51 protein-coding genes, 2 tRNA genes and 3 pseudogenes (2 of these 56 cut by a window edge) are annotated in these 57,463 nt (G+C 70.0%); 30 read left to right on the forward strand and 26 right to left on the reverse strand.

The window, feature by feature from the left end; genetic code table 11:
• Positions 1-78, reverse strand: the start of a protein-coding gene (locus tag AWC24_RS13280) for a DUF7159 family protein (protein ID WP_085085571.1). 2,295 nt of this gene lie to the left of the window's left edge; only the first 78 of its 2,373 coding nucleotides appear in the window; it begins with the start codon at positions 76-78; its stop codon lies beyond the left edge, outside the window.
• 248 nt (positions 79-326) lie between these two features.
• Here AWC24_RS13280 and glpK point away from each other — a divergent pair, with 248 nt between their 5' ends.
• Together glpK and AWC24_RS13290 are read left to right on the forward strand one after the other, a co-directional pair.
• The gene (gene glpK / locus AWC24_RS13285) at positions 327-1,886 is read left to right on the forward strand and encodes a glycerol kinase GlpK (protein ID WP_163705549.1); all 1,560 of its coding nucleotides are present in this window, start codon (positions 327-329) and stop codon (positions 1,884-1,886) included.
• 2 nt (positions 1,887-1,888) lie between these two features.
• Complete coding sequence (locus AWC24_RS13290; protein ID WP_234807365.1) at positions 1,889-2,614, forward strand: HNH endonuclease family protein; 726 nt, start codon at positions 1,889-1,891, stop codon at positions 2,612-2,614.
• 15 nt (positions 2,615-2,629) lie between these two features.
• Here the strand turns inward: AWC24_RS13290 and AWC24_RS13295 are convergent, their stop codons facing one another.
• The gene (locus AWC24_RS13295; RefSeq protein WP_085085576.1) at positions 2,630-3,412 is read right to left on the reverse strand and encodes a PadR family transcriptional regulator; all 783 of its coding nucleotides are present in this window, start codon (positions 3,410-3,412) and stop codon (positions 2,630-2,632) included.
• Between the two features lie 124 nt (positions 3,413-3,536).
• Here AWC24_RS13295 and AWC24_RS23105 point away from each other — a divergent pair.
• Positions 3,537-3,734, forward strand: a pseudogene (locus AWC24_RS23105) (hypothetical protein); the annotation flags it as partial.
• Here the strand turns inward: AWC24_RS23105 and AWC24_RS13305 are convergent.
• Positions 3,673-4,503 carry an RDD family protein gene (locus tag AWC24_RS13305; RefSeq protein ID WP_085085578.1) on the reverse strand — a complete coding sequence of 277 codons (831 nt, stop codon included), beginning with the start codon at positions 4,501-4,503 and terminating at the stop codon, positions 3,673-3,675. The pseudogene AWC24_RS23105 and the gene AWC24_RS13305 overlap by 62 nt on opposite strands.
• 114 nt (positions 4,504-4,617) lie before the next feature.
• Here AWC24_RS13305 and AWC24_RS13310 point away from each other — a divergent pair, with 114 nt between their 5' ends.
• A complete protein-coding gene (locus tag AWC24_RS13310) occupies positions 4,618-5,610 on the forward strand; it encodes a stage II sporulation protein M (RefSeq protein ID WP_085085580.1) in 993 nt (330 codons plus the stop codon).
• 79 nt (positions 5,611-5,689) lie between these two features.
• Here the strand turns inward: AWC24_RS13310 and AWC24_RS13315 are convergent, their stop codons facing one another.
• From AWC24_RS13315 to AWC24_RS13335, 5 genes are read right to left on the reverse strand one after another with little or no spacing between them, the layout of a single operon-like run.
• Positions 5,690-7,009, reverse strand: a complete 1,320-nt coding sequence (locus AWC24_RS13315) for a DUF58 domain-containing protein (protein WP_085085582.1) — start codon at positions 7,007-7,009, stop codon at positions 5,690-5,692.
• Complete coding sequence (locus AWC24_RS13320) at positions 7,006-7,983, reverse strand: AAA family ATPase (RefSeq protein ID WP_085085584.1); 978 nt, start codon at positions 7,981-7,983, stop codon at positions 7,006-7,008. The genes AWC24_RS13315 and AWC24_RS13320 overlap by 4 nt, the downstream gene beginning before the upstream one ends.
• Entirely contained in the window at positions 7,980-9,095 is a 1,116-nt protein-coding gene (locus AWC24_RS13325) for a DUF4350 domain-containing protein (protein ID WP_085085586.1), read from the reverse strand. The genes AWC24_RS13320 and AWC24_RS13325 overlap by 4 nt, the downstream gene beginning before the upstream one ends.
• Positions 9,092-9,700 (reverse strand): DUF4129 domain-containing protein, encoded by a 609-nt coding sequence (locus AWC24_RS13330; protein ID WP_085085588.1) that lies wholly within the window; start codon positions 9,698-9,700, stop codon positions 9,092-9,094. The genes AWC24_RS13325 and AWC24_RS13330 overlap by 4 nt, the downstream gene beginning before the upstream one ends.
• A gap of 10 nt (positions 9,701-9,710) precedes the next feature.
• Positions 9,711-10,916, reverse strand: coding sequence for a DUF7847 domain-containing protein (locus AWC24_RS13335; RefSeq protein WP_109560466.1), 1,206 nt, complete (start codon positions 10,914-10,916; stop codon positions 9,711-9,713).
• A gap of 28 nt (positions 10,917-10,944) precedes the next feature.
• On the opposite strand from AWC24_RS13335, the gene AWC24_RS13340 reads away from it, so the two are divergent.
• The 3 genes from AWC24_RS13340 (at position 10,945) to AWC24_RS13350 (ending at position 13,935) form a co-directional block, all read left to right on the forward strand.
• On the forward strand, positions 10,945-11,409 hold the full coding sequence (locus AWC24_RS13340; protein ID WP_085085592.1) for a GatB/YqeY domain-containing protein: 465 nt from the start codon (positions 10,945-10,947) through the stop codon (positions 11,407-11,409).
• 6 nt (positions 11,410-11,415) lie between these two features.
• On the forward strand, positions 11,416-13,215 hold the full coding sequence (locus AWC24_RS13345; RefSeq protein ID WP_085085594.1) for a glycoside hydrolase family 15 protein: 1,800 nt from the start codon (positions 11,416-11,418) through the stop codon (positions 13,213-13,215).
• Between the two features lie 90 nt (positions 13,216-13,305).
• On the forward strand, positions 13,306-13,935 hold the full coding sequence (locus AWC24_RS13350) for a S1 family peptidase (protein ID WP_085085596.1): 630 nt from the start codon (positions 13,306-13,308) through the stop codon (positions 13,933-13,935).
• 982 nt (positions 13,936-14,917) lie between these two features.
• Here AWC24_RS13350 and AWC24_RS13360 read toward each other — a convergent pair.
• From AWC24_RS13360 to ponA2, 4 genes are all read right to left on the reverse strand, one after another.
• Positions 14,918-14,991: transfer RNA gene (locus AWC24_RS13360), tRNA-Pro, on the reverse strand.
• Between the two features lie 286 nt (positions 14,992-15,277).
• The gene (gene cds1 / locus AWC24_RS13365; RefSeq protein WP_085085600.1) at positions 15,278-16,384 is read right to left on the reverse strand and encodes an L-cysteine desulfhydrase Cds1; all 1,107 of its coding nucleotides are present in this window, start codon (positions 16,382-16,384) and stop codon (positions 15,278-15,280) included.
• The gene (locus AWC24_RS13370; protein WP_085085602.1) at positions 16,381-17,346 is read right to left on the reverse strand and encodes a metallophosphoesterase; all 966 of its coding nucleotides are present in this window, start codon (positions 17,344-17,346) and stop codon (positions 16,381-16,383) included. Before AWC24_RS13370 ends, cds1 begins: the two co-directional genes overlap by 4 nt.
• Positions 17,347-17,384: 38 nt before the next feature.
• Complete coding sequence (ponA2, locus tag AWC24_RS13375) at positions 17,385-19,811, reverse strand: transglycosylase/D,D-transpeptidase PonA2 (protein WP_085085604.1); 2,427 nt, start codon at positions 19,809-19,811, stop codon at positions 17,385-17,387.
• Positions 19,812-20,164: 353 nt separating this feature from the next.
• On the opposite strand from ponA2, the gene AWC24_RS13380 reads away from it, so the two are divergent.
• Positions 20,165-20,527, forward strand: a complete 363-nt coding sequence (locus tag AWC24_RS13380; RefSeq protein ID WP_085085606.1) for a WhiB family transcriptional regulator — start codon at positions 20,165-20,167, stop codon at positions 20,525-20,527.
• 34 nt (positions 20,528-20,561) lie between these two features.
• On the opposite strand, the gene bagB is transcribed toward AWC24_RS13380, so the two are convergent.
• Positions 20,562-21,713, reverse strand: coding sequence for an ATPase BagB (bagB, locus tag AWC24_RS13385; RefSeq protein WP_085085608.1), 1,152 nt, complete (start codon positions 21,711-21,713; stop codon positions 20,562-20,564).
• Positions 21,710-22,753, reverse strand: coding sequence for an ATPase BagA (gene bagA, locus AWC24_RS13390; protein WP_085085759.1), 1,044 nt, complete (start codon positions 22,751-22,753; stop codon positions 21,710-21,712). Before bagA ends, bagB begins: the two co-directional genes overlap by 4 nt.
• A 50-nt stretch (positions 22,754-22,803) precedes the next feature.
• Between bagA and sp36 the strand changes: the two genes are divergently transcribed.
• Genes sp36 through AWC24_RS13400 form a run of 3 tightly spaced genes read left to right on the forward strand, consistent with a single transcriptional unit; the run spans position 22,804 to position 24,211 of the window.
• Complete coding sequence (sp36, locus tag AWC24_RS21870; protein WP_109560444.1) at positions 22,804-22,965, forward strand: Sp36 family protein; 162 nt, start codon at positions 22,804-22,806, stop codon at positions 22,963-22,965.
• Positions 22,962-23,429, forward strand: coding sequence for a RidA family protein (locus tag AWC24_RS13395; RefSeq protein ID WP_085085610.1), 468 nt, complete (start codon positions 22,962-22,964; stop codon positions 23,427-23,429). The genes sp36 and AWC24_RS13395 overlap by 4 nt, the downstream gene beginning before the upstream one ends.
• A gap of 2 nt (positions 23,430-23,431) precedes the next feature.
• Entirely contained in the window at positions 23,432-24,211 is a 780-nt protein-coding gene (locus AWC24_RS13400) for an MBL fold metallo-hydrolase (protein WP_085085612.1), read from the forward strand.
• 93 nt (positions 24,212-24,304) lie between these two features.
• Here AWC24_RS13400 and crp read toward each other — a convergent pair whose 3' ends face one another.
• A complete protein-coding gene (gene crp / locus AWC24_RS13405) occupies positions 24,305-24,979 on the reverse strand; it encodes a cAMP-activated global transcriptional regulator CRP (protein ID WP_013830875.1) in 675 nt (224 codons plus the stop codon).
• Between the two features lie 106 nt (positions 24,980-25,085).
• Positions 25,086-25,226, reverse strand: a complete 141-nt coding sequence (locus AWC24_RS22520; RefSeq protein ID WP_165757743.1) for a hypothetical protein — start codon at positions 25,224-25,226, stop codon at positions 25,086-25,088.
• Positions 25,227-25,367: 141 nt separating this feature from the next.
• Between AWC24_RS22520 and nth the strand changes: the two genes are divergently transcribed.
• The 4 genes from nth (at position 25,368) to marP (ending at position 28,668) form a co-directional block, all read left to right on the forward strand.
• On the forward strand, positions 25,368-26,048 hold the full coding sequence (gene nth / locus AWC24_RS13410) for an endonuclease III (RefSeq protein ID WP_407663455.1): 681 nt from the start codon (positions 25,368-25,370) through the stop codon (positions 26,046-26,048).
• 22 nt (positions 26,049-26,070) lie between these two features.
• A complete protein-coding gene (locus AWC24_RS13415; RefSeq protein ID WP_085085761.1) occupies positions 26,071-26,688 on the forward strand; it encodes a TlpA family protein disulfide reductase in 618 nt (205 codons plus the stop codon).
• 106 nt (positions 26,689-26,794) lie between these two features.
• Positions 26,795-27,478, forward strand: coding sequence for an NUDIX hydrolase (locus AWC24_RS13420; protein ID WP_234807374.1), 684 nt, complete (start codon positions 26,795-26,797; stop codon positions 27,476-27,478).
• Positions 27,475-28,668 carry an acid resistance serine protease MarP gene (gene marP / locus AWC24_RS13425; RefSeq protein ID WP_085085618.1) on the forward strand — a complete coding sequence of 398 codons (1,194 nt, stop codon included), beginning with the start codon at positions 27,475-27,477 and terminating at the stop codon, positions 28,666-28,668. Before AWC24_RS13420 ends, marP begins: the two co-directional genes overlap by 4 nt.
• Before the next feature lie 27 nt (positions 28,669-28,695).
• On the opposite strand, the gene AWC24_RS13430 is transcribed toward marP, so the two are convergent.
• Entirely contained in the window at positions 28,696-29,658 is a 963-nt protein-coding gene (locus AWC24_RS13430; RefSeq protein ID WP_085085620.1) for an alpha/beta fold hydrolase, read from the reverse strand.
• Complete coding sequence (locus AWC24_RS13435; RefSeq protein WP_085085622.1) at positions 29,658-30,224, reverse strand: phage holin family protein; 567 nt, start codon at positions 30,222-30,224, stop codon at positions 29,658-29,660. The genes AWC24_RS13430 and AWC24_RS13435 overlap by 1 nt, the downstream gene beginning before the upstream one ends.
• Positions 30,225-30,378: 154 nt before the next feature.
• On the opposite strand from AWC24_RS13435, the gene AWC24_RS13440 reads away from it, so the two are divergent.
• Entirely contained in the window at positions 30,379-31,095 is a 717-nt protein-coding gene (locus tag AWC24_RS13440; RefSeq protein WP_085085763.1) for a chymotrypsin family serine protease, read from the forward strand.
• A gap of 33 nt (positions 31,096-31,128) precedes the next feature.
• Here AWC24_RS13440 and acs read toward each other — a convergent pair.
• Positions 31,129-33,168 (reverse strand): annotated as a pseudogene (gene acs, locus AWC24_RS13445) (acetate--CoA ligase); the annotation flags it as partial.
• Between the two features lie 237 nt (positions 33,169-33,405).
• Between acs and AWC24_RS13450 the strand changes: the two are divergent.
• On the forward strand, positions 33,406-34,152 hold the full coding sequence (locus AWC24_RS13450) for a Fic family protein (RefSeq protein ID WP_109560445.1): 747 nt from the start codon (positions 33,406-33,408) through the stop codon (positions 34,150-34,152).
• A gap of 418 nt (positions 34,153-34,570) precedes the next feature.
• On the opposite strand, the gene AWC24_RS13460 is transcribed toward AWC24_RS13450, so the two are convergent.
• Positions 34,571-35,428 (reverse strand): HAD-IB family hydrolase, encoded by an 858-nt coding sequence (locus AWC24_RS13460; protein ID WP_109560446.1) that lies wholly within the window; start codon positions 35,426-35,428, stop codon positions 34,571-34,573.
• A gap of 417 nt (positions 35,429-35,845) precedes the next feature.
• Between AWC24_RS13460 and ssd the strand changes: the two genes are divergently transcribed.
• From ssd to AWC24_RS13495, 7 genes are all read left to right on the forward strand, one after another.
• Positions 35,846-36,922 carry a septum site-determining protein Ssd gene (ssd, locus tag AWC24_RS13465; protein WP_109560447.1) on the forward strand — a complete coding sequence of 359 codons (1,077 nt, stop codon included), beginning with the start codon at positions 35,846-35,848 and terminating at the stop codon, positions 36,920-36,922.
• Positions 36,919-38,094, forward strand: a complete 1,176-nt coding sequence (locus tag AWC24_RS13470) for a TadA family conjugal transfer-associated ATPase (protein ID WP_085085628.1) — start codon at positions 36,919-36,921, stop codon at positions 38,092-38,094. Before ssd ends, AWC24_RS13470 begins: the two co-directional genes overlap by 4 nt.
• Positions 38,091-38,891 carry a type II secretion system F family protein gene (locus AWC24_RS13475; protein WP_085085630.1) on the forward strand — a complete coding sequence of 267 codons (801 nt, stop codon included), beginning with the start codon at positions 38,091-38,093 and terminating at the stop codon, positions 38,889-38,891. The genes AWC24_RS13470 and AWC24_RS13475 overlap by 4 nt, the downstream gene beginning before the upstream one ends.
• The gene (locus AWC24_RS13480) at positions 38,888-39,472 is read left to right on the forward strand and encodes a type II secretion system F family protein (RefSeq protein ID WP_174813658.1); all 585 of its coding nucleotides are present in this window, start codon (positions 38,888-38,890) and stop codon (positions 39,470-39,472) included. Before AWC24_RS13475 ends, AWC24_RS13480 begins: the two co-directional genes overlap by 4 nt.
• A 123-nt stretch (positions 39,473-39,595) precedes the next feature.
• Positions 39,596-39,760 (forward strand): DUF4244 domain-containing protein, encoded by a 165-nt coding sequence (locus AWC24_RS13485; protein ID WP_083040186.1) that lies wholly within the window; start codon positions 39,596-39,598, stop codon positions 39,758-39,760.
• A gap of 6 nt (positions 39,761-39,766) precedes the next feature.
• The gene (locus AWC24_RS13490; RefSeq protein ID WP_085085632.1) at positions 39,767-40,114 is read left to right on the forward strand and encodes a TadE family type IV pilus minor pilin; all 348 of its coding nucleotides are present in this window, start codon (positions 39,767-39,769) and stop codon (positions 40,112-40,114) included.
• A gap of 16 nt (positions 40,115-40,130) precedes the next feature.
• Positions 40,131-40,442, forward strand: coding sequence for an Rv3654c family TadE-like protein (locus tag AWC24_RS13495; protein ID WP_085085634.1), 312 nt, complete (start codon positions 40,131-40,133; stop codon positions 40,440-40,442).
• Positions 40,443-40,493: 51 nt separating this feature from the next.
• Here the strand turns inward: AWC24_RS13495 and AWC24_RS13500 are convergent, their stop codons facing one another.
• From AWC24_RS13500 to sftH, 3 genes are all read right to left on the reverse strand, one after another.
• Entirely contained in the window at positions 40,494-41,099 is a 606-nt protein-coding gene (locus AWC24_RS13500) for a DUF732 domain-containing protein (protein ID WP_085085636.1), read from the reverse strand.
• A 151-nt stretch (positions 41,100-41,250) separates the two neighbouring features.
• Positions 41,251-42,282 (reverse strand): PAS domain-containing protein, encoded by a 1,032-nt coding sequence (locus tag AWC24_RS13505; protein ID WP_085085638.1) that lies wholly within the window; start codon positions 42,280-42,282, stop codon positions 41,251-41,253.
• Between the two features lie 299 nt (positions 42,283-42,581).
• On the reverse strand, positions 42,582-44,945 hold the full coding sequence (sftH, locus tag AWC24_RS13510) for a DNA 3'-5' helicase SftH (protein WP_085085640.1): 2,364 nt from the start codon (positions 44,943-44,945) through the stop codon (positions 42,582-42,584).
• Between the two features lie 311 nt (positions 44,946-45,256).
• On the opposite strand from sftH, the gene AWC24_RS13515 reads away from it, so the two are divergent.
• The 3 genes from AWC24_RS13515 to topA all read left to right on the forward strand — a co-directional run bounded on the left by AWC24_RS13515 (position 45,257) and on the right by topA (position 49,113).
• Complete coding sequence (locus tag AWC24_RS13515; protein ID WP_005138711.1) at positions 45,257-45,460, forward strand: cold-shock protein; 204 nt, start codon at positions 45,257-45,259, stop codon at positions 45,458-45,460.
• 137 nt (positions 45,461-45,597) lie between these two features.
• On the forward strand, positions 45,598-46,209 hold the full coding sequence (locus tag AWC24_RS13520) for a hypothetical protein (protein ID WP_085085771.1): 612 nt from the start codon (positions 45,598-45,600) through the stop codon (positions 46,207-46,209).
• A gap of 129 nt (positions 46,210-46,338) precedes the next feature.
• Entirely contained in the window at positions 46,339-49,113 is a 2,775-nt protein-coding gene (topA, locus tag AWC24_RS13525) for a type I DNA topoisomerase (protein WP_109560448.1), read from the forward strand.
• Position 49,114: 1 nt separating this feature from the next.
• Here topA and AWC24_RS13530 read toward each other — a convergent pair whose 3' ends face one another.
• Positions 49,115-50,821, reverse strand: a complete 1,707-nt coding sequence (locus AWC24_RS13530) for an adenylate/guanylate cyclase domain-containing protein (RefSeq protein ID WP_109560449.1) — start codon at positions 50,819-50,821, stop codon at positions 49,115-49,117.
• 1 nt (position 50,822) lies between these two features.
• Here AWC24_RS13530 and AWC24_RS13535 point away from each other — a divergent pair, with 1 nt between their 5' ends.
• The 3 genes and pseudogenes from AWC24_RS13535 to AWC24_RS13545 all read left to right on the forward strand — a co-directional run.
• Positions 50,823-52,049 carry a DNA polymerase III subunit delta' gene (locus AWC24_RS13535; RefSeq protein WP_174813657.1) on the forward strand — a complete coding sequence of 409 codons (1,227 nt, stop codon included), beginning with the start codon at positions 50,823-50,825 and terminating at the stop codon, positions 52,047-52,049.
• Between the two features lie 31 nt (positions 52,050-52,080).
• Positions 52,081-52,153, forward strand: a tRNA-Thr gene (locus AWC24_RS13540).
• Between the two features lie 228 nt (positions 52,154-52,381).
• Positions 52,382-53,157, forward strand: a pseudogene (locus tag AWC24_RS13545) (class I SAM-dependent methyltransferase); the annotation flags it as partial.
• 6 nt (positions 53,158-53,163) lie between these two features.
• Here the strand turns inward: AWC24_RS13545 and AWC24_RS13550 are convergent.
• Together AWC24_RS13550 and AWC24_RS13555 are read right to left on the reverse strand one after the other, a co-directional pair.
• Positions 53,164-54,516 (reverse strand): M1 family metallopeptidase, encoded by a 1,353-nt coding sequence (locus AWC24_RS13550; RefSeq protein WP_085085773.1) that lies wholly within the window; start codon positions 54,514-54,516, stop codon positions 53,164-53,166.
• A protein-coding gene (locus tag AWC24_RS13555) for a Pls/PosA family non-ribosomal peptide synthetase (protein WP_085085649.1) crosses the window boundary here: on the reverse strand, positions 54,513-57,463 show its 3' portion. It continues 958 nt past the right edge of the window; only the last 2,951 of its 3,909 coding nucleotides appear in the window; its start codon lies off the right edge, out of view; its stop codon occupies positions 54,513-54,515. The genes AWC24_RS13550 and AWC24_RS13555 overlap by 4 nt, the downstream gene beginning before the upstream one ends.

Raw genomic sequence — 57,463 nt, forward strand, 5'->3', positions numbered from 1 at the left:
GTGGTCACCGCCCACCAGCACGGTGTGGATGGTGGCAGGCGGGCTTGACGCGAGCGCCACACCGAGAACGACGTCCATTGCTCCTCCGATTCAGTTTTGACCTGCACGCGCCGACCACGGCGACGAGGGCGTCAGACGGCTTCGAGGGATGTCGACCGACACCGTTTGTTCACCAATACGACATCTACCGGTGACACCTCGAAATATGCGATCGTGCGAATAAATACTGACTGATGGCTTCGTGAAGAGTGTCTAATTTTGTGGACCCGCGTCGTTGCCGAGCCGTGTCCGGGTAGCGCCGCCCGATCCGGGCCGGTTGCGCCATGATGGACGGACGGACCGGCAGGGCACGTGGACAGGAGTCAGACTTGGGCGATTTCGTCGCGTCGATCGACCAGGGAACCACCAGCACCCGTTGCATCATCTTCGACCATGACGGCGCCGAGGTCGGCCGTCACCAGCTCGAACACGAACAGATCCTGCCGCGCGCCGGCTGGGTGGAACACGATCCGTTCGAGCTGTGGAACCACACCGCGGCGGTGCTGGTCTCCGCACTCAACACCACCAAGCTGCAAGCCTCCGACCTGGCCGCGATGGGCATCGCCAACCAGCGCGAGACGACGGTGGTGTGGAACAAGAACACCGGTCAGCCGTACTACAACGCGATCGTCTGGCAGGACACCCGGACCGACTACATCGCGGCCGCTCTGGAGCGCGACGGCCACGGCGAGCTGATCCGGCGCAAGGCGGGCCTGCCGCCCGCCACGTATTTCTCCGGCGGCAAGCTGCAGTGGATTCTGGACAACGTCGACGGCGTGCGCGCCGACGCCGAACGCGGCGACGCCTTGTTCGGAACCTGTGACACCTGGGTGCTGTGGAACCTGACCGGCGGCCCGCGCGGCGGGGTGCACCTGACCGATGTCACCAACGCCAGCCGCACCATGCTGATGAACCTGGAGACCCTGGACTGGGACGACGAACTGCTGGCGCTGTTCTCGATCCCGCGCCAAATGCTGCCCCGCGTCACACCGTCGTCGTCGCGGCGACGGCATGCGGTCACCGTCAGTACCGGCCCGGTGCGCGGCGAGGTGCCGATCGCCGGCATCCTGGGCGACCAGCAGAGTGCGATGGTGGGGCAGGTCTGCCTGTCGGCGGGGGAGGCCAAGAACACCTACGGCACCGGAAACTTCCTGCTGCTCAACACCGGTGAACAGATCATCCGCTCGGAGAACGGGCTGCTGACCACGGTCTGCTACCAGTTCGGCGATGCCAAACCGGTCTACGCTCTGGAAGGTTCGATCGCGGTCACCGGCTCGGCGGTGCAGTGGTTGCGTGACCAATTGGGCATCATCAGCGGCGCCACCCAGGTGGAATCGTTGGCCCGCCAGGTCACCGACAACGGCGGCATGTACTTCGTGCCGGCGTTCTCCGGGTTGTTCGCGCCGTACTGGCGTTCGGATGCCCGCGGCGCGATCGTCGGGATGTCGCGATTCAACACCAACGCGCACCTGGCCCGCGCGACGCTGGAGGCGATCTGTTATCAGAGCCGGGACGTGGCCGAGGCGATGGAAGCCGATTCCGGTGTGCACCTGGGGGTTTTGAAGGTTGACGGCGGGATCACCGCCAACGACCTGTGCATGCAGATCCAAGCCGACGTGCTCGGCGTCGACGTGGTCAAGCCGGTGGTCGCCGAGACCACCGCGCTGGGCGCGGCGTACGCGGCCGGGCTGGGGGTGGGGTTCTGGAAGAGCCCCGAGGACCTGCGGGCCAACTGGCAGGAGCACAAACGTTGGACCCCGAACTGGTCCGACGACCAGCGGGCCGAAGGCTATGCCGGATGGCGAAAGGCGGTGCAGCGCACGCTGGACTGGGTCGAACTTCCCTGACGATGGCCGCACGCAGGCGGGTGCTGCCCGGTGCGGTGGTCGTGTTGGTGGTGGCAGCCGTCATCGGGTGGGCCTGGTGGCAGCACAACGACTCGTCGCGTTCTTCCGGGCCGTCGCCGACCTGGACGCCATCCATGCCGAGCGCCGCGCCGTTGAACCCGGGTTACGACGCCGCCCGCCGGATGCTCGACGGGTTGCCGGTCAAAGGCTGGGATCGGGCGCAGGACTTCAAGCGCTACCGGTTCGGTGAGCGTTGGAGCGACGACGTCGATGTCGAATTCGGCCGCAACGGCTGCAACACCCGCGACGATATCCTGCGCCGTGACCTGGCGCAGGTCGAATTGCGCCGGGGCACCTGCCTGGTTCAGCGCGGCATCCTGCACGACCCGTATTCCGGGCAGACCATCCACTTCGTCCGGGGCCCCGGCACATCCGAGGCCGTGCAGGTCGACCATCTGGTTTCGCTGGCGGACGCCTGGTACAAGGGTGCGCGCGCCTGGGACGACGCGCGGCGTCGCGACTTCGCCAACGACCCGCGCAATCTGCTGGCGGTGAGCGCACAGGCCAACTTCGACAAGGCTTTCCGCGACGCCGCCGGCTGGCTGCCGGCGAACGCCGCGTTCGAATGCGAATTCGTAGCCCGTCAGGTCACCGTCAAAACCGACTACCGACTCTGGGTCTCCGCGAACGAGAAGACCGCAATGCACCGGGTCCTGCGTCGCTGTTGAGCCGGACCTCTGGCCTCAGTCGGTTTCGCCGAGGATGCCGTAGACCTCCTTGCGGGCGCCGTTGACGATGTCGACGATGCGCTGCTGCTGTTCGGCGGTGGCGGCCTGGCTGGCCTGTGCGACCGCGCCGAACAGCTGGCCGATCGCGGTGCGCAGCCGAAGCTGCCCCGGGTCGGCGCCGTCGGCGATCTCCTCCCACGGTGGGGTCTCGATCTCGTCGGCGACCGCGCGACCGTCCTCGGTCAACTCGAAAAGTCGCTTCTTGCCGTCGGTTTCGCTGCCGCTGATCAGGCCCTCGTCGACCAGCATCTGCAGCGTCGGGTACACCGAACCTGGGCTGGGGCGCCACAGTTGCTCGCTGCGTTCGGCGATCTGCTGGATGATCTCGTAGCCGTGCATCGGGCCCTCGGCCAGCAGCGCCAGGATGGCGAGCCGCACGTCACCGCGCCGGCCGCGGTGGCCGCGCCGATGGCCGCGGCGCCCGGGCGGACCGAAGCCGAAACCGGGACCGCCGGGGCCGAATCCGGGGCCGAAGCCCGGGCCGAAACCGTGCCGGAAGTCGGGGCCGAAGCCCGCGCCTAAGCCCGGCCCGCCGGACTCGTGACCAGGGTGCAAGCCGAACGGCCCGCAGCGCTCGGCGCCGTCGTCGCGCAGTTGCCGGCGGAACTCGCGCCGGGCGTGCCGGCGCGCCGCGTGGGCGGCTCGGCGTTGATGCGGGGTGGCGCCGAATCCGAATCCGCCGGACTGCTCGGGGTCGTGCGTGAAGGGTCCGTCGGGCGGACCGAAGGGGACATTCATAACTCACCTCTTGTGCTCTGGGGACCGGAAGCGTTCCTCGCTTCCGATACGCTAACGATATATCGGAACCTATCGGGTGGCAAGTCGCTTAGGGGCTTTCCATCGGGAGTCTGCCGACAGGGGTGTGACGGGCGGCGCTGCCTATGACGCGCTGGTCGCGTCGGCGGCTCGAGAGCATGGTGTTGCGCTGGCCACCAGGGACGCCCGGGCGCGCTCCATCTACGAGGCGATGGGCTCACCGTCGAACAACTCTGATCGAGTCAGCGCGGCGGCGCGAACCCGCCCGGCCCCGTCGGCGGCCATGAGTCGGGAGCCGCGGTGAAATAGGGGATGGGTGGCCCGGCCTGGAGCCGGGCCAGCTCACGTTGATGGCGCTCGGCGAGCACCGCCGCCAGCACCAGTTCCGGCGGGGCATCCGGTGGCGGTGGCGGCGAGATGTGCGCGAGCACCTCACCGGAGATCCGGTAGGCCATCATCTGCCTGGTGTGCGGGTCGAGTTGTGCAGCGCGGCCGAGGAATTGCCTTGCCAACTCGGCTGATTCGGATCGCAGCCCCGAGAGTTGCAGGCTGGACGCCCACCACGCCAGCCCGGGAGGCATCTGCGGTGGCGGCACCGCGGCCGGCCCGCGTTCACTGATCACCATCGTGCCGGCGAAGATATCGCCCAGTCGTTTCCCGCGCGCCGACAGCAGGCTGGCGATCACCGCCGGGCTGCCGGTCAGCGCCCAGATCTCCACCACGCCGGCCAGCGCCCGAAACAGCGCCTGCCGGAAGCGTTCCGGGCCGCCGTCGTCGGAGACCACCCGCAATCCCATCGCCATCTTGCCCAGCGACCGGCCCCGGGTGAGTGTCTCGATGGTGACCGGATAACCGACCAGGAGCACCACCGCGAAGATGATCATGATCGCGGCGGTCAGGGCGGCGTCGAAGCGGCCGAGGGTCATCGCCCACAGCACCATCGAACACACGTAGGCCACCATGACGACGGTGATGTCGATCAGCGCGCTGACCGCGCGCACCGGCAGCTGCGCGATCGGTATGTCGAGAACGACGGCGTCGCCGGTCACCAGCTCGTGGCTGCGATTCGGCATAGCGCAGACGCTACCCGCCGATCCGGCGCCGGCGGGGAACTCCGGGCTGTACCTATGGCGAGACCTGTCCCGCTCGGCTTCGCCGTGCTCGCAGTCCTCGCTACGCTCGACGGCGTGGATGTCGACGCCTTCGTGCTGACCCATGGCCCGGCCTGGGATCGGCTGGAGTCGCTGGTGAAGCATCGTCGCCGGCTCAACGGTGCCGAACTCGACGAGCTCGTGGAGCTCTACCAGCGGGTCTCCACCCACCTGTCGGTGGTGCGCTCATCGTCGACGGATTCGGCACTCATCGGCCGGCTCTCCGGGTTGGTGGCGCGCTCGCGTGCCGCCGTCACCGGTGCGCACGCCCCGCTGGCCTCGGAGTTCGTCCGGTTCTGGACGGTGTCGTTTCCGGTGGTCGCCTACCGGGCCTGGCGGTGGTGGCTGGGCACGGCCGCGGCCTTCCTGGCCGTCGCGGTGGTCATCGCGGCCTGGGTGGCCGGCGACCCGGACGTGCAGGCGCTGATCGGCGCCCCCGCCGAGCTCGACCAACTGGTCAACCACGACTTCGCCTCGTACTACAGCGATCACCCGGCCGGGGCCTTCGCGCTGAAGGTCTGGGTGAACAACTCCTGGGTGGCCGCGCGCGCTATCGCGTTCTCCGTCCTACTGGGGTTGCCGATCCCGGCGCTGCTGCTGGCCAACGCCGCCAACCTCGGTGTGGCACTCGGGTTGATGTTCGACGCCGGCAAAGGCGGCTTCATGCTCGGCCTGCTGGCCCCGCACGGCCTGCTGGAGCTGACCGCGGTGTTCCTGGCCGGCGCGGTCGGTATGCGGCTGGGCTGGATGGTGATCGCGCCGGGCGACCGGCCCCGCGGACAGGTGCTCGCCGAGCAGGGCCGTGCCGTCGTCGCGGTCGCCGTGGGGCTGGTCGCGGTGCTGGCGGTGGCCGGGTTGCTCGAGGCGATGGTGACGCCGTCGCCCTTGCCGACGTGGCTGCGGGTCGGTGTCGGGGTGCTGGCCGAGGCGGCGTTTCTGGCCTACGTGGTGCACTTCGGCCGCAAGGCCGTAGCCGCCGACGAGACCGGCGACATCGTCGACGCCCCCGACGTCGTCCCCACCGGCTGATTCCCGCCGAGCAGACATGAAAGCCCCATTTTCGAGCGCAATTTGGGGGTTTGCGCGACTGCTCGCCGACGAATGAGGATCAGAGCCGTCCGGCGGCCTTCATCGCCAGATAGGCATCGGCCAGGGCCGGCGCCAGGTCATTCGGCCCGGCGTCGATGACCTGCACGCCGCTGCGGCGTAACGTGGCCGCCACCGTCTGCCGGTCGTTGCGGGAACGTTCGGCGGCGCCCGCGTCGTACACCGCGGCCGCGTCGGTGCGGCCCCGGGCCAGCCGGTCCACTCGGGGATCGGCCACCGCGGCCAGGATCACCTGGTATTCGGCGGCCAGTTTCGGCAACACCGGAAACAACCCTTCCTCCAGTGCGGAGGCGTTGAGGTCGGTCAACAACACCACCAGGTTGCCTCGGCGGGCGCGGCGGGCCAAGACCGAAACCATTGCCGCGGCATCGGATTCGACCAACGCCGGTTGCAGCGGCGCCATCGCGTCGACAAGCTGGGCGAACAGCCGGCTGCGGGCGGCGCCGAACACACCGGCGCGGGTCACCTGGTCGTGGGCGAGCAGATCGACATGGTCGCCGGCGCGTAACGCCAACGCCGCCAACAACAGTGCGGCATCCATCGACCAGTCCAGCCGAGGCCAACCCGCCGGGTCGCGGGCGGTCGGGTCGACCCCGATCCGGCCGGCCGCGGTGCGGCCGGTGTCCAGCACGATGACGACCCGCCGGTCCCGTTCCGGCCGCCAGGTCCGCACCACCACCTCGGAGCGCCGGGCGGTCGCGCGCCAGTCGATCGAACGCACATCGTCGCCGGCGACATACTCGCGCAGCGAGTCGAACTCGCTGCCCTGGCCGCGGACCAGCGCCGGCAGATTCCCGTCGATCTCCCGCAGCCGCGCCAACCGGGCCGGCAGGTGCTTGCGGGACAGAAACGGCGGCAACACCCGCACATGCCCCGGCACCCGCCGGGACCGCTGGCGGCCGGCCAGCCCCAGTGGCCCGACCGAGCGCAGCGTGACCCGCGCGGCGTGCTGGTCGCCCCGGCGAATCGGGCGCAGCTCGGTGAGCAGCCGACGCTCCTGCCCGGCCGGCAGCTCGAGCAGGTGGGCGCGCGGGTGGGCGCACGCACTGGGAGGCCAGGCGTCGCGCAGTTGCCCGCGGAACCGGCGGCCGTCGTTGACGACCGACAAAGTGGTCGCCACCGACTGGCCCAGCCGGGCGGCGCTGTCCATGCTCCGGGTGATCGCCAGCCTGGCCGGATCGGTCGCCAGCGCGATGTCGAGTGCCACCGCGGCGCCGAGCCCGGCCAGCAGCACGGTGAACGCCGTCGCCGGCCAGGGGGCCAGCGCGACGGGCAGGGCGCAGACCAGTGCGATCAGTGCGGCTCGACCGGTCAGGATCACCAGCGCGGCACCGGAACCGAGGCCAGGATGCCGTCGAGCACGCCGTCGGCGCTGGCGCCTTCGAGTTCGGCCTCCGGGCGCAACACCACCCGGTGCCGCAGTGTCGCCGGGGCCATCGCCTTGACGTCGTCGGGTGTCACATAGTTGCGCCCGGACAGCCACGCCCACGACCGCGAGGTGGCCAGCAGTGCGGTCGCGCCGCGCGGCGAGACGCCCAGCTGCAACGCCGGCGAGTGCCGGGTCGCCGCGACCACGTCGACGATGTATCCCAGCACCTGGTCGGCGACCAGAACCTGGCGCACCGCGGCGCGGCCGGCCGCCAGATCCGCGGCGCCGGCCACCGGAGCGACCGCGGACAGGTCGTGCGGGTCGAATCCCCGAGCGTGCCGGGACAAGATGTCGATCTCGGCCTCCCGCCCCGGCAGCGGGACGGTCAGCTTGAGCAGGAAACGGTCGAGCTGCGCCTCGGGCAACCGGTAGGTGCCCTCGTACTCGATCGGGTTGGCGGTGGCCGCCACCATGAACATTTCGGGTAGCGGTTTGGCTGCCCCGTCCACACTGACCTGCCCCTCCTCCATCGCTTCCAGCAGTGCCGCCTGGGTTTTCGGCGGGGTGCGGTTGATCTCGTCGGCCAGCAGCAAGTTGGTGAAGATGGGACCAGGGCGAAAGGCGAACTGTGCGGTGTGAGTGTCATAGATCAGCGAGCCGGTGATGTCGCCGGGCATCAGGTCCGGAGTGAACTGGACCCGCTTGAAGTCCAGCCGCAACGCCGCGCTCAGCGTCCGGACCAGCAGCGTCTTGGCCACCCCGGGAACGCCTTCGAGCAGCACGTGGCCGCGGCACAGCAGTGCGATCACCAGGCCGCTGACCACGGCGTCCTGGCCGACCACCACCTTGGCGACCTCGGTGCGCAACGCCAGCAGCGCCTCGCGCACCGCCGGGCCGGCGGGGGGATGCGGGGGAGTCTGTGTCACGATTCGGTGACCTGCCTTTCGATGTCGTCGAGTGCGCGGGCAAGAGCTACCAGCGCGTCGTCGTTTTCCGGGTGCGGGCCGAACAGCAAGTGCCACAACCAGTCCGGAGGTGCTCCGGTGCGCTGGGCCACCGCGGCGACCAGTGCCGGGGGATCCGGTGCAGGGCCCAGGCCCAGGCCCAGTCGCGGGGCGAGCCGGCGCAGGGTCGCGGTGCGGAGCGCGGCGCCAGCCCGGTCGCGGGCCCGGCGGGACCGGTAGAGCCGGCCGAGGCCCTCGACGGTCTCGGAGGCGCGCACCACGACCGGCAGGGTTTCGGCGACCAGCGGACCGAGTCGGCGTCCCTTCCACAATGCGGCCAGCGTCAGCGCGACGCACAGCTGCCAGACCAGCCAGCTCACGTTGCTCGGGATCAGCCCGAGAATCGTTGCACTCCCGGCTTTTCCGCCTTCGATATGTTGGGGTGCATACCAGATCAGGCGGTCCCGCGCGCCGGCCAGGTTCATCGCCAGCGCGGCGTTGCCGTCACGGGCCAGATCGGTGTTGGTCATGAAGGACGGGCTGCCGATCACCGTGACGGTGCGGTCGTCGCTGCGGTAACGCACCAGCGCGCCGTTGTAACAGCTGCGTACTGACAGGTCGTCCGAGGCGACGTAGGTGGCGGTGGCGCCGAGGTCGACGGTCCCGGCCCGCTCGGCCTCGCGCAAGGTGCAGGCGGGCCGGCGGGTGAACGGGCTGGCCGGGCCGGACCGGATCCCGGGTGCCAGGGCCTTGCGCGCCCGGGCGCCGGGCGCCACCAGCAGCAGGTCGCCGGGAAGGCGGGCCAGCCGCTGCAAGTGGTCGTCGCCGACGATGCGCTGGGTCTCGGCGACCAGCATCAGCGTGTCCGGTCGGGCCGCGCGGGTGACGTCGTCGAGGGTGCCGGCGATGACCACTTCGACGCCGTGGTCGCGCAGCAGCGCCACCACGGCGTGCGCGCCCTGTGGGCTGGTGGCGGCCGGGTCCATCCGGCCGCCCGGTCGGGGACTGCCCAGATAGGCGCCGACCGCCGACACGACCACGATCACGGTCAGGGCGAACGCGACCCACAGTCCTTTCCGTCGTATGGCCGTCACCGGTACTGCCGCCGCTGCGTCAGGGCGCAAACCTGCTCGTCCAGGTCGGCGACGAGGCGGTAGCCGTCCGGGGTGGCCGGCAACTCGCCGTAGCTGACATCGTTGAACGTCTCGGCGGCCCGCGCCAAGGCGTCCGCCAGGTCGGGCAGTGCGGCGCCGGCGTCGCGGGCCAGTTCGGTCGCGGTGCGCCCCGCAGCGGCATGGAGTACCCCGGTTTCCTCGAGTTCGCGTGCCACCGCCCGCAGGCGGTGCCGGATCGCCTCGGCCCAATCTCCTGCGGCCGCACAGTGTTGCGCGGTTGCGCGGTGTTCGTCGGCGCTGCGCTGCACGGTGCCGAACAATCTCTGGTCGCCGCGGCCGTCGCGCAGCATGCGCCGGCCGACGGCGACCGCGGCCACCACCGCCGCCGCGAGCAGGATCAGCAGCACACTGATGGTGAACCACCCACCCGGCAGCTCTGCGCCCTTGCGGATCAGCCGCTGAACCAGTTCCTCGAGGAAGTCGATGAACTGCTGCTTCGGCGACGGCCGCGGATAGATCGGTTTGCTCAGCTCGCGTTCGGCGGCCTCCCGGGCGGCGTCGCGGTCGATGTCGATGGTGGGCACCCGGCGATCCTCACCCCGGCGGCCGGGTCAGCCACAGCTGGTCGGCCGGCCCGGCGGCATGGGGCCCGCTCGGCACGCCGGTGCGCAGCACCAGGTCGAACGCTTCGGAACGGATGCGGCGATCGGTGTACAGCAGCACCGCCACGCCGGCGGTGAAGGGCAGCACGATGATCTGGCCGATCGTCGCGCCTATCCGGGAGAATACGTCCAGCTGCGCCGACGTGGTCAAGGCGTCGGCGCCGTGGGTGACGGCCATCCCGATGATGTTGAACGGAAACGCCACCGCGCTGCTGACCAGCGAAGCGATCAGCGCGGTCAGGATCAGGATGCCCAGCACCCGCCAGAAACTGTTGCGCACCAGCGTGAACGACCGGCGCATCGCCTCGAACACCGGTTGGCGTTCCAGCACGATCACCGTCGGCGCGAACACCAGCACGGCGTAGCCGTAACCCAGCGCCGCGATCACTGCCAGCGCCAGCGGCAGCCCGACCAGCACCGCGGCGCCGGGCCCTCCGGCTCCGCCGGCCATCACGATGATGAACACGGCGAATCCGCACAGTACCGCCGCTGCCAGGCCGACCAGGGCGGTCAGGCCGATCAGCGCCGCAAAGCGGGTGCGGACGATGGCCCAGGCTTCCCCGACGGTGATCGGTGAGCCGAACACCGAACGTCCGACGACGGCGGTCAGCATGCCGGTGAGCACGATGGTGCCCAGCGCTGTCACGAGTCCCGCGCCGGCGAACGCGACCAGCCACGCCACCACGTCACCGCCGGAGATATCGCCGGCGGTCGACCCGCGATGCTCCGGCGCGACCGCCTTCAGCAGGCCGAACAGCGCGATCCCGCTGATGATCTGGGTGGCCACCACGACGATCGCGGTCAGCCCGAGCACCACGGCCGGGTTGGCCCGGACGTAGCCGACCGCGCCGTTGTAGATGTCGGTCAGGCTGAGCGGGCGCAGCGGGATCACGCCCGGTTTGAGTTCGGGCTGCGGATATCCCGGTGGTGGCGGCCCGTAGCCCGGTGTGCCGTAGCCGGGTGGTGGGCCATAGCCCGGTGGTGGTGGGCCGTAACCCGGCGGTGGGCCGTAGCCGGGTGGTGGGCCGTAGCCGGGTGCTGGGCCATAGCCCGGTGGTGGTGGGCCGTAACCCGGCGGTGGGCCGTACCCGGGCGGGGGAAAGCCAGGGCCCGGGTATCCGGGCGGCGGCGGATTCACCATGTGGCTGAGCGTAGCGTTATGCGGCATGGCGGAACTCAAATCCCGGTTGCGGGCGGACCTGACCGAAGCGATGAAGGCGCAGGACAAGCTGCGTACCGCAACCTTGCGGATGCTGCTTGCCGCGATCCAGTCCGAAGAGGTCTCCGGCAAGCAAGCCCGCGAGTTGACCGACGACGACGTGCTCAAGGTGCTGACCCGCGAGGCCCGCAAGCGGGCGGAGTCCGCCGCCATCTACACCGAGAACGGGCGCGGTGAACTCGCCGCCGAGGAACACGCCGAGGCCCGGATCATCGCCGAGTACCTGCCCGAGCCGCTCAACGAGGCCGAACTGGCCGACGTCGTCGACACCGCACTGGCGCAGGTGGCCGAACAGATCGGGGAGCGGCCGCACATGAAGCACATGGGTCTGGTGATGAAGGCAGCCACCGCGATCGCGGCGGGCAAGGCCGACGGTTCCCGGCTGTCGGCCGCGGTGAAGGAACGCCTCTAGTAGCCGATGGCATCAGCGCTGATCGAGGACTACGCACTGCTCGGTGACCTGCACACCGCGGCGTTGCTGGGCCGCGACGGCGGCATCGACTGGCTGTGCCTGCCCCGGTTCGACTCCCCGGCCTGTTTTGCGGCGCTGCTGCATGACGAATCCGCCGGCTACTGGCGCATCGCCCCGGCCGGCGGCGGCCCGGCCACCCGGCGCGGCTATCGCGGCGACACGCTGATCGTCGACAGCGAATGGGACACCCCGGGGGGCACGGTGCGGGTCACCGACTTCATGCCGCCGCGCGGGAAGAGCGCCGATGTCGTCCGGATCGTCGAAGGGGTGTCCGGGCGGGTGCCGATGCGCATGGACCTGGTGATCCGGTTCGACTACGGCAACGTGGTGCCCTGGATGCGCCGCAGCGACGACGGGCTGATCGCGGTGGCGGGTCCGGACACCGTTTGTCTGTCCAGTCCGGTCGGAATGCGTGGCGAGAACATGACCACCGTCGCGGAGTTCGAGGTGTCCGCCGGCGAGCAGGTGCCGTTCGTGCTGACCCACACCCCGTCGCACCTGCTGCCGGATACCGTGCGGTCCGAGGCCGTGCGGGCACTGGGCAAAACCGAGTCGTTCTGGCAGAACTGGATCGACCAGTGCTCCTACCGTGGCCGGTGGGCCGACGCGGTGCGCCGCGCGGTGATCACCCTCAAGGCGCTCACCTACGCCCCGACCGGCGGGATCGTCGCGGCAGCCACCACATCGCTTCCGGAATGCATTGGCGGCGTGCGAAATTGGGATTACCGGTACTGCTGGCTGCGTGACGCCACCTTCACCCTGCAAGCGCTGCTGGGCACCGGCTACATCGCCGAAGCCAAAGCGTGGCGGGAATGGCTGGTGCGCGCCGTGGCCGGCGATCCGGCCAAGCTGCAGATCATGTACGGCCTGGACGGCACTCGCCGGCTGCCCGAGCAGATGCTGGATTGGCTGTCGGGATACGAGGGTTCGACGCCGGTGCGGACCGGCAACGAGGCCGCGGGCCAGTTCCAGCTCGACGTGTGGGGTGAGGTGCTCGACGGGCTGAACCTGGCGCTGGACTCCGGCCTGGAGTGCGAGGACACCGCCTGGGACATCCAGCGCGCGCTGCTGGACTTCCTCGAAGGCCACTGGGACTCTCCCGACGCCAGCCTGTGGGAAGTCCGTGGCCCACAACGCCATTTCGTGCACTCCAAGGTGATGGCGTGGGCCGGGGTCGACCGCGCGGTGCACGCGGTGCAGAACCACGGACGCGAAGGCCCGGTCGACCGGTGGCGGGCACTGGCGAGTGCGATTCACGCCGACGTCTGCGAGCACGGCTTCGACACCGAGCGTGGCACGTTCACCCAGTACTACGGTTCGGCGGGACTGGATTCGGCGCTGCTGCTGATCCCCCGGGTGGGATTCCTGCCGTGGGATGACCCGCGGGTGGTGGGAACCGTCGAGGCGGTCCAGCGGGAGTTGTCCAGCGACGGATTCCTGCGGCGTTACGACACCTCCGAGGGATCCGTCGACGGACTGCCCGGCACCGAGGGGGCGTTTCTGGTGTGCACGTTCTGGCTCGCCGACGCGCTGCACGGCATCGGCCGGCGCGACGAGGCGCGGGCGCTGTTCGAGCGACTGCTGGGCCTGCGCAACGACGTCGGCTTGCTCAGCGAGGAGTACGACACCGAATCCGGGCGCCAGGTTGGCAATACGCCGCAGGCGTTCTCGATGGTGGGGCTGGTCAACACCGCGCGGGGGCTCAGCGGGGAGTCGACGCGCACCAAGCTGGGCGCGAATGGTTGAACCGGCCGGAAAAAGGTGATGGCCCGTGATTCCGGTCTCGGGCGGTCAACCCCGGGCTAACATCACCGGGTGGTCCCGGGGTTGCGTGACATGTGGAAGCCGAGCCTGCTCACGGCCGCGCTCGCGGCGGTCGGCGTGGCGTTCGCCGACACGGCGCCCGCCAATCCGACGGCCGGCATGGAAGTGGGCAACGACAACAGCGTCTGCACTGCCGGCTTCGCCGCCCAGAACCGTCACGGCGACTACTTCATGTTCACCAGCGGGCACTGCGATTCCGGCGACGGCTCGGAATGGACTGACGCCGCGGCCGCGCCACTGGGCCCGATCTTCGCCAGCGAGAACAACGGCGACGACCGCGACGCGGCCATCATCCGGCTGCGCCCGGGAACGCCCCCGCCCAACGGTGGCGTCGACGGCCGCTACCCCATCCGGGATGTGTTGAGTCCCGGCCAGATCCACGTCGGCATGCCGTTCTGCAAGGTGGGTTCGCGGACCGGGGAGACGTGCGGGGCCGTGACCGAGGTCGCCGGCAACCTGGTGGTGACGAATCTGTACAGCAGCGAGGGCGACAGCGGCAGCCCGGGTTTCGTGACGAACCCCGACGGCACCATCAGCGCCGCGGGAATACTGACGGGCGGCCCCGAGGGCGACGACAACACCACCTATTTCGTGATGATCGAGCCGATATTGCGTGAGTGGCGGCTGCAGATCCTGAAGTGAGTGCTCGTGGCGGGTTGTCGTTGCGGTAGGTGACGGTCAGAGCATGGCCACACCCGACCAGTCATCCGAGTCTTTGATTTCAGCGATGAAGTGGGCGCGGATCCCCGCCAGTCCGATACGAGCAACGCTGCCCGGCTGGAACCTATTCGACTCAGCCACCGGTGAAACCGGTTACGCGCGCTTATGGTGGACGGGTTGACACCCTTATCAGTGCTCAGCTGACAACAGAAATGAGACGGCAATGAGCCGATTGCTGCGGCGCCGAGCCACCATGTTCGCCGTTGTCGCGACATCAGTATCGCTGACCGGACTCGCGTCACCCGCTGTCAGCGGGGCCTATCCCGTCGATGGCTGTGGCTACGGCATGTACTTCAACACCGAGACAAATCAATGCGAGCCCGGGGGCATCGACCCGCATCCGTTCATCGGACCCGCTGGACCCGCCGGCGTCGGCGTTGGCGGTCCCGTGGGACCTGGCGGTGTTGTTGGCCCGGCCGGCCCTGGCCCGGTCGGCCCTGGACCGGTCGGCGCCGGCCCAGGCGGACCCGGTCGGCGCTAGGCACCGCCACCCGTCGCTGCGTTTCCTGCGGCATGACCGGCGGGCCGAGGCAGAAAACTGCAACAACATGAGTCGCGGTGGCGGTGTGTGGTTCCAGTTGCCGCCGACGTGAACCTACGTACCCGGCGGGGGTATCCCGTGCTCGTCGACCCACTCTTTTGCGTTGTCCAGGACGCGGGTTCGCTGGCGATAAATCCAGACCCATGAAGGAGTCTCCCTTTCAAACCGTGAATCGGCGCAACCACGAGGACGTATGCCCGTATTCGGAAGCGTTGAAGCACCGCCGGCTGAGATCCATGGCGGCCTGGCCGCAAGCGCGGGCACGGGCGGGAATGGGACGCGCGTCGTTTGCCCGCGTTGCCCGCGAGCAGCGGCAAAAAACCCGCCCCTCCTGTTCGGCCAGGTGAGAGCGGGTTTCTACTGTCGGGGTGGCGGGATTCGAACCCACGACCTCTTCGTCCCGAACGAAGCACGCTACCAAGCTGCGCCACACCCCGTGTGAAGCCACGACAGCGTATCGCACCGCCCCGGTAGCTACCCAAACGCACTGCCCAGAAGCCGATTGCGGGACACAGGTCACTCCGCCGACGCAGCATGAAACGCCCCACAATCCGGCGCGGGAAGCTGCAAACGCCGCCAAAACTAGGCAGACTGGCTAATAACTAACGCTGTGCAAGGGAGTCAGATTATGACGCTGTTGGGCGGGGCGGTGTATGCGGGGTTCTTCACGCTGGCTGCGCTGTGGCTGGTGGCCACCAACCCCGACAACGCCGACGAACAGACTCACTCGAACGCGAAGCGGCAGGACCGCTCGAACTCCGACAGCACCGCCGCGGCCCCCGTCGGGTCCAGTCCCTGCTGTGCCAGCCAATCGTCGCTGAAGTAGGTGTCGGCGTAGCGGTCGCCGCTGTCGGCCAGCAAGGTCACGACCGATCCGCTGCGCCCGTCGGCGACCATCTCCGACAGCAACCCGAACGCACCCCAGACGTTGGTCCCGGTGGAGGCACCCACCCGCCGGCCCAGGACCGCGCTGACATGACGCGCCGCGGCCACCGAGGCCGCGTCCGGGACCGCGACCATCCGATCCACCACATCCGGCAGGAACGACGGCTCCACCCGCGGCCGCCCGATGCCCTCGATACGCGACGACTCCTCGATCTCCAGGTCATACCGGCACTGCTCGTAGGCCGGGTAGAACGCCGAATGCTCCGGGTCGACCACGCAGAGCCGGGTGGCGTGGCGGCGATACCGGATGTAGCGCCCGATCGTCGCACTGGTGCCGCCGGTACCGGCCCCGACCACGATCCAGTCCGGGATCGGGTGCGCCTCCTCGCGCATCTGCTGAAAGATCGACTCGGCGATGTTGTTGTTGCCGCGCCAGTCGGTGGCCCGTTCGGCGTTGGTGAACTGATCAAGGTAGTGCCCGCCGGTGTCGGCGGCGATCCGCTCCGCTTCGGCGTACACGTCAGCCGGATGTGCCACGAAATGGCAGCGCCCGCCCTGCGTCTCGATCAGTGCCACCTTCGATGCGCTGGTCGAGGCCGGCATCACCGCGACGAACGGCAGGCCCAGCAGGGCCGCGAAGTAGGCCTCGGACACCGCCGTCGACCCCGAGGACGCCTCCACCACCGTGGTGCCCTCGGCGATCCGGCCGTTGCACAATCCGTACAAGAACAGCGAGCGCGCCAGCCGATGCTTGAGGCTGCCGGTGATGTGGGTGGTTTCGTCCTTGAGATACAGCGCCACGTCAACGTCGGCGGCCCACGCCGACGGCAGCGGGTAGCGCAGTAGGTGGGTGTCGGCGCTGCGCCGGGCGTCGGCCTCGATCAGCTGGATCGCGTTGTCGGCCCAGCGGCGTGGATGGCCGTGGTCGGCAACCCGCCCGGTCAACGAGCCGACACGGACGGCTCCCAGGAGCCGCGAGTGAGCCGCGAGTCATCGCCGCCGGTGGGCGCGGGCACCAGGGTCAGCAGGGTTGCCTCCGGGCGGCACGCGAAGCGCACCGGCGCGAACGGTGAGGTGCCGATACCGGCCGAGACGTGCAGGCGCAGGTGGGCACCCCACTGCGACGGTCCCTTGGCACGCGAGCGGTCCAGGCCGCAGTTGGTCACCAGCGCGCCGTAGAACGGCAGGCACAACTGCCCGCCATGGGTGTGGCCGGCCATCACCAGTTGGTAGCCGTCGGCGGCGAAGCGGTCCAGCACCCGCGGCTCCGGCGAGTGGGTGAGCCCCAGCCGCAGCGTGGCGGTCGGGTCGGCCGGGCCGGCGATGGTGTCGTAGCGGTCCCGTTCGATGTGCGGGTCGTCGACACCGGCCGCGGCGATCCGCTGCCCGGCCACGTCGAACTCCCGACGGTTGTGGGTCAGGTCCAGCCAGCCCCGCTCGGTGAACGCCGCCCGCAGGTCCTGCCACGGCAGCGGAGTGCCGTAGACGCGATGCGTCGGCTTGGTCAGGTACTTCGCCGGGTTCTTCAGCCGCGGCCCGAAGTAGTCGTTGCTGCCGAAGACGAACACGCCGGGCACCGAGAGCAGGTCACCGAGCGCCTGCACCACCGCCGGCACCGCCTTCGGGTGGGCCAGGTTGTCGCCGGTGTTGACCACCAGGTCCGGTTCCAGCCGGACCAGCTCGCGCAACCACGCCTGCTTGCGGCGCTGGCCGGGCCGCATGTGGATGTCACTGATGTGCAGCACCCGCAGCGGTGACGAACCCGGCGCCAGCACCGGCATCGTCGCCTCGCGCAACACGAAGGCGTTGCGTTCGATGATCGCGCCGTAGCCGATGGCCAGGGCCGCCGGTCCGAGCGCAGCCGATGCGGCGACCAGGGAACGGGTCAGAGCGGGTGATGGAGCCATGCGTTTCAGAATACTGCGCCTCGACAGCGGCTCCGCGGTTACGGCGGCAACGGCTGCCCCGGCGCCGGCGGCGGCAGCAGCGGAATGGTGATCGGCGGCAACCCGGGAATCTCCACCACCGTCGAGCCCACCGGTGGCGGCAGGCCCTCCGGCGGCGGCGGAGGTGGCGGCGGGATGCCGTTGCTGACCTCGATGGTCACGATGGAGCCGGGAATGGTCTGTCCGCTCGGCGAGGTGCCCACCACGGCTCCGGAGCGGGCGCTGCTGTTGACCCAGTTCGGTTGTTCGGCGACCTGGAACCCGACTTCTTTGAGCCGCTGGCGTGCGGCGTCGACGTCCAGGCCGACGACGCTGGGCACCCGCGAGTTGGGGCCGCCGTCGACGTAGCGGGGATCGGTCGGCGGCATGACGACGTCACCGAAGTCGGTGGCGATCGGCTTCATCGCGGCGAACCAGGTCCGGGCCGGCTCGTTGCCGCCGTAGAGGTCGCCGTCCCCGCAGTGCCGCAGCGGGAACGAGCACAGGTCCGACGGTGAGCTGGAGTCGTCGAAGATGTAGTTGGCCGCCGCGTACTGGTTGGTGAAACCCAGAAAGCCCGACGACCGGTGCGCCTCGGTGGTTCCGGTCTTTCCGGCCATCGGCAGATCCCAGCCAACCGAACCCGCCGCCGGTGCTGCGGTGCCGCCGCCGGCGATGTCTTTGCTCAACGCGTTGGCCAGCGTGTTGGCCAGGCCTTCGGGAACCACCCGTTCACAGGTCTCGGTGGTGACGGCCATCTCGTTGCCGTCGCGGTCGAAGACCTTGTCGATCGGGTTCGGCGGGCACCAGACACCGCCGGAGGCCAGGGTGGCGGCGACATTGGACAGCTCCAGCGCGTTGACCTCGATCGGGCCCAGCGTGAACGACCCCAGGTTCTGCCGCTTGACGAAGTCGGCCAGGCTCTCGTTGCTGTCCGGGTCGTAGTCGCGGGCGGTACCGGGATCGGCGTAGGAACGCAGCCCCAGCTTGATCGCCATGTCGACGGCGCGCCCCACCCCGACCTGCGAGATCAGTTTGGCGAACGCGGTGTTGGGCGAGGTGGCCAGTGCGGTGGAGACGTTCATCGGCGACCGGTAGGGGGCGACGTTCACCACGCACCAGGTCTCCTTGGGGCAGCCCTTGGCGCCGCCGCTGCCCATGCCCTTGGTCTGGAACCGGCCCGGCACCTCGAGTTCGGCGCTGATTCCCATGCCCATCTCGAGTGCGGCGGCAACCGTGAACGTCTTGAAGATCGACCCGGCGCCGTCACCGACCAGTGAGAACGGCTGCGGGCGCATGGTTTCGCCGATGTCGCCGTTCAGTCCGTAGGTGCGGTTGCTGGCCATCGCCAGCACCGGATGCGCGTCGGGGCCGGGCTTGATCACGCTCATCACGCTGGCGATGCCCTGCACGTTCGGGTTGGCGAAACTGTCGATCGCCTGCTTGACCGAGCCCTGCACGTCCGGGTCCAGCGTGGTGTGGATGACGTAACCACCGCGGGCCACCTGCTCCTTGCTGATGCCGGCCCGCGCCAGGTACTCCTGCACGTAGTCGCAGAAGAACGCCCGGTCGCCGGCCGCGATGCAGCCTCGCGGCAACTCGTTGGGCTGCGGCAGGATGCCCAGCGGTTCTTCCTTGGCCGCGCGCAGCGCGTCGGCCTGGTCGGGAAGGTTCTCGATCATGGTGTCCAGCACCAGGTTCCGGCGTGTCAGCGCACCCTCGGGATTGGTGTAGGGGTTCAGCGCGCTGGTCGACTGCACCATCCCGGCCAGCATCGCCGACTGTTGCCAGTTCAGGTCCGCGGCGTCGACGCCGAAATAGGTCTGGGCGGCGTCCTGGATGCCGAAGGAGTTGTTGCCGAACGACACCAGGTTCAGGTAGCGGGTCAGGATCTGCGGTTTGGTAAAGGTGCGGTCCAGGGTGAGCGCCATCCGGATCTCGCGGAGCTTGCGCGCCGGGGTGGTCTCGATCGCGGCGCGCTTCTCGGCATCGGTCTGGGCCAGCACCAGCAGTTGGTAGTTCTTGATGTACTGCTGCTCGAGGGTGGACCCGCCACGGGTGTCGAGGTCGCCGGAGGCGTAGCCAGCCAGCCCGGTCAGCGTGCCCTTCCAATCGACGCCACTGTGCTCGGCGAACCGCTTGTCCTCGATGGAGACGATCGCCAGCTTCATGGTGTCGGCGATCTTGTCGCTGGGAACCTCGAACCGGCGCTGGGAGTACAACCAGGCGATCGTGTTGCCCTTGGCGTCGACCATCGTCGTCACCGCCGGCACGTCGCCGCCCACCAACTGGGCCGAGCCGTTGGCGACCACGTCGGAGGCGCGGTTGGACATCAGGCCGATACCCCCGGCGACCGGGAACAGCAGCGCCGCGAGCAGCACAGCGGCGAGCAAACAACACCCGGCCAGTTTGAGCACGGTTGGGCCGGTCGGGGGACGCTCCGACATGGCTAACACCCTAACGCCGGTGGCCGGGGGCGCTGACCGAAGTCCCCGGCAGACCCCGGCGGGCGGGGGCGAACGCCGGATCCGAGGCCTGTCTGCGCCGCCGGGAAAACGCCGGGCCCAGACCGGTCGTGGCGCCCGGTAACCGTGCAGATCATGATCGGACGGCACGGTTGTCCCAAAAAAGGGGGCATCTACCAGTTGCGCGAACCCCACCTGACCACCTAACTTGGACATCGGGTGCGATTCAGGTAACACTCATGACACGATGTGGCGTAGATCGCAATGGTGGTCGACGTTGATATCGAAGGTGCTGAATAGGTGGCTGCTGGGGCGGCCGGGACGGAGGATCGTCAGTGTCTCTTACACGGCCAGCGGTTCAAAAGACCAACCCACCGGCGACACCGGCGTCCCGAACGGTCCTGCGCGGCGTGCAGGACGAGAGCAGGATCGCCTGGGTCTCCAAGGCACTGTGTCGCAGCGCCGACCCCGATGAGCTCTTCGTACGCGGTGCGGCACAGCGCAAGGCCGCGGTGATCTGCCGGCACTGCCCGGTGGTGCTGGAATGCCTGGCCGACGCCCTGGACAACCGGGTCGAGTTCGGCGTGTGGGGCGGCATGACCGAGCGGCAACGGCGGGCGCTGCTCAAACAGCACCCCGAGGTGGCCTCCTGGCGCGACTACTTCGCCGCCCAGCGCAAACAGCGCGATGCTGGTTGAGGCCGGCTGAAACGCGGCTGAGTCTTCTTTGCGGCTACTTCGCCGTCAGTTGGTCGGCGATGGCGCTCAGTGCCTCCAGGTCGGAGACATCGAACGGTAGCGACGGCACCCCGACGATGGGAACCCGCGGGTTCGCCCGGGTGAAGCGCGACAGCAGCCGGACCTCACGCTTGGCGGTGGCACCACGTTCGGCGTGAATCCGCAGTGCCGCGGTGGCCAGCGCCTTCGCCCCGTCGGACACCGTCTCGCCCGGGGCTTCCTGCAGCGTTTCGATGCCGTCGATGGCGCGCTCGATGGGCAGCTCGCACAGCATCGGATGGGTCCGGTTGAGGACCAGCCCCGCCAGCGGCATGTGCTCGGTGGAGAGCCGGTCGACGAAGAACGACGCCTCACGCAGCGCGTCGGGCTCGGCAGCTGACACCACCACGAACTGGGTGCCACGGCGCTTGAGCAGGTCATAGGTGCGGTCGGCCTTCTCCCGGAATCCACCGAAGGTGGCGTCCAGGGACTGAACGAAATTGGCCGCATCGGAGAGCATCTGCGAACCGAGCACGGTTGACAGCGCCTTCATCGCCAAGCCGAGCGCACCCGCCACCAGCTTGCCGATGCCGCGCCCGGGCCCCAGCAACAGCTTCCACAGCCGGCTGTCCATGAAGCTGCCCAGCCGCTTCGGCGCGTCCAGGAAGTCCAGGGCGTTGCGGGACGGCGGGGTGTCGACCACCACCAGATCCCAGCGGTCCTCGGCGAGCAGCTGGCCGAGCTTCTCCATCGCCATGTACTCCTGCGTGCCGGACAGCGAGGTGGCGACCGTTTGGTAGAACTGGTTGCTCAGGATCGCCTCCGCCCGCTCATCGCCGGAGTACTGGACCACCATCTCGTCGAAGGTGCGGCGCATGTCCAGCATCATCGCGTGCAGCTCGCCGGGAACCTCCGGTCCCAGCGGCACCCGCTGCGGGGTGTTGCCCAGATCGTCGATGCCCAGCGCCTGCGCCAGCCGCCGGGCCGGGTCGATGGTCAGCACCACCACGGTGCGGCCGTATTCGGCGGCACGCAGTGCCATCGCGGCGGCGGTGGTGGTCTTGCCGACGCCGCCGGCGCCGCAGCACACCACCACCCGGTTGGCGGTGTCGGCCAGGATGGCGGCCATGTCCAGCGCCGCCGGCTTGCCGGTCGTATCCGGTGTCATCGGACCCCCTGTCGGCCGAGAATCTCGGAGAGCTCATAAAGGCTGCCGAGGTCGACCCCGTCGGTGATCGTCGGCAGGTGCAGCCGCGGCACGTCCAGCTGCTCCAGCTGCTCGGCCGTCTCGGTCCGGGCGCTGATGCGGGTGGCGTGCTGGATGGTCTCGGTCAGCAGGCCGGCGAAGTCGTCGTCGGTCAGCGTGATGCCGGCCGCGGTCAGGCCGGCGCGGACCGCGTCGGCGTCGACGACGCCCTCGGCGGCCTTGGTCAGGTCGTCGGGATCCAGATGTGCGGGGATGTCGCGGTTGACGATCACGCTGCCGATCGGCAAATCCAGCTCCCGCAGCTCGTCGATCGCCTCGAGGGTCTCCTGCATCGGCAAGGCCTCCAGCAGCGTCACCAGGTGGATCGCGGTCGCATCGGAGTGCAGCAGCTGCACCACGCCGTCGGCCTGCGAGTGCACCGGGCCGCCCTTGGCCAGCTGTGACACCGCCTTGGTGACGTCGAGGAACCGGGCGATCCGGCCGGTCGGCGGCGCGTCCACCACGATCGCGTCGTAGACCGGCTTCTTGTTCTTGTCGGTCTGGATCACGTGGTACTTGATCTTGCCGGTGAGGATGACGTCGCGCAGGCCCGGGGCGATGGTGGTGGCGAACTCGACCGCCCCGACGCGCTTCATGGCCCGGCCGGCGATGCCCAGGTTGTAGAACAGGTCGAGGTATTCCAGGAACGCGGCCTCGATGTCCATCGCCAGCGCATCGACCTGTCCGCCATCTTCGGCGGTCGCGACCTTGAGCGGGTCGATCGGCAGCGGTGGCACGTCGAAGAGTTGCGCGATCCCTTGGCGCTCTTCGACTTCCACCAGCAGTACCCGGCGCCCACCGGCCGCCAGCGCCAGCGCCAGCGCGGCGGCCACCGTCGACTTGCCGGTACCGCCCTTACCGGTCACGAAATGTAGCCGTGCCTTCGTCAATCGCGAAGGCCAGCCGATGGGACTCGTGCCTGTCGACGCGTGCGCGCCGTCCTTCCCCGGTGTGGCTGTCACCACTGCATGCTAACCAAGCGCTTGTCCGGGCTAGCGATAAGCTCGCTGCTATGAGCGAACGCACCGTGTGGGAGTACGCCACCGTCCCGCTGATCACGCACGCCACCAAGCAGATTCTCGACCAGTGGGGCGAGGACGGCTGGGAGCTGGTCTCGGTGCTCCCCGGGCCGTCGGGTGAACAGCTCATCGCCTTCCTGAAGCGCCCGAAATGAGCTGGCGGGCGCGGCTGACCGAACTCGGGATCGAGCTGCCCGAGACCGCGGCACCGTTGGCGGCCTACGTTCCGGCGGTGCGGACCGGCGACCTGGTCTACACCTCCGGTCAACTGCCGATGGCCGCGGGCAAGCTGACCCGCAGCGGCAAGGTCGGCGCCGAGGTCAGCCCGGAGGACGGGCACGCGCTGGCCCGGATCTGTGCGCTCAACGCGCTGGCCGCCGTCGACGCCCTCGTCGGACTCGACGCGGTGACCCGGGTGGTCAAGGTGGTCGGGTTCGTGGCGTCGGCGCCGAACTTCAACGGCCAGCCCGGCGTGGTCAACGGGGCCTCCGAGTTGCTCGGCGAGGTGTTCGGGGAGGCCGGTGCGCATGCCCGCTCGGCCGTCGGGGTCTCGGAGTTGCCGCTGAATGCGCCCGTCGAAGTCGAGTTGATCGTCGAGATCAGGTCAGCAATCGGATAAGCGTGTCGCTGAGTCATCCCGCCTACGGTCGGCTGCGACCGGTCACCGAGACCGCGTCGGTGCTGCTGGCCGACAACCCCGGCCTGATGACCTTGGAGGGCACCAACACCTGGGTGCTGCGGGGGCCGCGCAGCGATGAGGTGGTGATCGTCGACCCCGGCCCGGACGACGACGAGCACATCGGCCGGCTCGCCGAGCTGGGCAAGGTCGCGCTGGTACTGATCAGCCACCGGCACTTCGACCACACCGACGGCATCGACAAGCTGGCCGACTCGCTCGGGGTGCCGGTGTACTCGGCGGGCAGCGGATTCCAGCGCCGGCTCGGCGGCGGCTTGGTCGACGGCCAGGTGATCGATGCCGCGGGTCTGCGGATCACGGTGTTCGCCACTCCCGGGCACACCGCGGACTCGCTGTCGTTCGTGCTGGACGATGCCGTGCTGACCGCCGACACCGTGCTGGGCCGGGGCACCACCGTCATCGACACCGAAGACGGCGACCTGGCGCACTACCTGGACTCCCTGCACCGGCTGCGCGGCCTGGGCGGGCGCACGGTGCTGCCCGGGCACGGGCCGGAGCTGCCGAACATCGACGCGGTGGCCGCCGGATATCTCGCGCACCGCGAGCAGCGACTCGATCAGGTGCGTTCGGCGCTGACCGCACTGGGCGAGGACGCCACCACACGCCAGGTCGTCGAACACGTCTACACCGACGTCGACGAGGAGTTGTGGGACGCCGCCGAATGGTCGGTGCAGGCCCAGCTGGACTACCTGCGGGCGCTATAGCGTCGAAGCTGTAGTTAACGCGAAGAAGTGCGAGTAGGCGCCACGCCAACTACAGCCTCGCGAGCGGGAGGTACCCCCAGCCTCGCGAGAAAGCTAGCGGGCTCGGCGAGCCAGCCGCTCGGAGTCGGAGATCAGCACGCTCTTGCCCTCCAGCCGGATCCAGCCGCGGTGGGCGAAGTCGGCCAGCGCCTTGTTCACCGTCTCGCGCGAGGCCCCCACCAGCTGGGCGATCTCCTCCTGGGTCAGGTCGTGGGTGACCCGCAGCGCCCCGCCCTCCTGGGTGCCGAACCGCTGCGCCAGCTGCAGCAGCTGCTTGGCGACTCGGCCGGGCACGTCGGTGAAGATCAGGTCGGCGAGGTTGTTGTTGGTGCGGCGCAGCCGGCGGGCCAGCACCCGCAGCAGCTGCTCGGCGATCTCGGGACGGTCGGAGATCCACGACCGCAGTGCGTCGCGGTCCATCGAGACGGCCCGCACCTCGGTGATGGTGGTCGCGCTGGAGGTCCGCGGGCCGGGGTCGAAGATCGACAACTCCCCGAACATGTCCGACGGCCCCATGATGGTCAGCAGGTTCTCCCGGCCGTCGGGCGACCGCCGGCCGATCTTCACTTTCCCGGAGACGATGATGTACAGCCGATCGCCGGGCTCCCCTTCGGCGAACACGGTGTGTCCGCGCGGAAAGTCCACGGGCTGAAGCTGCTTGGTCAGCGCGGCGACGGCGCTGGGCTCAACTCCCTGGAAGATTCCGGCCCTCGCCAGGATCTCGTCCACGTTGCCCCTTAGATGTTCTTGAATGAAGGTTTGAAACGCGCAAACGCCAGCCTTTACCGGGCCAGCCATCTGAGTCTAGAGCCAGGAGTCAAGCGTTGGGCCAACGCTACACACGATTGGCCTGCCGAGTCCGGGGAAACTGCGGATTCGTCGCCTCGACCTCGCCCAACCCGGTCTCAATGCGCTCCAGCCCGACCGCTGCCAGCATCAGCAACGCGGGTATGGCGGTGATCAGCAGCCAGGACACAACGTGACAGTAAACCTGGGCAAGGTCTCATTGCGGTCACAAATTAGTACCCTGTCGGAGGTGACAGTGGACAGGACATCCCCAACCGCCCGCACGGCGCGGACGGAGACCCGGATCGGGCTGGTGCGGCGTGCCCGCCGAATGAATCGGACTCTGGCGCAGGCATTTCCGGATGCCCACTGCGAGTTGGACTTCACCACGCCGCTGGAGCTGGCCGTGGCGACGGTGCTGTCGGCCCAATGCACCGACGTGCGGGTGAACCTCACGACGCCGGCGCTGTTCGCCCGCTACCCGGCCGCGCTGGACTACGCACAGGCCGACCGGGCCGAGTTGGAGGAACTGATCCGGCCCACCGGCTTCTACCGCAACAAGACCACGTCGCTGATCAAGCTGGGGCAGGCGCTGGTCGAACGCTACGACGGCGAACTGCCGGCCACGATGGACGATCTGGTGCGGCTGCCCGGGGTGGGCCGCAAGACCGCCAACGTGATCCTGGGAAATGCGTTCGGGATACCGGGCATCACCGTCGACACGCACTTCGGTCGCCTGGTGCGGCGCTGGGGCTGGACCGCCGAGGAGGATCCGGTCAAGGTCGAGCACGCGGTCGGCGAACTGATCGAACGCAAGGAATGGACGCTGCTGTCCCACCGGGTGATCTTCCACGGCCGCCGCGTCTGTCATTCCCGCAAACCGGCCTGCGGGGTGTGCGTGCTGGCCAAGGACTGCCCCTCGTTCGGGCTGGGACCCACCGACCGGCTGGAGGCCGCCGCGCTGGTCAAAGGTCCCGAGACCGAGCACCTGCTGGCCCTGGCCGGGCTGTAGCGGCCAGGCGCGGATGCGGCCGATGAGCAGGTCGACCTGGTGGACCCTGGCGGTGGCGGCGGTGGCGGCCGCATTGGTCGCCGCACTGCTGATCGAGCTGCGCCGTGAACCGGTGCGGCCGGACCGCGGCATGCCCGCGCCCGCGGTGGCGCAAGACCTCACCGTCCTGCGGGAGCGCGCCGGCCTGCCGCCGTGCCGGGATGCAGCCGAAGGGACCGGCCCCGCGGCGCTGCGCGGCGTCACGGTGGAATGCGCGGCCGACGGTGCGCCCGTCGACGTGGCCGCCATGTTCGCCGGCCACCGGGTGGTGCTGAACCTGTGGGCCTACTGGTGCCGGCCGTGCCGCGACGAGTTGCCCGCCTTCGCCGAATACCAGCGCCGCGCCGGACCGGACGTCACCGTGGTGACGGTGCACCAAGACGACAACCAGGCCGCCGGGTTGGCGTTGCTGACCGAGCTGGGCGTGCGGCTGCCCACGCTGCAGGACGGCCGGCGCCAGGTGGCGGCGGCGTTGCGGGTGCCCAACGTGATGCCCGCGACCGTGGTGCTCGCCGTGGACGGTAGCGTTGCCCGCATCCTGCCGCAGTCCTTCGCCACTGCCGATGAGATCGCCGCCGCCGTCGGGGGCAGTGGGCGTTGAGGTGCGGCGATCGGGATCGGGCACAGAGGGAGACGCGGTGAACGCTGGCGATTCCCGGTCTCCGGCCCCGCCCTGGCTGCGCCCGCTGATCGACAAGACCGACGAGATGCCCAACGCCTACCAACGCCGGCTGCCCGCCGACATCCGCAGCATGGTCACCGCGGCCGACGCTGCGGCCGACATCACCGGGCACGGGCGCGATGCGGCGGTGCTGGTGCTGTTCTCCGGTCCGCCGGCGGAGCGGCCGGGCGACCTACCGGAATCGGCTGACCTGCTGGTCACGGTGCGGGCCTCGACGCTGCGCCACCACGCCGGCCAGGCCGCGTTCCCGGGCGGGGCCGTCGATCCCGGCGATTCCGGGCCGGTGGCCACCGCGCTGCGAGAGGCCAACGAGGAGACCGGGATCGACCCGCACCGGGTGCACCCGCTGGCGGTGCTGCAGAAGGTCTTCATCGCGCCCTCGGGGTTCCAGGTGGTGCCGGTGCTGGCCTACTCGGAGGATCCCGGGCCCGTCAGCGTCATGGATCCGGCCGAGACCGCGGTGGTGGCACGGGTTCCGGTCCGGGCGTTCATCAACCCCGAGAACCGGTTGATGGTTTACCGTGATGCGCGCAGCCGGCGGTGGGCCATGCCGGCGTTTCGGCTCAACGAGATGCTGGTCTGGGGGTTCACCGCCCAGGTGATCTCGGCGATGTTGGACGTGGCCGGCTGGGCGCAACCCTGGGACGAGACCGAGGTGCGCGGGCTGGACGAGGCGATGGCCCTGGTTGGAGGAGAAGGCGGGATATGACGTCGTCGCAGTGGCTCGACATCGCCGTGCTGGCGATCGCCTTCGTTGCCGCAGTGTCGGGCTGGCGCTCCGGCGCGCTCGGCTCGCTGCTGTCCTTCGTCGGCGTGGCGCTCGGCGCGATGGCCGGGGTGCTGCTGGCCCCGCACCTGATCGAGCACGTCGCCGGTGCCCGGCTCAAGCTGTTCGCCGCGCTGTTCCTGATCCTGGCGATGGTCGTCATCGGTGAGGTCGCCGGCGTGGTGCTGGGCCGGGCGGTGCGCGGAGCGATCCGCAGCCCCGGCGTCCGGGGACTGGACTCCGTCGTCGGCGTGGTGCTGCAACTGGTCGTGGTGCTGATCGCCGCCTGGCTGCTGGCCACCCCGCTCACCGCGTCCGATCAGCCGAGCCTGGCCGCCGCGGTCAACGACTCGCGAGTACTGCGCCAGGTCGACGACCTGGCGCCGGGCTGGCTCAAGAACGTGCCGCGACGGTTGTCGGCGGTGCTCGACGACTCCGGGCTGCCCGCCGTACTGGAACCGTTCAACCGCACCCCGATCGCCGCGGTGGACGCGCCGGATCCCGGGTTGGCGGCCAGCCCGGTGGTCGAGGCGACCGCGCCGAGTGTGCTGCGGATCCGCGGCGTGGCACCCAACTGCCAGAAAGTGTTGGAGGGCACCGGTTTTGTGATCTCGCCCAACCGGGTGATGACGAACGCGCACGTGGTGGCCGGGTCGGACAGTGTGTCGGTGGAGAGCGGCACCAAGTCCTACGACGCCACGGTGATCTCCTTCGACCCCAAGGAAGACATCTCGATTCTGGCGGTGCCGGACCTGCCGTTGCCGCCGTTGCCGTTCGCGCCGTCGCCGGCCGAGCCCGACACCGATGCGCTGGTGCTGGGCTATCCCGGCGGTGGGGTCTTTGAGGCCACCCCGGCCCGGGTCCGCGACACGATCAACCTCGAGGGCCCCGACATCTACCGCACCGCCACCGTCACCCGCCGGGTCTACACGATCAGAGGCACTGTGCAACAAGGCAATTCCGGTGGCCCCATGATCGACATGGAGGGCCGGGTGCTCGGCGTGGTGTTCGGTGCGGCGGTTGACGACGCCGACACCGGGTTCGTGATGACCGCCGAGGAGGTGTCGAACCAGCTAGCCCGGATCGGCGACACCGAACCGGTGTCGACCCAGACCTGCGTCGGCGGCGAGTGAGTCACGTCGGATCGCCGCCCGGCGCGGCTAGCTCGACGACAGGAACCGCATCAGCTGCTCGTTGACCTCATCGGGCGCTTCCTCATGGGCGAAATGCCCTACGCCGGGCAGGGATACGTACCGGCCATGGGGTGCGTAACGCCGGGTCTTGGCCACCGGATCCGCCAGCACGTAGGGGTCGTCGTCGCCGCGCAGGTGCAGAAGCGGGATGTTCAGCGTCCGAAGATCGAGCGCCTTCATGAACCGCCGGCCCTCGGAACGGAGCTGGCTGCGTACCGCCCAGCGCTGGTACTCCAGCGCGGAATGCGCCGCCGCCGGGATCTGGATCGCGGTGCGCAGGTGACCGATGGTTTCCGAGAAATCTTCGCTGGCCTGCCAATTCGCGCCGGCCCTACTGCGCACCAGGCGTTCGATCTCGGCGCCGTCGTGGCGGGTCAGGGTGCGCTCCGGCCAGAACGGCAGCTGGTAGCGCAGCAACCACGGCAGCAGTGCCCGGCCCTGATCGGCACGGGTCAGCGCCGAGTTGCGCAGCGCCGCCGGATGCGGCGAGCTGACCACGGCGATAGCGCGCACCAATCGCGGGTGCAGCAGCGCGGTCGCCCAGCACACCAGTCCGCCGTCGGCGTGGCCGACCAGCGTCGCCGACGAGTGCCCCAGAGCGCGGATGAGTCCGGCGGTGTCGCCGGCCAGGGTCCAGCCGTCATAGCCGCGGGGCGGTTTGTCGCTTCCCCCGTAGCCGCGCAGGTCGACCGCGACGACCCGGACGCCGCTGAGCCCGCGCAACTGGTGACGCCAGGTCCACCAGAACGAGCCGAAACCGTGCAGCAGCATCACCAGTGGGCGCGCCGTCGGCGGACTGTCGACCGCGGCGACCGCATCTTTGCCGGCCGGTGTCGCCTCGACGACATGAAAGCGGATGCCGTTGGCGTGGATGTCCTGATGGCGCCACGGCCCGTCGATGCGGGTGACCGACGGATCCGGTGGCGGCACTACCAGCCCGAGGGGTCGGTGGCCGGTTTGCCGTCGTTCGCCTTCAGCGACTGCGGACCCGAGGAGTGCAGGCGACCCGGATCGGGGCGCAGTGCCTCGCGCGTCTCCCGCACCGATTCGATGGTTTGACGCGGCCCCCGGATACGCCGGACCCGCAGGAAGCCGAACAACGCCAAGCCCGCGGCGAACGTCAGCATGACCCCGAACACGATCAGGTAGGCGGCCCAGTCCTGAAGCCAGATGTTGAGCACCTCGGCCAGGAAGAAGAAGAAAAAGAACGTGGAATAGAACAGCACGACCAGGGCCGCGATGAAGAACACGCTGCCGGTCAGGCCCTTCTTGACATCCCGGGTGATCTCGGCACGAGCAAGCTCGACCTCGGCGCGGACCAGTGTCGACATCTGCGCCGTCGCGTCCTTGACCAGCTCGCCCAGCGACGGGTCGGCGGGCAGCGCGTGTGGATCGGTCAACGGGATGGTCGCCAAGGTGTTGGGCACCCCGTTGCGGTCCGCCCTGGCGGATCTGTTCGAGGCGCGTGACGCCTTCCTGCGATCGGCCTTGCTCACTGGCTGTCCTCCCGTTCGCTGTCGTCGCCGCCTAATGTTGCCATGCGGTAGCAGCCCCGACGACCCCGGCAAAGCAGCGGCCGAAATGGGCAGGCCCCACGTTAAGCTGTTTTTATACCCACCGGGGGTGGAGCTGATCGACGGGAGAACCGCTGTGCAGATCGCACACCACTGGTTGCTGCGCACCATCGCGACGGTGCTGACGTTCGCGGCGTGCGCTGCGATGGCCGGCCTGGTCGCACCGGCCGCGCGGGTCGCCGCGGACAACAAGGTGGTGATGGGCGGCGGCGCCGGGCTCGTCGTCGACGGCGACACGATGTGCACGCTGACCTCGATCGGCCACGACAACACCGGTGCGCTGATCGGCTTCACCTCCGCGCACTGCGGTGGCCCGGGCGCCCAGGTCGCCGCCGAGGGATCGGAGTCCAACGGCACGATCGGCCTGATGGTGGCCGGAAACGACAACTTGGACTACGCGGTGATCGAGTTCGATCCGGAGAAGGTGACACCGGTGTCCAACTTCGGTGGCTTCGTCATCGGCGGCATCGGACCGGACCCGTCCTTCGGTCAGATCGCCTGCAAGCAGGGCCGCACCACGGGCAACTCCTGCGGCGTCACCTGGGGGCCGGGACAGGACCCGGGAACCATCGTCATGCAGGTGTGCGGTCGGCCGGGCGATTCCGGCGGCCCCGTCGTGGTGAACAACATGCTGGTCGGCATGATTCACGGCGCGTTCAGCGAGGCGCTGCCCACCTGCGTGGTCAAGTACATCCCGTTGCACACCCCGGCTGTCGTGGTGTCGATCAACGCCGTGCTGGGCGACATCAACGCCGACAACCGGCCCGGTGCGGGCTTCGTCCCGATCGGCTGATCAGACCGTCAGGCGATCGGCGGCTCGCCGCATTCAGTCGGCCGCCCGGATCGCGTCGAACACGCTGGGGTCCACCAGGGTTGAGGTGTCGCCGAGTTCGCGGCCGTCGGCGACGTCGCGCAGCAGTCGGCGCATGATCTTGCCGCTGCGGGTCTTCGGCAACTCCGGGACCACGTGGACCTTGTGCGGGCGCGCGATCGGCGAGATCTCCACCGTGACCCGCTCGCGCAGTTCGTCGACGATCGCGCCACCGGCCGCGCTGTGTGACGCCGCCAGCACCACGAACGCGCAGATCCGTTGCCCGGTCTGCTCATCGATCGCCCCGACCACGGCGGCTTCGGCCACCGCGGCGTGACCGACCAGCGCGGACTCCACCTCGGCGGTGGAGATCCGGTGCCCGGACACGTTCATCACGTCGTCGATCCGGCCGAGCACCCAGATGTCACCGTCGGCGTCATAGCGGGCACCGTCACCGGCGAAGTACCAGCCCTGCTCGGCGAACCGCGACCAGTAGGTCTCGATGAACCGTTGCTCGTCCCCCCAGATTCCGCGGGCCATCGCCGGCCACGGCGCATCGATCACCAGATATCCCGACACCGGCTCGCCGCCGGCATCGTTCGGCGACACCAGGTCACCGTGGTCGTCGACGATCCGCGCCGAGATCCCGGGCAGCGGGGTCATCGCAGCACCCGGTTTGGTCGCGGCCACCCCGGGCAGCGGGCAGATCATCGTCGCTCCGGTCTCGGTCTGCCACCAGGTGTCGACCACCGGCAGCGCGTCCGCGCCGATAACCCGCCGATACCAGCGCCAGGCCTCCGGATTGATCGGCTCACCGACCGACCCCAGCAGCCGCAGGCTGGACAGCCGGTGGGCGTCGGGAATGTCGCGCCCCCACTTCATGAACGTGCGGATCAGCGTCGGCGCGGTGTAATAGATTGTCACACCGTACTTCTCGATGATCTGGAAGTGCCGGTGCTGATCCGGGAAGTCCGGGGTGCCCTCGTAGATCACCTCGGTGGCGCCGTTGGCCAGCGGCCCGTACACCGCATAGGTGTGGCCGGTGACCCACCCGATGTCCGCGGTGCACCAGAACACGTCGGTGTCCGCCTTCAAGTCGAAAACGCAGTAGTGCGTGTAGGCGGCCTGGGTCAGGTAGCCGCCGCTGGTGTGCACGATGCCCTTCGGCTTGCCCGTGGTCCCCGAGGTGTAGAGCAAAAACAGCGGCTGCTCGGCCTCGAACGCCTCGGGGGAGTGCTCGGCGGCGGCCGAATCCACCACCTCGTGCCACCACAGGTCACGCCCTGGGGTCCACGACACCTGCCCACCGGTGCGCCGCACCACCAGCACGTGCTCGACCGACGCCGCGTCCTCGACGGCCGCGTCGACCGCCGGTTTGAGTGCGGCGGCCTGACCGCGGCGGTATTGGCCGTCGGAGGTGATGACCACCTTGGCCTGGGCGTCGTCGATGCGGGAACGCAGGGCGTGCGCGGAGTAGCCGGCGAACACCACGGTGTGCAACACCCCCAGCCGGGCACAGGCCAGCATGGCGATGATCGCCTCGGGGATCATCGGCAGATAGATGGCCACCCGGTCACCGGCGACCAAGCCGAGCCCGGTCAGCGCATTGGCCGCCCGGCTCACCTCGGCGAGCAACTCCGCATAGGTGATGCTGCGCGCGTCGCCGTGCTCATGCGCCGGTCCCAGCTTCGCCTCTCCTTCGTCGAGGCTCGCTGAACCGCCGTGCCCGTGCGCCGGTCCCAACTTCGCCTCTCCTTCGTCGAGGCTCGCTGAACCGCCGGCCGGTTCGCCCTCCCAGTGGATCGCCACTCGGTCGCCGTGGCCGCCCTCCACGTGGCGGTCCACGCAGTTGTAGGCGACGTTGAGCCTGCCGTCGGCGAACCAGCGGGCGAACGGCGCCCGCGAGTAGTCCAGCACCTCGGTGAACGGCGTCGCCCAGTGCAGCCGGTTGGCCTGCTCGGCCCAGAACGCGAGCCGATCCTGTTCGGCCGCACGGTAGGCCTCGGCGCCGGTGTTGGCGTGAGCGGTGAACTCGGGGGAGGGCGGGTACGACGACGGCGAGTCTGCGGGGGCGGTGTCAGGGTTCCGGCTCACGGTCAGCAGCCTAACCACCCCGGTTCCTGCGTCGGTCCCGGCTTCGCCTCACCTCCACCGGCCCGGGGGCCGGCTCCGGTGAGCCTCGCCGAACCGCCCCTGTTCCTGCGTCGGTCCCGGCTTCGCCTCACCTCCACCGGCCCGGGGGCCGGCTCCGGTGAGCCTCGCCGAACCGCCGCGCCGGTAGTGTCACAGCCCGTGATCACCGACCCATTGGCCCCGCTGCTCGAACTGCCGGGCGTCGCCGAGGCCAGCGAGAAGGTCCGCGACGAGCTGGCACGGGCCCACCGGCACAAGACCAACGTGCGGGGGTGGCCGGTCAGTGCCGCCGAGTCCTCGCTGCGGGCGGCCCGGGCGTCGTCAGTGCTCGACGGCGGCCCCACCACGGTGGACGCGCGCTCGACCGGTGATCCGGTGTTCGCCGGCGCGCTGCGGGTGGCCCAGGCCCTGGAAGGCGGGGAGACCTCGCTGGTCGAGGTGTGGCGGCGGGCCCCGCTGCAGGCGCTGGCCCGGCTGCACGTGTTGGCCGCCGCCGATCTGGTCGACGAAGACCACCTCGGCCGGCCGGCCGGTGGCGGCGAGGTCGGACGCCGGCTGGAGCTGCTCGCCGACCTGGCCGCCGGCGGCACCACGGCGCCGGCGCCGGTGTTCGCCGCGGTGGTGCACGGCGAATTGTTGACGCTCGCACCGTTTGGCAGCGCCGACGGCGTGGTCGCCCGGGGTGCGGCCCGGCTGGTGACGATCGCCAGCGGGCTGGACCGGCACGGACTCGGTGTGCCCGAGGTGACCTGGATGCGTAAGGCCGGCGCGTATCGCCGCGCCGCGCAGGCTTTCGCCGGCGGTTCCGCCGAGGGTGTGACGGACTGGCTGCTGTTGTGCTGCGGTGCGCTGCACGCCGGCGCGCTGGATGCGCTGGGGATTGCTGAAGCGGGCGCCAAGCGCTGAATCCGCGGCCGGCGGAGCAAAACGAAGCGGGCGGCGCTCCGATGAAATCGGCTCGCCGCCCGCTAGTACGGTACACGGTTACCAAGCGTCCAACGTGGGTTGCGTGGGTGGCCTCGGCGCTCGTGCGGTGCTCCTCGGCTGCAGCCCCACCCAAAGGGCTGTCGGGACCGATTACGTTCCGCAATTACGCAGGCCCGCAACGCTTCTGCCATCTTCGCGGCTGTGGCTCCGCGTGGGTACCGCTATCCGTACTGGGAAGTGCGGCTCGGGAGATCGATCCTTCTCTTCCGGGTCGACCCTGGCCTTGCCGGCTTCCGTGCCTCCTTTGTACTACGTGATGCACGACACAGCAAGGCCTAATCGCAAACGTCGTCGACGACGTCACCTGATTGTGACCGCGCGGGTTTGCTGGAGTGGGTCAGAACACCCGGCGTCGCAGCAGCGAGTAGGTCAGCGCCCCGGCCACGACAGCGCTGATGCCGACCGCGGCGGTGGTGGCCACCGCGGCGCCGGACGGGGCCGGAAGGCGGTCGCGCAGTGACACCGGCCGCGAGAAGGTCAGCACCGGCCAGCCGTTGGCGACCGCCTCCTTGCGCAGGGCGCGGTCGGGGTTGACCGCCGAGGGGTGACCGACCGCCTGCAGCATCGGTAGGTCGGTGATCGAATCCGAATAGGCGTAGCAGTGCTCCAGCGGGTAGCCCTCCCGGGCGGCCAGCTCCCGGATTGCCTGCACCTTGCCCTCGCCGTAGCAGTAGAACGCGATCTCGCCGGTGTACTTGCCGTCGGCGACGACCATGCGGGTGGCCATGGCGTGGGTGGCGCCCAGGGCCCGGGCGATCGGTGCGACGATCTCCTCGCCGGAGGCCGAGACCACCACCACGTCGCGGCCGCAGAGCTTGTGATCGGCGATCAGCTCGGCCGCCTCGGCGAACACCAGCGGGCTGACGATGTCGTGCATCGTCTCGTTGACGATCGCCTTGATTTGTTCGACGTTCCAGCCGGTGCACATGTTGGTCAGGTGGGTTCGCATCCGCTCCATCTGATCGTGGTCGGCCCCGGACAGCAGCATCAGGAACTGGGCGTAACTCGACTTGAGCACGGTGCGACGGTTGATCAGTCCCTGGTCCATAAAAGGTTTGCTGAAGGCCAGCGCGCTGGACTTGGCGATGATGGTGTGGTCGAGGTCCAGGAAGGCGGCGGTGCGGGTCCGGCTGCCGGTTTCCCCCGGCGATCCCTGCGACTGCGGCTGCCGGGTGTCCGGGTCGGAGGCCATCACGGCTACAGCATAGGTGCGAGGGCCGTCTGAACCGGGGCTATGCCGGAAAGAGCACTTCAGCGGCCGTGCCGTCCCGAGGGTGACCTTTTGGCGACAACACTTGCGCCGGACCGGCATGTCGTGTGTATAGTGTCATCACTCGGCTTATGCTGAGGGTGTATCGGCCCGACCCCCCGGGGTTGATACACGACGACCTCCGCCTCCTCCCCCCCTGGCGGGGGTCGTCTTTTTTAACCGGTCATTCTTCGCTGGAATGAGCTCTGAGCCTTCCTTCGAGTACCGAAAATCGCAATTATGATCCGATTGGTATTGATATTGCGCTGCCTCCTGTCGGGCAGTTCTGCACAGACGCGGTTGCGCTCCACAACTGGCGCGTAGTGCCTGGCGTGGCAACGGTCGCGCCGCCACGGTGAGGGCGTGAGCACAACCGCTGGCCTGTTGGCCCTTGTCGCCCAGCCCGCGATGCGCGACGAACTCGACCGGGTGGCCGCAGCCGTGGGCGTACGCGTCATCCAGCCCGGCGCCGCATCGGTGCCGAGCCGCAAGGCCTGGACGGCGGCCGCGGCCGTAGTGGTCGACGAAGCCGCCGCCGCCCGCTGTTCGGCGGCCCGGCTGCCGCGCCGCGCGCACGTCATCGTCGTCACCGGGGCCCAACCCGGCGCGGCCAGCTGGCAAGGTGCCGTCGCGATCGGCGCGCAGCGGGTCCTGACGGTGCCGGCCGACAGCGACGAACTGGTGGCCGAGCTGGCCGAGGCGGCAGCGGCGGTGCGTGACGGCGGGCGCCGCGGCGAGGCCATCGCGGTGATCGGGGCGCGCGGCGGAGCCGGCGCATCGCTGCTGGCGACGGCGCTGGCCCAGCGGGCCGGGGATGCGCTGCTGGTCGACCTGGACGCCTGGGGCGGTGGCATCGATCTGCTCGCTGGCACCGAGCACGCCGCCGGCCTGCGCTGGTGCGATCTGACCGCGCAGACCGGGCGGTTGACCTGGCCGGCGCTGCGTGAAGCACTGCCGCGGCAGCGTGGCGTCAGCGTCCTGGCGGGAGCCCGGCGCGACCAACAACCCCGCGAGATCGATGCCGGAGCCGTCGACGCTGTGGTCGAGGCCGGCCGCCGCGGCGGGGTCACCGTGGTCTGCGATCTGCCCCGGGCCCTGACCGACCCGGTCGAGACCGCCCTGGGCGCTGCCGACCTGGTGGTGGTCGTCAGCCCGTGTGATGTGCGTTCGTGTGCGGCCGGCGCCGCCATCACTCCGCGGCTGCGGGCGGCCAACCCCAACGTCGGCCTGGTGGTGCGCGGGCCGGCGCCCGGCGGGCTTCGCGCCACCGAGGTTGCCGAGATCATCGGGTTGCCGCTGCTGGCGACCTTGCGAGCCGAGCCGCGGCTGGCCGAGCGGCTCGAACACGCCGCGTTGCGCCTGCACCGCCGGTCGGCGCTGGCGGCCGCCGCCGGCCGGGTGCTCGAAGTGTTACCCGCCCGAAAGTCCTTGGCGGCATGAGGGATTCGCTGATCGACCGGGTTCGGGAAAGGCTGGCATCGGAGTCGTCGGCATCCTCGGAGCTGCGCCCGGAGACGGTGGCCGCGGCGATCCGGGCCGAATCCGGCGGGGTTCTCGGCGACACCGAGATGCTGTCCAACCTGCGGACACTGCAAACCGAACTGATCGGCGCCGGGATCCTCGAACCGCTGTTGTGCGCAGCGGACACCACCGACGTTCTGGTGACCGCCCCGGACGCGGTATGGGTCGACGACGGAGCCGGCTTGCGGCGCACCGACGTCCGGTTCGCCGACGAAGCCGCGGTACGCCGATTGGCCCAACGGCTGGCAGCGGCCGCCGGGCGCCGGCTCGACGACGCCCAGCCATGGGTCGACGGCCGCCTCGGCGGAATCGGCACCGGGGAGTTCACCGTGCGCCTGCACGCGATACTGCCGCCGGTCGCTGCCGACGGGACCTGTCTGTCACTACGGGTGTTGCGACCGGCGACCCAGGACATCGCCGCATTGGCCGCGGCCGGCGGCATCGCGCGCCCGGCGGCGGCGTTACTGGCCGACATCGTCGGTGCCCGACTGACGTTTCTGGTCTCCGGTGGCACCGGCGCCGGAAAGACCACGCTGTTGGCGGCGATGCTGGGCGCGGTGCACCCCCGGGAGCGGTTGGTCTGCGTCGAGGACGCCCCGGAGTTGCAGCCGCGCCACCCGCATCTGGTCCGGTTGGTCGCCCGGGCGGCCAACGTCGAGGGCGCCGGCGAGGTGGGGTTACGCGATCTCGTCCGCCAGGCGCTTCGGATGCGGCCGGATCGGCTGGTGGTCGGCGAGGTCAGAGGCGCCGAGGTGGTCGACCTGCTGGCCGCGTTGAACACCGGCCACGACGGCGGCGCGGGCACCGTGCACGCCAACAGCCCCGCCGAGGTCCCGGCCCGCCTGGAAGCGCTGGCCGCACTCGGCGGCCTGGACCGCGCCGGGCTGCACAGTCAACTGGCCGCCGCCGTCCAGGTGTTGTTGCACGTCGGACGCGAGCGCAGCGGCAGGCGCCGGCTCACCGACATCGCACTGCTGCGCCGCACCGCCACCGGCATGGTGCAGGCCGCTCCGGTGTGGCAGGCCGGTCGGGGACTCAGTGAGCATGTCAGCGAATTCCGGGCGCTGCTGCGCGAGCGGAGGCCGGCGTGACCGGCCCGGCGGTCGCGGCGCTCGCGCTCGCTGCGGCGGTGCTGCTCGGCGGCTCCCCGCGCCGGCGGTTGCGAGCGGGCGCCCGCCCCGGACGCCGGGCCACCCGGTGGGCAGTGTTGGGATTGTCGGCCGGTTGCGTCGCCGTGCTGGCCGTGGTCGCGCTGCCGACCAGCGGCTGCCTGGCGGGGGCACTGGCTGCCGGCACCGCTGCGCTGCGCCATCACCGGCGCCGCCGCGGTCGCCGGGCCGCGGCGGAGTCGCGGGCCCTGGAGGCCGCGCTCGATGTGCTGGTCGGTGAGCTGCGTATCGGAGCGCATCCGGTGCGGGCGTTCGCCGCTGCCGCCGCCGAAACCGGTCACGGCGCGGTGGCCGCCGGCTTGCGCGGGGTGGTCGCCCGCACCCGGCTGGGCGCCGACGTCGTCACCGGCTTGCGTGATGCGGCCGGATCCTCGGCAATGCCCTCGCACTGGGAACGGCTCGCGGCCTACTGGCAGCTCGGCGGCGAACAGGGCCTGGCGGTGGCCATCCTGATGCAGGCCGCCCACAGTGATATCACTGCCCGGCAACGGTTTACGGCTCAAGTCGACGCCGGGATGGCCGGCGCGCGGGCGTCGGCGATGATCCTGGGCTGCCTGCCGGTGCTCGGTGTGCTGCTCGGGCAAGCGATCGGGGCCCGCCCGGCCGGCTTTCTGCTCGGCGGCGGCCCGGGCGGAGTGCTGTCGGTGCTCGGCGTGAGCCTCATCTGCGCCGGGCTGCTGTGGTCGGACCGGATCACCGGACGCGCGGGCGCCCTATGAGTGCCGCCGCGGTGCTGCTCGCGATGGCCGTGCTGGCCGCCCCCTCGACGGTGCGGGCGCGGGCCGGAATACCGCGGCCGGAACGTCCGGTGCGCCACCGGATGACGCCGGGCGGCGACGCGCTGGCACTGGCCGCCGGCCTCGAGGTGTTCGCCCTGTGCCTGACCGCCGGCATGCCGGTCCCGGCTGCGGCCGCGGCCACCGCCCGTTACGCGCCGCCGCAGTTGGCGGGCGTGCTGCGCCGCGGCGCGGACCTGTTGGCCCTGGGCGCCGAGCCCGGCATCGCGTGGTCGGCCCCGCCGGACGGCGCGGCCGGTGCGCTCGACCCGTCGATCACCGCGGCGCTCCGGTTGGCCCGGCGATCGGGGGCCTCCGGTGCGGCCCTGGCGACCGGACTCGGTGAGCTGGCCGCCCAATGCCGAGCGGATGCGGCACACAACGCCACGGCCGCCTCCGAGCGGGCCGGGGTGCTGATCGCCGGGCCGCTCGGCCTGTGCTTCCTACCGGCCTTCGTGTGCCTGGGCATCGTGCCGGTGGTGGCCGGGCTGGCCGGTGACGTGCTGCGGTCGGGCCTGCTGTGAGCGGGCGATGCATCGCGGAGGTGCCGCGGAAACCCGCTGGAGAAGACGGATGATTGAGGAGGTCTGGTGAAAACACCGATATTGCAGGCGCGCAACGCGTTCCGGATCGTCCAGCTCAAGCTGATGTTGCTGGCGTCCGACGAGTCGGGGATGTCCACGGTCGAGTACGCGATCGGGACCATCGCGGCCGCCGCCTTCGGGGCGATCCTTTACACCGTGGTGACCGGGGACTCGATCGTCGCCGCGCTGAATCGGGTGATCGGGCGCGCCCTGAACACCAAGGTCTGACGGGCGTTGGCCGGCCGTGGCCGACTCGCCGACGATGCCGGCGCCAGCACGGTCGAGGCGGCGTTCGCGCTGGCGGCGCTGGTCACCGTGCTGGTGCTGTGTCTGGCCGGGATCAGCGCGGTGTCCGCCCAGGTCCGTTGCATCGATGCCGCCCGGGAGGCGGCCAGGTTGGCGGCGCGCGGCGATGCGCCGGCGGCCACGGCGGTGGTGCGGCGGATCGCGCCCGCCGGCGCGGCGGTCCGGCTGCGCTCTGACGGCGGCTTCCTGGTCGCGACGGTCACCGTCCGGCCGGCGCTGCTGCCGGGCCTGGTGGTCAGCGCCGAGGCGGTCTCAGCCGCCGAGCCGTCCCGGTGAGGCCGGCGCGGCCACCGTGGCCGCCGCCGCGATGGTGGCCGTGTTGCTGACGGTCACCGGCGGGGGTTTCCTGTTGGGCGCGGCGGTCATCGCTCGGCACCGGGCGCAGTCGGTCGCCGACTTGGCCGCCCTGGCCGGCGCAGCCCGCATCCCCGTCGGACCCGAGACGGCATGCGCGGCGGCGCAACGACTGGCCCGAAAGATGGCTGTCCGCGAAATCGATTGTGCGGTCGACGGACTCGACCTGGTGGTCACCGTCACGGTCGCAGTGCCGGGCCGGCGGATCGGTCCGGCCAGGGCGAGCGCTCGCGCCGGTCCCGTCGGCTAGCGAGGCCGGCAGGTCGGGTATCGCTTGTGCGTCGTGGGTGGATTCCTCTGCCTACGGGCAGTAGATCTCGCGACTCTTCTGGAATGCGATGTCGACCTGCTGCGGCGTGAAGTTGGGGTTGCCGTCGCCGAGATCCGTCAGGATCTGTTGGGGCGAGGATCCGTGAGCGAGCCGCCTACATACCTCTTGCGCCACCTCGGCGTCCCGCTCCGGAATGCCGGGACCTTTGAGCCCGGCGTCGTTCAGCGCCTTGTTCAGCTGCTCCGCCTTCGGCACCGGGGCCGGCTGCGGAGGATTGGCCGGGACTCGGGCGGCCGGCTGGCGTACCGGCGTCTTCGTGCTCAGTGGCGGTACGGCCGCAGCCGGCGGCGGCGGGGCCGCCGAAGCCGCGGGAGGTGCCACCGGGATCGGCCCGGTGTGGGGACCGATCCTCACCCCGGCCGACTCATCCGGTGGGGCCCAGAGGATCGCCACTGCTGCCGCACCGACCACGGCAGCTGCCAGCAGGTTCGCCGACCGCAACAGCATCCGCGGGGCACGAACGGCGACGGCGCCGGTACCACCGCCGATGTCGGGGACGTACGGCGTCGGCTCCGGTCCGTCCTCCTCGGCGCTGTAGGCCAGTTCGGCGCCGTACCCGAGCGCTGCTTCATCCATGACCGTCGGCTCGACGGTCGTGTCACCACACTCCGCAACGGGACTCGAGCCTGTGATCTGGTCTTTCTCCACGCGCCGACTTTATCGCTGGCTGCCGACAAGTCGGCCGCGATGCCGACGGTCCTATCGCCAGGGACGGTGCTTGCGGTCGCTAGGACCCGTCGGCCGGCGGGTCCAGCCCGGCGTCAGCCAGTTCGCCGTCGGTGGGCAGCCGCAGCGCGATCAGGCCGGCGTAGGTGCCCGCTTCGAGCTCGATCCGGTTCACCGTCACATGCACCGGCGACCAGCCCCCGTCGGCCTGGCGCAGTCGCAGCACTCCGGTCGCCGGCCCGGCGGTGAAATCGGTTGTCATGCGGGCGACCAGGGCTTCGTCGTCGGGATGCACCCGGGGGGCGTCGACCGTGCCGCGCCAGTCGTAGAACGGACACGGGTCGTCCAGCCACTTCAGCAGCCGCCAGTCGATCAGGTCGACCATGGCCCGGTGCACGCCGGGCTGCGCCAGCCCGTGCAGGATCTGCTGCGCCAGGAAATCGGGACGGTGCACGGTGCCGTCGAGTTGGCCACGCCAGTTCATGCCCCGCGCAACCAGGTGCTCACGCCCACCGAGATCGGACTCCCAGGCGGTTCGCGCCACGAAACCCACCCGGATGGTGTCGCCGCGAAAATCGGTGACATCCCAACTGCTGCAGATGGTCTTGTCGGGTTCAGCCTGAATCGCCAGTGCCAGCACCTTGTTCTCGTTGGGGCTGAAGTCGCGGGCGGGCAGTTCCTCGGCGAAAGCCCGGCCGTGGGTAGCCTCCACCTCGGGATCCTTGCCGCTGTTGGCCAGTGATTCCTCAGTGTCGGTGGCGACGCCGAGCGTCAGATCCCACTTCAGCGGGCCCGGGGTGGGACGCTCCGGTGGTTCGACGTCGGCGGGGCCACTCCAGACGTGCACACCGTGCACGCGGCCGTCGGACATCACCACCGGCTCGGTCCGGATCACCCGATCATGTTTGGGGGTGATGCTGACCAGGCTCTGCCCGGTGCCCATCGTCTCGGCGATCGCAGTCCGGATCGCGGCCAGATGCGGGCTGCGGCGCAGGAACTGGGTGATCGGCACCAGATTCTTCACCTGTCGGCCCTGCGCGACGACTGCCGGTTCACCGCCGAGCGTCTCCACCAGCAACCAGTCGTGCGCCATAACCGGGGATTTTACGGCCAACGGTTCGCTACCAGCACCAACAGCAGCCGTTTGCCAGTTTTATCCAGCGACTAGCGGTACCGTGGTTGGTTTTCGAGTTGCGTTGCTGCCGTACAGCCGGTAACTTACGGCCGCGTCCGGCTCTGTACCGGTCTTGGGGAACGGATCGTTCTCGACCGTTCGTCTCGCTGCTCCGTCGGCGTCTCCGGTGGCAGGTTTGCCACGGGAGCCTGCGGGGTATCGGTTCGGGGAGTCGGCCGTTCGGGGGGTCGGCCGACTCCCGCAACCGTGCTCACCGCTTAATGCCGCCCCGTGCCGTTGAGCCTGTCGAGCACCAATCGCAGCACCCGCACCGCACCGTCCTTGTCCAACGGGTCGTTGCCGTTGCCGCACTTGGGCGACTGCACGCACGATGGGCAGCCCTGCGGGCATTCACAGGCTTCGATCGTCTCGGCCGTGGCCGCCAGCCAGGTGGCCGCCGAGCGGAACCCCCGCTCGGCGAAACCCGCGCCGCCTGGATAGCCGTCGTAGACGAACACGCTGGGCAGCGCGCCCAGCGAGCCCGGCCCCAGCGGGGTGGACAGCCCGCCGATGTCGCCGCGGTCGCAGCTGGCCACCAGCGGCAGCATCCCGATCGCCGCATGCTCGGCGGCGTGCAACGCCCCCGGTATCCGCGCTTCGGTGATGCCACAGCCGGCCAATGCCTCGGCGGTGACGGTGTAGACCACCGCAGTGGTCGGCAGCGTCGCCGGGGGCAGCTCCAGCTCGACGAAGTCCAGCACCTCGCCGGTCGGCAGCCGGCGCAGGTAGCCGACGATCTGGCGGGTCACCGTGACCGGCATCAGGCCCAGGCTGACCGGCCCGAACCAGGCGCGTTCACCGTCACCGGCCACCTCGATGTCGGTGATCTCCCGGGCGAACGTGGCGTAACCGGGATCCTCGGCGTGCACGAAGGCGATCCGGCGTTCGATGTCCAGCGAATCGACCAGGTAGCTCTCGCCCTGGTGCAGATACACCGCCCCAGTGTGCACGGTAGCCGGCGCCCGCCCGGCGTCGACATTGCCCAGCAACCGGCCGGTGTCCGCCTCCACGATCGCCACCTGCCCCCCGGCAGCGCCCCGGATGTCGACCTCGTGATGCGGGTCGAGCCCGGGCGCAGGGAAGTACTTCTCGGAGCGCCGGCGCAGCAAGCCGTCGTCGACCAGGTTCTCGGCGACCCGCTCGGCGCCCAGTTGCGCCACCTCGGCCACCGTCAGCGGCAGTTCAGTGGCCGCGCACAGCAGCTGCGGCGCCAACACATACGGGTTGGCCGGGTCGATCACCACCTGCTCGATCGGTTTGTCCAGCAGCGCCGCGGGGTGATGCACCAGGTAATTGTCCAGTGGGTCGTCGCGGGCGATCAGCACGATCAACGCGGTCTGACCGCGACGGCCGGATCGGCCGGCCTGCTGCCAGAACGACGTCACGGTGCCGGGAAAACCGGCGATCACCACCGCGTCCAGCCCGGCGATGTCGACCCCGAGCTCCAGCGCGTTGGTGGTGGCCAGCCCGTACAGCTCGCCGTCGGTCAGGGCACGTTCCAGCCCCCGGCGGTCCTCGGCCAGATAACCCGCCCGATAGGAGGCGACCTTGTCGGCCAGCACCGGGGCGACCGATTCCAGCCGGGTGCGGGCCGCCAGCGCGGTCAGTTCGGCGCCGCGGCGAGAACGGACGAAGGTCAGGGTTCGCGCACCCTCGGCGATCAGGTCGGCCATCACGCGGGCCGCCTCGGTTCCCGCGGCACGGCGCACTGGTGCACCGTTCTCCCCGGTCACGTCGGTGCGCAGCGCGGGTTCCCACAGCGCAATCGTGCGGGCGCCGTGCGGCGAGCCGTCCTGGGTGACCTCGGCGACCGGGTGTCCGATCAGTGCCGAGGCGCTGGCCCCCGGCGCCGCGGTGGTGGCACTGGCGAAGATCGCGACAGGCCCTTGGTGCGCGGGCGCCCCCGATCCCGAGTAGCGGGCACACAACCGCAGCAGCCGCCGCAGCACCATCGCCACATGGGAGCCGAAGACGCCCCGGTAGTAGTGGCATTCGTCGACGATCACGAAGCGCAGCCCGCGCAGGAACACCGCCCAGCGGGCATGGTTGCGCAGCAGCGACAGATGGATCATGTCCGGGTTGGAGAACACCCAGCGGGACCGTTCCCGGGCGAACCGGCGCAGCTCGGCTGGGCTGTCGCCGTCGTAGGCGATCGGGGCCACGGCACCGGCGGCCTCGCTCAGCCGCGGCACCGCCGCGGTCAGCGCGTGCGCGGTGCGCAGCTGATCGTGTCCCAGCGCCTTGGTCGGCGACAGGTACAGCGCCCGGGCACGCGGATCGGCTGCCAGCGCCGCCATGACCGGAAGTTGATAGGCCAGCGACTTTCCCGACGCCGTGCCGGTGCTGATCACCACGTGACGTCCGGCGTGTGCCAGGTCGGCCGCGGCCAGCTGATGCGACCACGGCCTTTCGATCCCGCGCCCGGTGAAGGCGCCGACGATGTCGTCGTCGGCCCAGTCCGGCCAGGCTCCCGCCTGCCCCGGCGATGCCGGCAGATCGGCGACGTGGCGCAGCGGATCTTCACCCGGTTCGATGCCGGCGAGCGCGGCGGCCAGCAATTCACCGCCGAAATTCACCGTCATTCATCCTGTCCTCAGTCCCACACAGAAAGCCCGCCGACGTATTGTTCACCCCCCGACCGGCATTTTGCGCACCGCAGTCTGTCCTCGGCGCGACGAACGTGGTTGACTGATGGGCGGTCGTAGCTTCTGTGTTCGTGTCAAGCCTTCGCAGGATCTGTGGTTGCGGCCGCAGTGCCCGCGGGGGATTGGTCGGTGGCAGCATCGACTGACCGCCAGGGTACGGCGGCCGGAACAGGCCCGGGGTAGCGAAAGGCGGTGCCCCGAACAACGGTGCTATGCACCGGGCAAGAAGAGTAAGGAAAGATCGACAAATGCCACAGGGAACTGTGAAGTGGTTCAACGCGGAGAAGGGCTTCGGCTTCATCGCGCCTGAAGACGGGTCAGCGGACGTGTTTGTCCACTACACGGAGATCCAAGGGTCCGGCTTTCGCACCCTCGAGGAAAACCAGCGGGTGGAGTTCGAGGTCGGGCAGAGCCCCAAGGGCCCGCAGGCCACCGGCGTCCGCGCCGTCTAAGCAACGGAATTTGGCGACACCCCCCGGACAGCTCCCATCAACGGAGCAAAGCCGGGGGGTTTCGTTACGGGTGGGTCGGGCAGGATGATCCGACCCGAACGCCGCCGGGGATGCTGCACCGGCTTACTGTCGGTTACGTGAGCCAGCTTTCCTTCTTTTCGGCAGAGTCGGTGCCGCCCAGCGTCGCCGACCTCTCCGGGGTGCTGGCCGGCCCGGGCCAGATCGTCGTCATGGGCGCCGAGGCGCGACTGTCGGTCGTGGTCGATGCGCAGTGGCGGGCGGTGGCGCTGGCCGAGCTGATAACCGAGGCAGGGTTGCGCCCGGAGATCACCCGCACCGACGAGGACACCCCGCTGGTGCGGACGGCGGTGGATTCGCGGCTGCGCGTGCTGGCGCAGGCCTGGACGCAGGGAGCAGTGAAGACTGTGCCGCCGCAATGGGTTCCGGGCCCGCGGGAGCTGCGGGCGTGGACGCTGGCGGCCGGCGCCGCAGAAGCCGACCGGTATCTGCTCGGTCTGGACCCGCACGCGCCGGACACCTTCGCGCCGCTCGCCTCGGCCCTGACGCGGGCCGGCATAGCGCCCACCTTGATCGGCACCCGCGGCAGCCACCCGGCGTTGCGGATCACCGGCCGCCGCAGGCTCGCACGGCTGGTGGAAAACGTCGGGGAATCACCGCCCGTGCCCGAGGCGTTGAGCCAATGGCCGCGTGTCGAGGCACCGATCCCGGGCCATCGGGGGCGTCTTTGAGAGAATTCAGTGCTGACCGGCGGTTTGCGTCGGCACGGCTGTGAGTGTGAGATTGTCAGTTGTCCACCGGAGGCGCGACCTGCAGGTGCGGACAGAAGTGGAGCGTAAGCGCAGTTGGCTGACTCGAAGATGGTGGGTGCCCGCAACGGCGACAAGGACTCACCCGTGCGGCGACTCGTCATAGTCGAGTCGCCCACCAAGGCGCGGAAAATCGCCGGTTACCTGGGCAGTAACTACGTCGTCGAGTCCTCCCGGGGCCATATCCGGGACCTGCCGCGCAACGCCGCCGATGTGCCGGCGAAGTACAAGACCGAGCCGTGGGCGCGGCTCGGGGTGAACGTCGACGCCGAGTTCGAGCCGCTCTACATCGTCAGCCCGGACAAGAAGAGCACCGTCACCGAGCTCAAGGGACTGCTCAAAGACGTCGACGAGCTCTATCTGGCCACCGATGGTGACCGGGAAGGCGAGGCGATCGCCTGGCACCTGCTGGAGACACTCAAGCCGCGCGTGCCGGTCAAGCGGATGGTGTTCCACGAGATCACCGAACCGGCGATCCGCAACGCCGCCGAGAACCCCCGCGACCTGGACAGCGACCTGGTCGATGCGCAGGAGACCCGGCGCGTCCTGGACCGGCTCTACGGCTACGAGGTCAGCCCCGTGCTGTGGAAGAAGGTCGCACCGAAGCTGTCGGCGGGCCGGGTCCAGTCGGTGGCCACCCGCATCATCGTGCAGCGCGAACGCGAGCGGATGGCGTTCCGCAGCGCCTCCTACTGGGACGTGGTGGCCCAGCTGGACGCCAGCGTCTCCGACCCGAACGCCGCCCCGCCCACCTTCACCGCCCGACTGGTCGCCGTCGACGAGCTGCGGGTGGCCAGCGGACGCGACTTCGACTCGCTGGGCACGCTGCGCAAACCCGACGAGGTCCGGGTGCTCGACGAGGCGGCCGCGACCGCGCTGGCGGCCGGACTGCAGGGCGCGTCGCTGTCGGTGGCCTCGGCGGAGGAGAAGCCCTACACCCGGCGGCCCTACGCGCCGTTCATGACCTCGACGCTGCAGCAGGAAGCCGGCCGCAAGCTGCGGTTCTCCGCCGAACGGACGATGAGCATCGCCCAGCGGCTCTACGAGAACGGCTACATCACCTACATGCGTACCGACTCGACGACGCTGTCGGCCAGCGCCATCGACGCCGCGCGCACCCAGGCCCGCCAGCTCTACGGCGAGGAGTACGTCTCGCCCACACCGCGGCAGTACACCCGCAAGGTCAAGAACGCCCAGGAGGCCCACGAGGCGATCCGGCCGGCCGGCGAGACGTTCGCCACCCCCGACGCGGTGCGCAACGAACTGGGCAGCGACGAGTTCCGGCTCTACGAGCTGATCTGGCAGCGCACGGTGGCCTCCCAGATGGCCGACGCCCGTGGCACCACGCTGAGCCTGCGTATCGGCGGCCGATCGGGCGATCAGCAGGTGACCTTCGCCGCCAGCGGCCGCACCATCACCTTCGCCGGCTTCCTCAAGGCCTACGTGGAGACCGTCGACGAGTTGGCCGGCGGTGAAGCCGACGACGCCGAGCGCCGGCTGCCGCAGCTGACCCAGGGACAGCGGGTGGATGCCGCCGAGGCGACCCCGGACGGGCACTCCACCAACCCGCCGGCCCGCTACACGGAGGCCTCGCTGGTCAAGGCGCTCGAGGAACTCGGCATCGGGCGACCCTCGACCTACTCGTCGATCATCAAGACCATCCAGGACCGCGGCTACGTCTACAAGAAGGGCAGCGCGCTGGTTCCGACCTGGGTGGCGTTCGCCGTCACCGGTCTGCTCGAACAGCACTTCGGGCGGCTGGTCGACTACGACTTCACCGCGGCCATGGAGGACGAACTCGACGGCATCGCCGCCGGGAGGCAGCGCCGCACCGACTGGTTGCACAACTTCTACTTCGGCGGTGACCACGGGGTGGAAGGCTCGATCGCCCGCGCCGGCGGGTTGAAGAAGCTGGTCGGGGTCAACCTGGAGGGCATCGACGCCCGCGAGATCAACTCGATCAAGCTGTTCGACGACGAGCAGGGCCGGCCGGTGTATGTCCGGGTCGGCAAGAACGGCCCGTACCTGGAGCGCATGGTCGCCGGCGACGACGGCGAGCCGACGCCACAGCGCGCCAACCTCGACGACTCGCTGCCGCCCGACGAACTGACCCTGGCGTTGGCCGAGGAGCGTTTCGCCACCCCGCAGGAGGGCCGGCCGCTGGGCGTCGACCCGGAGACCGGGCACGAGATCGTCGCCAAGGACGGGCGCTACGGCCCCTACGTCACCGAGATCCTGCCGCCCCCGCCGGACGACGAGTCGGGCAGCACCGCCAAGAAGGGTAAGAAGCCGACCGGGCCCAAGCCGCGCACCGGTTCGTTGCTGCGCAGCATGGATCTGCAGACGGTCACCCTCGAGGACGCGCTGAAGCTGCTGTCGTTGCCGCGGGTGGTCGGCGTGGACCCCGGTTCCGGCGACGAGATCACCGCTCAGAACGGCCGCTACGGCCCGTATCTGAAGCGGGGCACCGATTCTCGGTCACTGTCCACCGAGGAGCAGATCTTCGAGATCACCCTCGAAGAGGCGCTCAAGATCTACGCCGAGCCGAAACGCCGTGGCCGCCAAGCGGCTGCCGCGCCGCCGCTGCGTGAGCTGGGTGCCGACCCGGCGACCGGCAAGCCGATGGTGATCAAGGACGGCCGGTTCGGGCCGTACGTCACCGACGGTGAGACCAACGCCAGCCTGCGCAAGGGCGACGAGGTGGCGTCGATCACCGACGAGCGGGCCGCGGAACTGCTCGCCGACCGGCGGGCCAAGGGGCCGGTGAAGAAGGCCGCCAAGAAGACCACCCGCAAGGCGCCGGCCAAGAAAGCCACCAAGCGCTGAGTCAGTCCGCCGCGGTGGGGGTCCCGGCGTTCTCGGGGTTCTCGGGGTTCTCGGGCGAGACCGCATCGGTGGTCGCAATCTTCAACGGTCGCGCCAACTGAGTGGAGCCGGCGCGCCCGCGCAACTCGACGATCTCGCCGACCTCCCAGCACAGCGCCTCCGAATCGACCGCCCCGCTGACCGCGACCGCCGACGCCAGCACGTGGCCTTCCTCCAGCTTGGCCAGCTCGGTCAGCCGGGCGGCCTCGTTGACCGGGTCGCCGATCACGGTGTACTCGAAGCGGGCGCGGGCGCCGATATGGCCGGCGATGGCCCGCCCGGCGGAGACGCCGATGCCGAATTCCTCCGAACTGAGCACCGGCAGCAGTTGGTCGTGCAGTTCACGGGCCGCCGCCAACGCGGCGCTGCACGCGTCGGGGTGCTCGATCGGGGCGCCGAAGATCGCCAGCGCCGCGTCACCCTGGAACTTGTTGACGAAACCACCGTGCCGTCCGACGGCCTCGACCACCACCCGGAAGAACTCGTTGAGCAGGTTGACGACTTCGCTGGGCGGCCGGGTCGATGCGAGCTGGGTGGAGCCCACCAGGTCGACGAAGAGCACTGCGACGTCGCGTTCCTGGCCGCCCAATTCGGTGCCGCGTTCCAGGGCGCGGCGCGCCACGTCCTCGCCGACGTAGCGCCCGAACAGGTCCCGCAGCCGTTGCCGCTCGGCCAGATCGCGCACCATGTCGTTGAACCCGGCCTGCAGCAGCCCGAGTTCACTGGCGTCGTAGATCTGCATGTGGGCGTTGTAGTTACCGCGCTGCACCTCCCCGAGCGCCCAGCGCAGCTGGCGCAGCGGATCGGCGATCGACATCGACACCAGCGCGGTGCCGGCCAGTCCGATGACCAGTGCGGCCAGCGCCATGAACAGGATCGGGGTGAACAGTTTGTCCGCCGAGGCGTCGAGCAACGACGTCTTGGCGGCCACCACCGACAGGACGATCGCCAGCAGCGGCACGCCGGTCGACAGCAGCCAGGTCAGCAGCTGACGCAGCAGGACCCCGGGGGCCCGCAGGTTCTCCGGCGCCCCACCGCGCAGTGCCGCGACCGCGACCGGCCGCAGCACCCGCTCGGACTGCAGGTAGCCGATGATCGCGGTGGCGGCAGCGCCGAGCGCGGTGGAGGTGACCACCACCGGCAACACGTCGTGGGTCACCGGCCAGCTGGCGACGACGAACACCACCCCGCCCACCGTCCAGTAGCTGATGCTGATCAGCGAGCGGTAGAACGGCATTCGCAGCGCCCGGGACCGGGCCAGTTCGGTGTCGGCGGGGTCGGCTTCGGTGTCGGGCTCGGCCAGCATCGCCTCGCGGCGTTGCCAGCGGAACACCGGCATCAGTAACAAGGTGCTGAGGGTGAAGCCGAGGACGAACAGGCACAACAAGGTGACGGCGAAGATCACCAGGTTGACGCGCGGCAGATCCTGCAGGTTGATCCGGTCCTCGATCGGCAGACCGAACCGCAGGAAGCCGAACACGAACAGTGAGCCGATGATGTCGGCCTGCAACATGCTCAGCGTGAACACCGGCCACGGCGTGCGCACCACCCAGCGGACGAATCGGCTGATCCGCCCGCCCAAGCCCGTGGTACTCACCAGGACACCGTATCCGGCGGGAAGGGCAAAGCCAGAGTCCGAATGTCTCGGCCAACCACTACTGTGACCGATGATGACCGGGGTTTTCGCACGATTGGTGGGCCAACAGCCGGTGGAGGCCGAGTTGCTGGCGGCAGCGCGGGCATCGCGCTATGACACTGCTCACAGCATCCGTACCGCCGGGGGTATGTCACACGCCTGGCTGATCACCGGGCCGCCGGGATCGGGCCGCTCGATCGCGGCGGTGTGCTTCGCGGCGGCGCTGCAGTGCACCGCCGACGACACCGACGGCGGGCCCGGATGCGGAACTTGCCGGGCCTGCACCACCACGATGGCCGGCACGCACGCCGACGTCCGGCGGGTGGTGCCCGAAGGGTTGTCCATCGGCGTCGACGAGATGCGGGCCATCGTGCAGGTCGCCTCCCGGCGTCCCGGGACCGGCCGGTGGCAGATCGTGGTGATCGAGGACGCCGACCGGCTCACCGAGGGTGCGGCGAACGCACTGCTCAAGGTCGTCGAGGAGCCGCCACCGTCGACGGTGTTCCTGCTGTGCGCCCCGTCGGTCGATCCGGAGGACATCGCGATCACCTTGCGGTCCCGGTGCCGGCATGTGGCGCTGGTGACGCCGCCGACCGCAGCGATCGCCCGGGTGCTGATCGACACCGACGGGCTCGACGACGAGACGGCCGCCTGGGCGGCGGCGGTCAGCGGCGGGCACGTGGGCCGGGCCCGCCGGTTGGCCACCGACCCGGAAGCCCGTCAGCGCCGGCAGCGGGCGCTGGCGCTGGCCCGCGACGCGGCCACCCCGTCCCGGGCGTTCGGCGCGGTCGACGAACTGGTGGCCGCGGCCGAATCCGAGGCCCATGACCTGACCGCCGATCGGGCCGAGGCCGAGACCGAGGAACTGCGCACCGCGCTGGGGGCCGGCGGCACCGGCAAGGGCACCTCCGGGACACTGCGGGGCACCGCCGGGGTGATCAAAGACCTGGAGCGCCGGCAGAATTCGCGTCACAAGCGGGCCTCGCGCGACGCGCTGGACCGAGCCCTGATCGACCTGGCCAGCTACTTCCGCGACGCCCTGCTGGTCGCCGCGGCGTCGGGCGGCGCCGCGCGGCCCAACCATCCCGACATGGTCGATGCCGCCGCGGCGATGGCCGGCCACGCGCCGGCGGATGCGCTGTTGCGCTGCATCGAGGCGGTGCTGGAATGCCGCGACGCGCTGGCGACCAACGTCAAACCCCGGTTCGCCGTCGGGGCCATGGTCGCCACCATCGGTCAGGCGCTGCGGGCCGACCTGTAAACTCGGCTGGTCCCGGTCTCGGTCGGGGCGCGCCGCCTTAGCTCAGTCGGTAGAGCGATTCACTCGTAATGAATAGGTCAGGAGTTCGATTCTCCTAGGCGGCTCCGCTTATCGGTAGAAAGCTGGTCCCGGCGCCCGCCGGTGCCGCATGCCCTTCGATCTCGACCGGGCTCGGCCGCGACCCATCACATCGTATCGACAATGATTTTCAATAATCCGTGTTTCGCCCTACCATCAGGATCGCGCACCTCCCCCCGAGCCCTGGCCCGCCGGTCGTTGCCGGTGCGCGCGACGCTGTGCGGGTGAAGCGAGCAATCCCGTTGCCCAGCAACCTCAAACCGGGTGTGTCGGCACTGTTCCGCTACATCGAGACCCTGCACGGCGACCGGGCGTGGGGCAGCATGTTGGACTCCGGCACCGGGGTGAAATCCCTGCAATGGATCGAAACCCTGCCGACCGATAGCTGGACGGCGATCACCGCGGCACCCAGTATGGTCGACGCGACCCGCGAGGCGCTCGGCGAGAAGATCCGGCCTCAAGACCGGCTGCTGGTGGGCAACTGGATCGATGCCAACCTGCTTGCCGGCGAGACCTTCGACACCGTGCTGGTCGACTACCTCGTCGGCGCGATCGAAGGTTTCGCCCCCTACTGGCAGGACCGGGCGTTCGAAAGACTGCGTCCGCTGGTCGCCGCCGGCGGCCGACTCTATGTCGTCGGATTGGAGCCCTACGTTCAGTATCAGCCCAAGACCGACAGCGGCCGCATCGTTTGGGAGATCGGCCGAGTCCGCGATGCGTGTCTGCTGTTGGCCGGCGAACGTCCCTACCGTGAATACCCGCTCTCGAATGGATACTCCGACAGCTCGGTCCGGCGGGTTTCCGGCCGGTGGCGAGTCGCCACTTCCCGATCCGCTACGGTGCGCGATACATCCACCGCCAGCTCGATATGTGCCGCAATCGACTCGAACGCGTCGGCTCGCCGGAACTCGGCAGCTCGATGCGCCGGTACGTCGACGAGCTGCAGTCCAGAGCGCTGGCGGTCCACGAACGCGAAGGCGGGCTCCGGCACGGCCGCGACTACGTGATCGCCGTGGAGCCCATTGCTTGAACGGCCTCAGCGGTCTCCCAGCGCCGGAAGCTCGGCGGAGTACAGCCAGGCCTGCCACAACGGCTGCAGCGACACCGTGGTGTAGCCGGCGGCCAGCCCGGTGAAATCCTCGGTGGCAGCGTTGCCGTGGCGGTAGCGCGTCGTCCACTCGCGCAGCAGCGCGAAGAAGTCCTCGTCGCCCAGCTTGCCGCGCAGCAGATGCAGGGTGAGCGCGCCGCGCTTGTAGACCCGGTCATCGAACATGTCCGCCGGACCCGGATCGGCCAGCAGCAGATCCTGCGGCAGCACGGCCAGCTTCTGGTGGTAGTGCTGCGCCCACTCGCCGGCGCTGCGCCCGCCGGAATGCTCCGACCACAGCCATTCGGCGTAGCAGGCGAACCCCTCGTGCAGCCAGATATCGCGCCAGCGCCGCACGGTGACACTGTTGCCGAACCACTGGTGGGCCAGCTCGTGGGCGATCAGCCGCTCCGATCGCCGCCGGCCGTCGCAGTGGTTGGCGCCGAAAACCGAAACCCCCTGGGCCTCAAGGGGGATCTCCAACTCGTCGTCGGTGACCAGCACGGTGTAGCCGGCTGCCAGCGGGTAGGGGCCGAACAACCGCACGAACAGTTCCATCATCTGCGACTGGCGGGCGAAATCCCGGTCGAACTGCCGGGTCAGCCGGGCCGGCAGCACGGCGTGGATGGGCACGTCCGAATCGGGCAGTCGTCGGGTCACATACCGGCCGATCTGCAGGGTGACCAGGTAGGGCGGTGTCGGCTCGGGTTGCTCATAGGTCCAGCTGGTGCGGGCCGATCGGGCCCGCCGCGACACCAGTGCGCCGTTGGCGACCGCACGGTAGGAACTGTCGGTGCTGATCTGGACCCGATAGCTGGCCTTCGCCGTGGGCCGGTCGTCACACGGAAACCACGTCGGCGCACCGTTGGGCTGCCCCGAGACCAGCGCCCCATCGGAGAGCTCCTCGAAACCTACTTCGCCCCACAGTGTTTCGCTGGGGCGTGGCGAACCCGAATACCGCACCGCGATCACCAGCGCCGCCCCGGCGGGCAACTCGGCGGCCAGGGTGATCCGCAGCTTGGCCGCTGAGGTGCCGAACCGGGCGGGCTGGCGGCCGTTGACCCATACCTTGGCCACCGACAGCGCATCGGCGAGGTCCAGGGTGACCTCGCCTAACGCGGCGAGCGTGACCGCGGTGATGGTCGCGGTGCCCGACAACCGATTACTGGAGACCTTGTACTCCAAGTCCAGTTCGTAGCGCGACACGCGATAGCCGGTGTTACCGCTGCCGGGCAGGTACGGGTCCGCAACGGGCGCAACGCTGTCGGTCGCCGTGGCGGAGGACTTGACCGGTTTGCTCACGCTGCGGACTCCTCGGTCGGCGCGCGCGAAGAACCGCGCTTCTTGCGGGGCACCGGCCACGGCGCGATCGGGTTGCCCTGCCAGCGGGTCGCCGGCGGCACCTCGTCGCCGCGCATCACCAGGGATGCCGGTCCGATGGTGGTGTCGGCGCCCACCCGGGCCGCCGGCAGCGCCACGCAGTGCGGACCCAGGGTGGCGCCGGCTTCCAGTGTGACGGTGTCCAGCTGCATGATCCGGTCGTGGAACAGGTGGGTCTGCACCACACAGCCGCGGTTGACCGTCGCCCCGGGGCCCAATGTCACCAGGTCGGCTTCGGGCAGCCAATACGTCTCGCACCACACCCCGCGGCCGATGGTGGCGCCCAGCGCCCGCAACCACAGGTTCATCACCGGGGTGCCGGTGGCGGCCCGGGCGAACCACGGCGCGGCCACCGTCTCGACGAAGGTGTCCGACACCTCGTTGCGCCAGACGAACGGTGACCACAACGGGTGCTCGGTGGCCCGGATCCGGCCCACGGTCAGCCATTTGGCCACCACCGCGATGCCGCCGGCCACCGCACCCGCCGCCAGCAATGTCACCCCGCTGCCCAAGGCGGTCCAAAGGTAACCGAACCGCGTTGCCGCCCACTGCAATACACCGAGCAACGTGACCCCGATCCCAAAGGTCACCATGACCGGGATCAGCCGGAAGGTCTCCATGACGGCGCGCATCAGCTTCAGCCGCAATGGTGGTTCGAAGGTCCGCTCGGCGTCGAGGTCGGCCGTCTTGCGGCGCAGCCGGACGGGCGGGCTGCCCAGCCACGACGAACCGGTTTTGGCTTTGTGCGGCGCCGTCGACAGCACCGCCACCAACGCTCGGTCGGGCACCCGCCGGCCCGGCTGGGTGATGCCGGAGTTGCCCAGGAAGGCGCGTTCGCCGATGGTGGCCGGTGCGACGTGGATCCAGCCGCCGCCGAGTTCGTAGGAGGCGACCATGGTGTCGTCGGCGAGGAAGGCTCCGTCGGCGATCGTGGTGAACTTCGGGATCAGCAGGGCCGTGGAGATCTCGGTGCCGTCGCCGACCTTGGCCCCCAGCAATCGCAGCCACCACGGCGTGACCAGGCTGGCGTACACCGGAAACAGATAGTCGCGCGCGGAGTCCATCAGCCGCTCGGTGGCCCACAGCTGCCAGCCCTGGCGGCTGCGCACCGGGTGATAACCCTCGGCCAGTCCGATCGACAGCAGCCGGACCGCGACGACGGTCAGGGCGGCGTAGCCGGCCAGCGCGGTCAGCGCCGCCACCGGCGTCCACAACGCCGCCGGCCCGATTGCCGACCCCAACGTTGCGGCGTCACCGACAGCCCGGCCGACCACGGCCAGCCCGGCGCCCAGCGCCAGCAGCGGCAGGCCGCCCAGCAGTATCGACGTCAGCCCGTAGACCGTCACCCACACCGGGCGCCGCGGTGGCCGGTGATCCGGCCAGGGATGGCGCGCCTTACCGGATTTCACCGCCGGCGAGCCGGTCCAGTACTGGCCCTTCTTGACCTCGCCGGTCACCCCGGAGCCGGGGGCGACGTCGGCGTCCTTGCCGACCGATGCGCCCGGCAACAGCGTGGTGCGGGCGCCGATGGTGGCATCGTTGCCGACGGTGATCGGGCCGACGTGGAACGCCTCGCCGTCGATCCAGTACCCGCTCAGGTCGACCTCCGGTTCGATGGAGCACCGGTGCCCCAGCGTCAACATCCCGGTCACCGGCGGCGCGGAGTGCAGATCGACGCCCTTGCCGACCTTGTTGCCCAGTGCCCGCGCGTAATACACCAACCACGGTGCGCCGGCCAGATTCTCGGCGCCGCTGGCCGCCGCGAGGCGTTCGGCGATCCAGACCCGCAGGTGTTCGGGGCCGCCGCGCCGATAGCTGCCGGGCTGCAGGCCGGCCAGCAGTGCGCGGGCCCCCAGCGCGGCGATGCCCATCCGGCCCAGCGGGGTGACGAACAGCACGAAGCCGGCGATCACCCACCACCAGTCCAGGCGCGCCAGCCAGGGCAGCGGATGCCACGCGGCAACCACGTTGTTGAGCAGCGCCAGCCAGGTCACCCATTGCAGGCCGGACAGCGTCGCCAGCGGCACCGACAACAGCACCTGGGCGGCCTGGGTCAGCCGCGGCATGGGCTGCACCGGGCACGGCGCGGCCGCCGCCGCGGGATCGCTGCGGCCCATGTCGTCGAGGAATCCGGCCAGCGAGCCGAGCCTGGGCCGGTCGTAGAGCTGGGCGACCGTGGTCTGTGGGTAGCGTTGCCGCAACGCGGCCACCAGCTGGGCGGCCTGCAGCGATCCGCCCCCAAGGGCGAAGAAGTCGGCCTGCTCATCGTCGACCGCGGTGCCCAGCACCTCACGCCACAGCCCGGCCAGCCAGCCCAGCGTGCTGTCCGGGTCGCCGGCGCCGGCCAGGCCGCCCGGTTCGGGGCCCACAGGCCACGGCAGGGCATCGCGGTCCACCTTGCCCGACGTTCGGGTGGGCAGCTCGCCGACCAGCACCAGCCGGGGGATCAGCGCGGCGGGCAGTCGCCGGTCCAGCTCCACGCGTGCCGCGGCCAGGTCGAAATCCGGGTCGCTGCTGACCAGATAACCCACCAGCAGCGGTGTTCCGCCTGCACTGTTGCGCACCGCGGCCGCGCCCCCGCTGACCCCGGGCAGCGCCACCAGCGCACTGTCGACCTCGCCCAATTCGATGCGCCGCCCACCGACCTTGACCTGATCGTCGGCGCGGCCGCAGAAAATCAACCCGTCCGGTTCCAGTCGCACCAGATCGCCGCTGCGGTAGGCCCGCTGCCACTCCAGGGCGGGCAGCGGTGCGAACTTCTCGGAGTCCCGGTCGGCGTCGAGGTAGCGGCCCAACCCGACGCCGCCGATCACCAACTCGCCGACCTCGCCGGTGGCCACCGGCTCGCCGTCGGCGCCGATCACGGCCA

The organism is Mycolicibacter senuensis, assembly GCF_002101885.1.
In the GTDB taxonomy this organism is placed as follows: domain Bacteria; phylum Actinomycetota; class Actinomycetes; order Mycobacteriales; family Mycobacteriaceae; genus Mycobacterium; species Mycobacterium senuense.

Excerpts from the sequence above, each read along its gene's own strand:
- AWC24_RS13295 (WP_085085576.1), bottom strand. The coding sequence starts at position 3,412 with ATGAATGTCCCCTTCGGTCCGCCCGACGGACCCTTCACGCACGACCCC.
- AWC24_RS13480 (WP_174813658.1), top strand. The coding sequence starts at position 38,888 with ATGAGTGCCGCCGCGGTGCTGCTCGCGATGGCCGTGCTGGCCGCCCCC.
- sftH (WP_085085640.1), bottom strand. The coding sequence starts at position 44,945 with ATGACGGTGAATTTCGGCGGTGAATTGCTGGCCGCCGCGCTCGCCGGC.
- AWC24_RS13420 (WP_234807374.1), top strand. The coding sequence starts at position 26,795 with ATGCCCAACGCCTACCAACGCCGGCTGCCCGCCGACATCCGCAGCATG.
- AWC24_RS13290 (WP_234807365.1), top strand. The coding sequence starts at position 1,889 with ATGGCCGCACGCAGGCGGGTGCTGCCCGGTGCGGTGGTCGTGTTGGTG.
- ponA2 (WP_085085604.1), bottom strand. The coding sequence starts at position 19,811 with ATGTCGGAGCGTCCCCCGACCGGCCCAACCGTGCTCAAACTGGCCGGG.
- AWC24_RS13535 (WP_174813657.1), top strand. The coding sequence starts at position 50,823 with ATGACCGGGGTTTTCGCACGATTGGTGGGCCAACAGCCGGTGGAGGCC.
- AWC24_RS13350 (WP_085085596.1), top strand. The coding sequence starts at position 13,306 with ATGTGGAAGCCGAGCCTGCTCACGGCCGCGCTCGCGGCGGTCGGCGTG.
- bagB (WP_085085608.1), bottom strand. The coding sequence starts at position 21,713 with ATGACACCGGATACGACCGGCAAGCCGGCGGCGCTGGACATGGCCGCC.
- topA (WP_109560448.1), top strand. The coding sequence starts at position 46,339 with ATGGTGGGTGCCCGCAACGGCGACAAGGACTCACCCGTGCGGCGACTC.
- AWC24_RS13515 (WP_005138711.1), top strand. The coding sequence starts at position 45,257 with ATGCCACAGGGAACTGTGAAGTGGTTCAACGCGGAGAAGGGCTTCGGC.
- nth (WP_407663455.1), top strand. The coding sequence starts at position 25,368 with ATGAATCGGACTCTGGCGCAGGCATTTCCGGATGCCCACTGCGAGTTG.
- AWC24_RS13305 (WP_085085578.1), bottom strand. The coding sequence starts at position 4,503 with ATGCCGAATCGCAGCCACGAGCTGGTGACCGGCGACGCCGTCGTTCTC.
- AWC24_RS13370 (WP_085085602.1), bottom strand. The coding sequence starts at position 17,346 with ATGGCTCCATCACCCGCTCTGACCCGTTCCCTGGTCGCCGCATCGGCT.
- AWC24_RS13485 (WP_083040186.1), top strand. The coding sequence starts at position 39,596 with ATGTTGCTGGCGTCCGACGAGTCGGGGATGTCCACGGTCGAGTACGCG.
- marP (WP_085085618.1), top strand. The coding sequence starts at position 27,475 with ATGACGTCGTCGCAGTGGCTCGACATCGCCGTGCTGGCGATCGCCTTC.
- AWC24_RS13415 (WP_085085761.1), top strand. The coding sequence starts at position 26,071 with ATGAGCAGGTCGACCTGGTGGACCCTGGCGGTGGCGGCGGTGGCGGCC.
- sp36 (WP_109560444.1), top strand. The coding sequence starts at position 22,804 with ATGAGCGAACGCACCGTGTGGGAGTACGCCACCGTCCCGCTGATCACG.
- AWC24_RS13340 (WP_085085592.1), top strand. The coding sequence starts at position 10,945 with ATGGCGGAACTCAAATCCCGGTTGCGGGCGGACCTGACCGAAGCGATG.
- AWC24_RS13500 (WP_085085636.1), bottom strand. The coding sequence starts at position 41,099 with ATGGATGAAGCAGCGCTCGGGTACGGCGCCGAACTGGCCTACAGCGCC.
- AWC24_RS13345 (WP_085085594.1), top strand. The coding sequence starts at position 11,416 with ATGGCATCAGCGCTGATCGAGGACTACGCACTGCTCGGTGACCTGCAC.
- AWC24_RS13505 (WP_085085638.1), bottom strand. The coding sequence starts at position 42,282 with ATGGCGCACGACTGGTTGCTGGTGGAGACGCTCGGCGGTGAACCGGCA.
- glpK (WP_163705549.1), top strand. The coding sequence starts at position 327 with ATGGACGGACGGACCGGCAGGGCACGTGGACAGGAGTCAGACTTGGGC.
- AWC24_RS13470 (WP_085085628.1), top strand. The coding sequence starts at position 36,919 with ATGAGGGATTCGCTGATCGACCGGGTTCGGGAAAGGCTGGCATCGGAG.
- AWC24_RS13395 (WP_085085610.1), top strand. The coding sequence starts at position 22,962 with ATGAGCTGGCGGGCGCGGCTGACCGAACTCGGGATCGAGCTGCCCGAG.